This is a genomic window from Sutcliffiella sp. FSL R7-0096, assembly GCF_038595065.1.
Lineage (GTDB): Bacteria > Bacillota > Bacilli > Bacillales > Bacillaceae_I > Sutcliffiella_A.
Window position 1 is genome coordinate 1843069 of the sequence record NZ_CP152003.1, and the last position, 57671, is coordinate 1900739.

The 57671-nt window shown below is 41.6% G+C and carries 56 protein-coding genes (2 of these 56 only partly in view); 41 read left to right on the forward strand and 15 right to left on the reverse strand.

Annotation, left to right across the window (positions count from 1 at the left end):
* Both MKY77_RS09360 and MKY77_RS09365 read left to right on the forward strand, forming a co-directional pair.
* A protein-coding gene (locus tag MKY77_RS09360; RefSeq protein WP_339145572.1) for a CoA transferase crosses the window boundary here: on the forward strand, positions 1-730 show its 3' portion. Its footprint begins 368 nt before the window's first position; 730 of the gene's 1098 nt are visible here — the last part of the coding sequence; its start codon lies beyond the left edge, outside the window; it ends in the stop codon at positions 728-730.
* 39 nt (positions 731-769) lie between these two features.
* Positions 770-2392 carry a long-chain fatty acid--CoA ligase gene (locus MKY77_RS09365; RefSeq protein ID WP_339145573.1) on the forward strand — a complete coding sequence of 541 codons (1623 nt, stop codon included), beginning with the start codon at positions 770-772 and terminating at the stop codon, positions 2390-2392.
* A 107-nt stretch (positions 2393-2499) separates the two neighbouring features.
* Here the strand turns inward: MKY77_RS09365 and MKY77_RS09370 are convergent, their stop codons facing one another.
* The 4 genes from MKY77_RS09370 to MKY77_RS09385 form a co-directional block, all read right to left on the reverse strand.
* Entirely contained in the window at positions 2500-3624 is a 1125-nt protein-coding gene (locus MKY77_RS09370; RefSeq protein WP_339145574.1) for a M14 family metallopeptidase, read from the reverse strand.
* A 21-nt stretch (positions 3625-3645) separates the two neighbouring features.
* Positions 3646-4836, reverse strand: a complete 1191-nt coding sequence (locus tag MKY77_RS09375; RefSeq protein WP_339149775.1) for a sodium:proton antiporter — start codon at positions 4834-4836, stop codon at positions 3646-3648.
* A 63-nt stretch (positions 4837-4899) separates the two neighbouring features.
* Positions 4900-5082 (reverse strand): hypothetical protein, encoded by a 183-nt coding sequence (locus MKY77_RS09380; protein WP_339145575.1) that lies wholly within the window; start codon positions 5080-5082, stop codon positions 4900-4902.
* Positions 5083-5107: 25 nt separating this feature from the next.
* Entirely contained in the window at positions 5108-5512 is a 405-nt protein-coding gene (locus MKY77_RS09385; protein WP_339145576.1) for an ion channel, read from the reverse strand.
* 351 nt (positions 5513-5863) lie between these two features.
* On the opposite strand from MKY77_RS09385, the gene MKY77_RS09390 reads away from it, so the two are divergent.
* The 3 genes from MKY77_RS09390 (at position 5864) to MKY77_RS09400 (ending at position 8027) form a co-directional block, all read left to right on the forward strand.
* Positions 5864-6751, forward strand: coding sequence for a TIGR01777 family oxidoreductase (locus tag MKY77_RS09390; RefSeq protein WP_339145577.1), 888 nt, complete (start codon positions 5864-5866; stop codon positions 6749-6751).
* A gap of 67 nt (positions 6752-6818) precedes the next feature.
* The gene (locus tag MKY77_RS09395) at positions 6819-7193 is read left to right on the forward strand and encodes a TraR/DksA C4-type zinc finger protein (RefSeq protein ID WP_339145578.1); all 375 of its coding nucleotides are present in this window, start codon (positions 6819-6821) and stop codon (positions 7191-7193) included.
* A 114-nt stretch (positions 7194-7307) separates the two neighbouring features.
* A complete protein-coding gene (locus MKY77_RS09400) occupies positions 7308-8027 on the forward strand; it encodes a hypothetical protein (RefSeq protein WP_339145579.1) in 720 nt (239 codons plus the stop codon).
* Between the two features lie 45 nt (positions 8028-8072).
* Here the strand turns inward: MKY77_RS09400 and MKY77_RS09405 are convergent, their stop codons facing one another.
* From MKY77_RS09405 to MKY77_RS09420, 4 genes are all read right to left on the reverse strand, one after another.
* Entirely contained in the window at positions 8073-9347 is a 1275-nt protein-coding gene (locus MKY77_RS09405; protein ID WP_339145580.1) for an ATP-binding protein, read from the reverse strand.
* Between the two features lie 118 nt (positions 9348-9465).
* Positions 9466-9987, reverse strand: coding sequence for a hypothetical protein (locus tag MKY77_RS09410; RefSeq protein ID WP_339145581.1), 522 nt, complete (start codon positions 9985-9987; stop codon positions 9466-9468).
* 64 nt (positions 9988-10051) lie between these two features.
* Positions 10052-11407 (reverse strand): MFS transporter, encoded by a 1356-nt coding sequence (locus MKY77_RS09415; protein WP_339145582.1) that lies wholly within the window; start codon positions 11405-11407, stop codon positions 10052-10054.
* Between the two features lie 20 nt (positions 11408-11427).
* The gene (locus tag MKY77_RS09420) at positions 11428-12273 is read right to left on the reverse strand and encodes a patatin family protein (RefSeq protein WP_339145583.1); all 846 of its coding nucleotides are present in this window, start codon (positions 12271-12273) and stop codon (positions 11428-11430) included.
* Between the two features lie 236 nt (positions 12274-12509).
* Here MKY77_RS09420 and MKY77_RS09425 point away from each other — a divergent pair, with 236 nt between their 5' ends.
* The 14 genes from MKY77_RS09425 (at position 12510) to MKY77_RS09490 (ending at position 29596) form a co-directional block, all read left to right on the forward strand.
* The gene (locus MKY77_RS09425; RefSeq protein WP_339145584.1) at positions 12510-13505 is read left to right on the forward strand and encodes an iron-siderophore ABC transporter substrate-binding protein; all 996 of its coding nucleotides are present in this window, start codon (positions 12510-12512) and stop codon (positions 13503-13505) included.
* 251 nt (positions 13506-13756) lie between these two features.
* Positions 13757-14551, forward strand: a complete 795-nt coding sequence (locus MKY77_RS09430; RefSeq protein WP_339145585.1) for a (2Fe-2S)-binding protein — start codon at positions 13757-13759, stop codon at positions 14549-14551.
* A gap of 116 nt (positions 14552-14667) precedes the next feature.
* Positions 14668-15930 carry a threonine ammonia-lyase IlvA gene (gene ilvA, locus MKY77_RS09435; protein ID WP_339145586.1) on the forward strand — a complete coding sequence of 421 codons (1263 nt, stop codon included), beginning with the start codon at positions 14668-14670 and terminating at the stop codon, positions 15928-15930.
* A 528-nt stretch (positions 15931-16458) separates the two neighbouring features.
* Positions 16459-17403 (forward strand): branched-chain-amino-acid transaminase, encoded by a 945-nt coding sequence (ilvE, locus tag MKY77_RS09440; protein ID WP_339145587.1) that lies wholly within the window; start codon positions 16459-16461, stop codon positions 17401-17403.
* Between the two features lie 96 nt (positions 17404-17499).
* Complete coding sequence (gene ilvD / locus MKY77_RS09445) at positions 17500-19167, forward strand: dihydroxy-acid dehydratase (protein WP_339145588.1); 1668 nt, start codon at positions 17500-17502, stop codon at positions 19165-19167.
* 27 nt (positions 19168-19194) lie between these two features.
* Positions 19195-20910: a biosynthetic-type acetolactate synthase large subunit gene (gene ilvB, locus MKY77_RS09450; protein ID WP_339145589.1), complete on the forward strand. Its 1716-nt coding sequence runs from the start codon at positions 19195-19197 to the stop codon at positions 20908-20910.
* Positions 20907-21164 carry an acetolactate synthase small subunit gene (gene ilvN / locus MKY77_RS09455; RefSeq protein WP_339145590.1) on the forward strand — a complete coding sequence of 86 codons (258 nt, stop codon included), beginning with the start codon at positions 20907-20909 and terminating at the stop codon, positions 21162-21164. The genes ilvB and ilvN overlap by 4 nt, the downstream gene beginning before the upstream one ends.
* 241 nt (positions 21165-21405) lie before the next feature.
* Positions 21406-22431, forward strand: a complete 1026-nt coding sequence (ilvC, locus tag MKY77_RS09460; RefSeq protein ID WP_339145591.1) for a ketol-acid reductoisomerase — start codon at positions 21406-21408, stop codon at positions 22429-22431.
* Positions 22418-23968 (forward strand): 2-isopropylmalate synthase, encoded by a 1551-nt coding sequence (locus tag MKY77_RS09465; protein WP_339145592.1) that lies wholly within the window; start codon positions 22418-22420, stop codon positions 23966-23968. Before ilvC ends, MKY77_RS09465 begins: the two co-directional genes overlap by 14 nt.
* On the forward strand, positions 23965-25056 hold the full coding sequence (gene leuB, locus MKY77_RS09470; protein ID WP_339145593.1) for a 3-isopropylmalate dehydrogenase: 1092 nt from the start codon (positions 23965-23967) through the stop codon (positions 25054-25056). The genes MKY77_RS09465 and leuB overlap by 4 nt, the downstream gene beginning before the upstream one ends.
* Positions 25057-25303: 247 nt before the next feature.
* On the forward strand, positions 25304-26725 hold the full coding sequence (gene leuC, locus MKY77_RS09475; protein WP_339145594.1) for a 3-isopropylmalate dehydratase large subunit: 1422 nt from the start codon (positions 25304-25306) through the stop codon (positions 26723-26725).
* Positions 26725-27315 (forward strand): 3-isopropylmalate dehydratase small subunit, encoded by a 591-nt coding sequence (leuD, locus tag MKY77_RS09480; RefSeq protein ID WP_339145595.1) that lies wholly within the window; start codon positions 26725-26727, stop codon positions 27313-27315. Before leuC ends, leuD begins: the two co-directional genes overlap by 1 nt.
* 179 nt (positions 27316-27494) lie before the next feature.
* Positions 27495-28445, forward strand: coding sequence for an exonuclease domain-containing protein (locus MKY77_RS09485; RefSeq protein ID WP_339145596.1), 951 nt, complete (start codon positions 27495-27497; stop codon positions 28443-28445).
* Positions 28446-28654: 209 nt separating this feature from the next.
* On the forward strand, positions 28655-29596 hold the full coding sequence (locus MKY77_RS09490; RefSeq protein ID WP_339149776.1) for a DUF6612 family protein: 942 nt from the start codon (positions 28655-28657) through the stop codon (positions 29594-29596).
* 119 nt (positions 29597-29715) lie between these two features.
* Here the strand turns inward: MKY77_RS09490 and MKY77_RS09495 are convergent, their stop codons facing one another.
* Complete coding sequence (locus MKY77_RS09495) at positions 29716-30267, reverse strand: hypothetical protein (protein ID WP_339145597.1); 552 nt, start codon at positions 30265-30267, stop codon at positions 29716-29718.
* 111 nt (positions 30268-30378) lie between these two features.
* Here MKY77_RS09495 and MKY77_RS09500 point away from each other — a divergent pair, with 111 nt between their 5' ends.
* The 5 genes from MKY77_RS09500 to MKY77_RS09520 all read left to right on the forward strand — a co-directional run bounded on the left by MKY77_RS09500 (position 30379) and on the right by MKY77_RS09520 (position 35242).
* A complete protein-coding gene (locus MKY77_RS09500; protein ID WP_339145598.1) occupies positions 30379-31299 on the forward strand; it encodes a phosphatidate cytidylyltransferase in 921 nt (306 codons plus the stop codon).
* Between the two features lie 215 nt (positions 31300-31514).
* On the forward strand, positions 31515-32792 hold the full coding sequence (locus tag MKY77_RS09505) for an IS110 family transposase (protein WP_342515391.1): 1278 nt from the start codon (positions 31515-31517) through the stop codon (positions 32790-32792).
* A gap of 389 nt (positions 32793-33181) precedes the next feature.
* Positions 33182-34114 carry a nucleoside hydrolase gene (locus tag MKY77_RS09510; protein WP_339145599.1) on the forward strand — a complete coding sequence of 311 codons (933 nt, stop codon included), beginning with the start codon at positions 33182-33184 and terminating at the stop codon, positions 34112-34114.
* Positions 34115-34152: 38 nt separating this feature from the next.
* The gene (locus MKY77_RS09515; protein WP_339145600.1) at positions 34153-34716 is read left to right on the forward strand and encodes a maltose acetyltransferase domain-containing protein; all 564 of its coding nucleotides are present in this window, start codon (positions 34153-34155) and stop codon (positions 34714-34716) included.
* Positions 34717-34849: 133 nt separating this feature from the next.
* Complete coding sequence (locus tag MKY77_RS09520; protein ID WP_148986730.1) at positions 34850-35242, forward strand: hypothetical protein; 393 nt, start codon at positions 34850-34852, stop codon at positions 35240-35242.
* Between the two features lie 257 nt (positions 35243-35499).
* Here MKY77_RS09520 and MKY77_RS09525 read toward each other — a convergent pair whose 3' ends face one another.
* Both MKY77_RS09525 and MKY77_RS09530 read right to left on the reverse strand, forming a co-directional pair.
* Complete coding sequence (locus tag MKY77_RS09525; RefSeq protein WP_339145601.1) at positions 35500-36645, reverse strand: glycosyltransferase family 2 protein; 1146 nt, start codon at positions 36643-36645, stop codon at positions 35500-35502.
* Positions 36646-37183: 538 nt separating this feature from the next.
* Positions 37184-38386 carry a GTP-binding protein gene (locus MKY77_RS09530; protein WP_339149777.1) on the reverse strand — a complete coding sequence of 401 codons (1203 nt, stop codon included), beginning with the start codon at positions 38384-38386 and terminating at the stop codon, positions 37184-37186.
* 401 nt (positions 38387-38787) lie between these two features.
* On the opposite strand from MKY77_RS09530, the gene MKY77_RS09535 reads away from it, so the two are divergent.
* The 8 genes from MKY77_RS09535 to safA all read left to right on the forward strand — a co-directional run bounded on the left by MKY77_RS09535 (position 38788) and on the right by safA (position 45186).
* Entirely contained in the window at positions 38788-39972 is a 1185-nt protein-coding gene (locus tag MKY77_RS09535) for a stage II sporulation protein P (RefSeq protein WP_339145602.1), read from the forward strand.
* A 7-nt stretch (positions 39973-39979) separates the two neighbouring features.
* Positions 39980-40141 carry a hypothetical protein gene (locus MKY77_RS09540; protein ID WP_342515708.1) on the forward strand — a complete coding sequence of 54 codons (162 nt, stop codon included), beginning with the start codon at positions 39980-39982 and terminating at the stop codon, positions 40139-40141.
* 294 nt (positions 40142-40435) lie between these two features.
* Positions 40436-41272 carry a hypothetical protein gene (locus MKY77_RS09545; RefSeq protein ID WP_342515709.1) on the forward strand — a complete coding sequence of 279 codons (837 nt, stop codon included), beginning with the start codon at positions 40436-40438 and terminating at the stop codon, positions 41270-41272.
* 146 nt (positions 41273-41418) lie between these two features.
* Positions 41419-42063: an SDR family oxidoreductase gene (locus tag MKY77_RS09550; protein ID WP_339145604.1), complete on the forward strand. Its 645-nt coding sequence runs from the start codon at positions 41419-41421 to the stop codon at positions 42061-42063.
* 128 nt (positions 42064-42191) lie between these two features.
* Positions 42192-42770: a YdcF family protein gene (locus MKY77_RS09555; RefSeq protein ID WP_339145605.1), complete on the forward strand. Its 579-nt coding sequence runs from the start codon at positions 42192-42194 to the stop codon at positions 42768-42770.
* Positions 42771-43070: 300 nt separating this feature from the next.
* Positions 43071-43538, forward strand: coding sequence for a threonine/serine exporter family protein (locus MKY77_RS09560; protein ID WP_339145606.1), 468 nt, complete (start codon positions 43071-43073; stop codon positions 43536-43538).
* Positions 43539-43550: 12 nt separating this feature from the next.
* Positions 43551-44294: a threonine/serine exporter family protein gene (locus MKY77_RS09565; RefSeq protein WP_339149778.1), complete on the forward strand. Its 744-nt coding sequence runs from the start codon at positions 43551-43553 to the stop codon at positions 44292-44294.
* 271 nt (positions 44295-44565) lie between these two features.
* Positions 44566-45186, forward strand: a complete 621-nt coding sequence (safA, locus tag MKY77_RS09570) for a SafA/ExsA family spore coat assembly protein (protein ID WP_339145607.1) — start codon at positions 44566-44568, stop codon at positions 45184-45186.
* A gap of 232 nt (positions 45187-45418) precedes the next feature.
* On the opposite strand, the gene MKY77_RS09575 is transcribed toward safA, so the two are convergent.
* The 4 genes from MKY77_RS09575 to nagA are packed head-to-tail and all read right to left on the reverse strand — an operon-like array spanning position 45419 to position 48844.
* Positions 45419-46147, reverse strand: coding sequence for an SIS domain-containing protein (locus MKY77_RS09575; protein WP_339145608.1), 729 nt, complete (start codon positions 46145-46147; stop codon positions 45419-45421).
* Between the two features lie 12 nt (positions 46148-46159).
* A complete protein-coding gene (locus tag MKY77_RS09580; RefSeq protein WP_339145609.1) occupies positions 46160-46891 on the reverse strand; it encodes a GntR family transcriptional regulator in 732 nt (243 codons plus the stop codon).
* Between the two features lie 19 nt (positions 46892-46910).
* Positions 46911-47648, reverse strand: coding sequence for a glucosamine-6-phosphate deaminase (gene nagB, locus MKY77_RS09585; protein WP_339145610.1), 738 nt, complete (start codon positions 47646-47648; stop codon positions 46911-46913).
* A gap of 5 nt (positions 47649-47653) precedes the next feature.
* Positions 47654-48844 carry an N-acetylglucosamine-6-phosphate deacetylase gene (gene nagA / locus MKY77_RS09590; protein WP_342515710.1) on the reverse strand — a complete coding sequence of 397 codons (1191 nt, stop codon included), beginning with the start codon at positions 48842-48844 and terminating at the stop codon, positions 47654-47656.
* 207 nt (positions 48845-49051) lie between these two features.
* Between nagA and MKY77_RS09595 the strand changes: the two genes are divergently transcribed.
* The 9 genes from MKY77_RS09595 to MKY77_RS09635 form a co-directional block, all read left to right on the forward strand.
* Entirely contained in the window at positions 49052-49549 is a 498-nt protein-coding gene (locus tag MKY77_RS09595) for an N-acetyltransferase family protein (RefSeq protein ID WP_339149779.1), read from the forward strand.
* Between the two features lie 10 nt (positions 49550-49559).
* On the forward strand, positions 49560-49898 hold the full coding sequence (locus tag MKY77_RS09600; RefSeq protein WP_339145612.1) for a hypothetical protein: 339 nt from the start codon (positions 49560-49562) through the stop codon (positions 49896-49898).
* Positions 49856-50461 (forward strand): GNAT family protein, encoded by a 606-nt coding sequence (locus tag MKY77_RS09605; RefSeq protein ID WP_342515711.1) that lies wholly within the window; start codon positions 49856-49858, stop codon positions 50459-50461. Before MKY77_RS09600 ends, MKY77_RS09605 begins: the two co-directional genes overlap by 43 nt.
* A gap of 752 nt (positions 50462-51213) precedes the next feature.
* Positions 51214-52113 (forward strand): GNAT family N-acetyltransferase, encoded by a 900-nt coding sequence (locus tag MKY77_RS09610; RefSeq protein ID WP_339145614.1) that lies wholly within the window; start codon positions 51214-51216, stop codon positions 52111-52113.
* A 47-nt stretch (positions 52114-52160) separates the two neighbouring features.
* Positions 52161-53753: a M2 family metallopeptidase gene (locus tag MKY77_RS09615; protein ID WP_339145615.1), complete on the forward strand. Its 1593-nt coding sequence runs from the start codon at positions 52161-52163 to the stop codon at positions 53751-53753.
* A 223-nt stretch (positions 53754-53976) separates the two neighbouring features.
* Positions 53977-55218, forward strand: a complete 1242-nt coding sequence (locus tag MKY77_RS09620; protein WP_339145616.1) for a D-alanyl-D-alanine carboxypeptidase family protein — start codon at positions 53977-53979, stop codon at positions 55216-55218.
* Positions 55219-55370: 152 nt separating this feature from the next.
* Positions 55371-55817 (forward strand): pyridoxamine 5'-phosphate oxidase family protein, encoded by a 447-nt coding sequence (locus tag MKY77_RS09625; protein WP_339145617.1) that lies wholly within the window; start codon positions 55371-55373, stop codon positions 55815-55817.
* Positions 55818-56178: 361 nt separating this feature from the next.
* Positions 56179-56718 (forward strand): DUF6241 domain-containing protein, encoded by a 540-nt coding sequence (locus MKY77_RS09630; RefSeq protein ID WP_339145618.1) that lies wholly within the window; start codon positions 56179-56181, stop codon positions 56716-56718.
* 69 nt (positions 56719-56787) lie between these two features.
* Positions 56788-57671, forward strand: the 5' portion of a protein-coding gene (locus tag MKY77_RS09635; RefSeq protein WP_339145619.1) for an acyl-CoA dehydrogenase family protein. It continues 286 nt past the right edge of the window; 884 of the gene's 1170 nt are visible here — the first part of the coding sequence; its start codon is at positions 56788-56790; its stop codon lies beyond the right edge, outside the window.

A 57671-nucleotide genomic window follows, 5' to 3' on the forward strand; every position in this document is an offset into this window, starting at 1 on the left:
TACAGGTTACGGGAACAATGGTAGGTGGAGCAAGCTTGGAAGCCATGACATCAATTATATGGCACTAAGCGGGATGCTTGCTCAATTAAAGGATACATCTGGCCGACCCATCCACCCTTCCATCACTATAGCCGACTACTTCGGCAGTATGGCAGCTTGTGAAATCGTGCTTGCACTGTTATTAAAAAAGGAGCGGTCGGGTATAGGCGGCTACCATTCTATCAGTCTGACGGACGTAGCCGCTTCCTATATGGGGACCCACTTATCCATCCATCAGGAAGTAGGAGAGGAGCATGGCATCACGCTACTGAATGGTGACATCATCAGTTATGGAATTTATGAAACGAGGGATGGGCGATTCATGGCACTAGGTGCGCTTGAGCAAAAGTTCTGGCAGAACTTCTGCGAAGCGGTGGACCGGGAAGAGTGGCTCGGGGCGCATTTTTCCGACAGAAGATACAGTAATCCAGTTTCCCATGGGATGGAAGAGTTGTTTGCTGGTCGAACTTTTGAAGAGTGGATAACCTTTAGCCAAGTGGTCGATTGCTGCATGACTCCGGTATTGGAAGTAGGGGAGCTTTCAAGTTATCCATATTTTAAAGAGAATAATAGTATTTTTCTTGATGATGCAGGAAATTTAAATGTAGCTATGCATACAGGAGGGTCAAAGAAACTTAAGAACGCACCTGCGGTTGGAGAACATACAGCGATATGGTTGGACGAGCTTTAAAGTAAGCTAAATTCATTTAATCGAAAGGGGTAATGTTGGATGATGAATGTACCAATGACCGTCAGTTCCATGCTGGAAAGAGCGGAGAGATTTTTCCCGAATAAAGAGGTTGTTTCAAGAACTCTATCAGGTGTGCAGCGTTTGTCCTATCGAAAAATCGGGGAGCGGACTCGCCGTTTATCAAGTGCACTGGAAAAGCTAGGGGTACAAAAAGGCGATAGAGTCGGAACCTTCGCATGGAATCATCACCGCCATTTAGAAACTTATTTCGGAATTCCAGGAATGGGGGCAGTGCTTCATACGATTAATATCAGGCTGGCTGCAGAGCATGTATCTTATATTGTCAATCATGCAGAAGATGTGGTGCTTTTTGTGGATGAAGACCTGTTGCCGTTAGTTGAACGTGTGAAGGATGAATTGGGAACGGTGAAAGCATTCATCATCATGACAGATAAAGAAGAGCTCCCATCGACTACCTTACATCCTGTTTTCTCTTATGAAGACTTACTAGAAGAAGGGGATCCGAACTACTCCTTTGTAAAAGATATCGATGAAAACGAAGCCGCAGGTATTTGTTACACTTCCGCCACAACCGGTAACCCGAAAGGTGTCGTGTACTCTCACCGCTCATTGGTGCTTCATAGCTACGCACTCGGCTTGGCGGATACTGCAGGGCTGTCGGAATATGATACATGTATGCCGGTTGTGCCGATGTTCCATGCAAATGCGTGGGGACTACCTTTTGCCGCAACTTGGTTCGGTACGACACAGGTGTTGCCCGGTCCACAGTTCACTCCGCAACTCTTGGCAGAATTGATAGAGAGCGAGAATATTACATTGACTGCCGGCGTACCAACCATCTGGCTTGGTTTGTTGAATGAATTGGAAAAAGGATCGTATGATACTTCAAGTCTGAGGGCAATATTGTGTGGTGGTTCGGCTGCACCTCGCGGGTTGATCAAGGCCTTTGAAACAAAATACGGCATACCATTCTTACATGCATACGGCATGACGGAAACGACGCCGCTTGCCACAGTTTCCAGGTTGAAAAGTCATCAAACAGATTTAGATGAAGAAAAAATGCTGGACATCCGCTCGATGCAAGGCTTGTTGGTTCCTGGCCTTGAGATGAAAATTGTCGGTGCAGAAGGGGAAGTAGAATGGAACGGCGTAGAAATGGGTGAGCTATGCTTGCGCGGCCCTTGGATTGCAGATGAGTATTACAAGGATGAACGTTCAGCAGATGCCTTCATTGATGGATGGCTTCACACAGGTGATGTAGTCACTGTGGATGAAGAAGGAGTTGTGAAAATCGTTGACCGTACAAAAGATTTAATTAAAAGCGGTGGCGAATGGATATCTTCTGTCGACCTAGAAAATGCGATCATGGCACATGAGGCAGTATTCGAAGCAAGCGTTGTAGCCATTCCCCATGACGAGTGGCAGGAAAGACCTGTCGCTTGCGTCGTGTTAAAAGAGGCTTTTGTCGGCAAAGTAGAAAAGCAGGAGATCATCGATTACATTTCACCACAGTTCGCCAAATGGTGGTTGCCGGATGAAGTAATCTTCATGGAAGAAATCCCGAAGACATCGGTAGGGAAGTTCCTGAAGAGGGCGCTAAGGGATATCGTGGAGAAAGAGATGAAGAGTACGGTGGAGTAAAGGAATTTATAAGTAGACAGGCCTTTCGATTTTTTGAAAGGCTTTTTTCTCATAGAATATCAAAACTGACATCGACTTATAAAGTCAATGCCAGTCTTTATGCCAGACTATCTTAGTATTCCCTCTCTTCCCAAGACTGCCTCGAATCCTAAGCGGGCTTCCTCCAAGACGGATTCTCTCCACTCTCCGTCTTCCGGGTAGAACATCTTCTTGAATTCATCCAACACCCACTGTCTATCTTCTTCCCTTTCAGCGCCATACCAATAGAGCTGGTTTTCGAGAAGGATCGTGGTGAATTCTCGTAGCTCGGCCTCCTTGTCATCTCCAAAGGTACCGAATTCAAAAAGGGCGGAGAAGAGATACGTATCTGCATGTTCTTCTTTTTTAAGCTTATGGAAGTGGTTGGTGGAATCGCCCTTCACCTTTTCCGGTGAAAACTTTTGAATGTTTTTTAATGGGTACAATGCCTTTAATTCCTCTTCATCTCGTGGATCGGTATCAGATACCACCATGGTAATTTCATTTGATGGACCCAGAGCTGTGTGCCAATCCATATGAATGACACGTAAGTAGGTGGAAAGGAGCCTTTTCTGAACACTCTTCAGGAACTGGGCAGATTCCTCCGGTCCCTTGCCTCCGAAATATACCCCTCGCTCAAACTCGAACTGTCCCATGCCTTTTGCCTCGCTGATTCCACTATAGCCTTCCTTGAAAGAAGCTTTGGTCAGAAGGGAGTACAGGTCTGTTTTTTCCTTCTTTACGTTTTGTACTTTTCCGCTCGGCAGAAAGAGATCCTTTACATTGGCGAAGTTTTTGTTCACGTCCTCCGGAACAGAATCAGGGTTGTACAAATAATTTCGGTTAAGGTCAATATTATTTTCTGTAACCCTGCGGAAATTCCTCATTCCCCAAGGATTCAAAGCATGTATCAGACAGATACCGGTTGTTTGTGGGTCTATTCGGTTCAGATATTCATCCACAAAAAGATGAGTTACGGCTGCCCCGGCATACCCTTCGATACCGTGTTCCCCTGTGGTGAAGAAGAGGACCTGTTCATTGGAGGAGAGGGCTTCAGAATAAATCATATCAATCGTGTTATTCTTTTCTTTTCCTATATTTTCACTTGTCAACCTCGCTTCAGGCCAAATGCTCCTGATCTTTTCCAAGTGGCCCAAAAATTCTTTTCGGGATTCCTCATAATTGGTTTTAAAATATTTCTCGATTTCCATCATGATAACAACACCTCTCTGGTTTTATTTGAGCAATTTCTTTGATAAGGGATGAATGCCAATACTTTGAACAACCAAAGAGATCAGCACTGCGGCAAACGATAAAGAAATAATCAGGCCAGTATTATCCGCCTCTTTTGCCTGAAGGCTCAAGATCAGAAAAACGGACATGGAACCTCTCAGGCCGGACCAGCTCAAAAGGATGGATTCTTTCCAGCTGAACTTTCTTCTCCATGGCAGAAAGAGCTGGGTTGAACCTGTTACAATGAGCAGCCTTATTATGAGCGAAGCCAGGAAAATCAGTATGGCAAGACCCCAGTGGTCAAACGATAGATGTTGACCGGCAACTATTCCAATTAACAGGAACAATAGGGATAGAATGGAGATTTCCACCACCCCCCAAAAGCCGTCAAGGGATTCACGGAAGTGGTCATCCTTAATGGAACGGTCAAATTCGAATGAGAGCATGATTCCGGCAAAAACAGTAGCCAGCACTCCGGAAAAACCGAAGTGCTCAGCAAAATTAAATGCGCCATAGGCAAGGATGATGCTGAGGGTAACCTGATACTCTTTATGGTGGGTAATGTGTATCGCCTTACTGAACAGCCAACCGACTGCTAGCCCAATGAATATCCCTCCGAGGGAAACATACAGGAACTCCCCCAAAAACATCCCGACTCCTAGAGATTTTCCATCTTTCAGAAAGATGCCCGATATTACCGTAAACAATACAATGCTTGTTCCATCATTGATGAAAGACTCTCCTTCCACCACTTCCGCCATCTTTCTTTTACCAGATGCTTTCTCTAGAATGGACGTAACGGAGACAGGGTCGGTAGGTGTCAGGATGGCCGCAATCAAAAGACAGCCAACAAAGGATATGGAAACAATAGGGATACTAACGGCATAGATCGCCATTCCAAGAAGAAACACAGTTATCAGAATTCCTGCTGTTGCCAAAAAAGCAATAATGCCACCATTTCTTCTAAATGCTGCGGGCGGAAAGCGATAGGCCGAAACAAACAATAGACCCGGTAAAAAGAGATGATAGATCACATCTTTTGTGACCTCAATGGATGAGAAATAAGGGATGAAAAACAGTCCTATACCGATCAACACTAGAATCGGGGGAACCGGAATATCCTCTTTTTTCTTATCGATGGTGAAGATAATATAGCCGATTAACAACAAGAGTATATATGGTGTAGTATTCATCATTATAGCCTCCCGGGTAAAAAGGGACTGAGGAGCTCCTAAGGAAAACCGTTCATCCAAATGTTAAAATTGATTATATTCCATTTTTTTAGGTGCTCTACTCGAAATCATCCGGATTTTTTTCGCTCTCCTTATTTTTTTCTTATCAGGTGTCTCCCTTTGAGGGTCGATGTCCTGATTAGGTTCGTTTTTCTTGTTTTCTTGTTCAATGGATAAATCATTTTTGTTTTGCTCTGACTTTTTCATTTCACATTCTGCTCCTTAAATTTGATTACTGCCCCTTAGAGGAGCTACCCAGAGCTTTCATAAAGTAGGCAGTGGGAAGTAATAGACCCAAACTTGCTTGAATTAGAGCAAAGAATCTCGCACTTCCAACGGGGATAAGGTCCCCATATCCTACGGAAAGCATGGTAACCCCGCTGAAATAAAGGAAGGTTAGAAAATCCTCTGGTGCCTGGTCTCCGGTGTTGTCAGAAATCCTCAGTATGACTTCATTGCCGGCCAACAAATAATACAGAACAGCGAATCCAAAGGTGATGCCAACCATTACAAAGAAAAGTTTTAAAAAAAGGGCCGTATGGACATAGCTTTTTTTGTATGTTTTATTCGTGAAAAAATAGAATAGATTCATCGCTAAAAACACAATGGTCATTCCTATAAGTATGCTTGAGAGCATTTGATACCTCCTTCCTTCTAGTTTTTCGTTTCCCTCCCTACGAACTATAAAACCAAATATTTAAAATGAAATTAATTGCCGATTATAATAAACTCAAAAAGAGATTAGTAAATATCTAGGAAAACAATATATTTCTTCCTCTAATCAACTAACTTTCCACCATAATTATGCTAAAATTAAATGGCAGTAACTTCCTAATGGAGAGGTATTTTGGAGATTCATACATGATATAGCGGATCTGAAACGATCCCAACATGTAAAAGTAATGGATTCATTTCGTTCAGTGGGAGAAATAATCTTTTATTAGTATTAGACATTCCATAAATAAGACGTAGAAGTGAGGTCCACAAATTGAAGAAAAAAGTAGTGCTTGCAGGAGGAACAGGATTCATCGGGAGATACCTGGAAAAGCAATTTATCCAACAAAACTATGAAGTTATCATAATTTCAAGACAACCTCAACACCTATCTTGGACAGATACAAAAGGAATCAGAGAGGCAGTCGATAATGCGGAATTGGTCATAAACCTGGCTGGAAAGTCCGTGGATTGCCGCTATAATGAGAAAAATAAAAAGGGAATTTTTGATTCGAGGACGGAGACAACAAGAATTATTGGGGAAGCAATCGAATGTGTTCAAAACCCTCCAGAGTTATGGATAAACTCCAGTACCGCAACTATTTATCGACATGCTGAAGACAGGGCGATGTCAGAAACAAACGGTGAAATAGGAGAAGGCTTTTCAGTCGAAGTGGCAAAGGCTTGGGAGAAATCATTCTTTGATTTTAATTTATCCCAAACTAGACAGGCTGCATTGCGAATTGCCATTGTACTAGGAAAAGATGGTGGTGTTATGACTCCATTTAAAAACTTGGTCACTTTTGGCTTGGGTGGAGTCCAAGGGCCAGGAACGCAAATGTTCAGCTGGGTACATATCGAGGATGTTTATAAAATCATGCTTTTCCTTAGAGACAGAAAAGACTTAAAGGGAGTGTTCAATTGCTCTGCTCCAAATCCTATCTCGAACAAGCAATTCATGACTGTAATGAGAGAGAAGATGAATAGAAAGATCGGGTTGCCTTCACCGAGATGGATGCTGGAGATTGGGGCTGTCTTCATTCGGACGGAAACAGAATTAATCCTGAAAAGCAGATGGGTCATTCCAGAACGGTTGGAACAAGAGGGCTATCAATTTAAGTACGCCAAGATAGATGATGCATTAGCAGAAATTTTATCCTAGAATATCGGATTGTTTTATTCCCTGCTTCTGAGGGTATACCTTCACTAGATGAAGGGAGTAGATAGATATGACATTAACAAAAGAAAAGCAGAAAACACTTCAAATCAAATTGCAAAAGATGAAAGAAAGCATAGAGAAAAAGCGGGAAAATAGTATCTTGGACGAGTCCCTGCGCGAATCTACAGGAGAAATCACTTCTGGAATCGGCAATCACTTGGCAGAAGGAAACGCCGAGAGAGTGGAAAGAGAGCAGGAACAAACCTTCGAGCAAATCGATGAGAAATTGCTAGGTGAGATTGAAGAAGCTTTAGCCAGAATGGAAGAAGGAACATATGGGACTTGTATAGATACAGGAGAAGAGATTCCATATGAACGACTTGAAGCATTGCCTTATGCGAAACGAACTGCTCAAGCACAAGAGAAGTTTGATAAAGGTGAATGATAATGATTAAAGAGCCACCGGGAACTGCCGGTGGCTTTGAGTTTGAAAAAGAAGGATTATAGCAAACCTAGATCTAATATATGATTAGGAACTAAAAAAAAGAGGAATGCAAAAATGCAGATTTTAGAAGCCACTCTAATATATAATCACCAAGTGCCTTGCACGGATGGAACTTTTACAAATAGTTATGACGTTCAAGTCACCATCAAGTTAAATGAAGAAACCCTTCACTTATTCTATTCGTTAATGGAAGGAGAAACAGTCTGGTTCCACACCTTTGCGTATGATCAATCCGGTTATGAAAGACCTGGCCTACTTTCACCAAATGATTTTAGGATGTTATTCGCTAGCCCAGAGGTTAGCCAACATACAAATAAAGCTGAAAGAAAGCTTGGTATTAATGAAAGATGCGAACTAACTATGTTTCCTGAAGAGGTCTTTAATTCCTTTGATTTTGTATCTTTTCATGATCTATGTAAACGAGTAGCTGGCGTTTTTCATGTGAAGCCCCATGTTTTGACCTTTGATGACCTTGGGATGTGTAGCTATCATGCAGTCAAACTTGAGATGGAGGGTGGACCAATTTATATCCTTTGTAACGATTATCAGTTTGCTTTCACCCAAGAATTAGAAGGATATCCCATAAAATTTCTACATCATAAAGAATTAGCGTCTTATTTTCCTCCCCCATATACGGCTTTTACGGTGGAGGAATTAAATAGCCCTTTCTGTTTAGATAAAATAAACCCTGTCTTAGCAAAAAGGGAAGCCTATAATATTAACTATTGGAAACCGCAAACGATGGGGGATTTCTGGTTTAATTATTGGGATTAAATAAATAGCCTGAGACCTCTATATAGCATGTGTCTCAGGCAATTCTTATCTAATGAATCCTACTTGTTCCACATCCGTATCCCATTTGAAGTTTTTCTTCTTCTTGTTATCTGCTTGTAGATCCGCACAAATCTTTTCTACATCCACTGCTTTTTCATAATGCCACTGCAAGGCGACAGAGGTGTACAACTCATTCAGTTGTGCATAGGAGAATCCATCTGTCAGCTGATTAATCTTCATCAGCTCATCCTCAGAAATGAATTGGAGCATATTCTTCTTTTTCAAATAGCCCATTCTTAATTCCAAAGTAGGAAGTTTAATTTCGTATGCTCTATCAAAACGTCCCGAGCGATTGATGAGAGCGGGATCAATTTTTTCAGGATAGTTGGTGGTCCCAATTAAGAAGATCCCTTCCTTGGAAGTTGCACCATCCAGTATATTTAAAAAGACGGACCTGACTTCTATTGGCATCGAATCAATATCTTCAATTACCAAAGCCATCGGTGTCATCCTGTTTACAGTGGAAAACACTTCATGGACGGAGTAGCTGGAAGTGTGCTCCGTAATCTGCCAATAAGCAACAGGGGCTGTAATACTATTGGCAATCGACTTCACCAAAGTAGTTTTTCCATTACCAGGCTTTCCGTAAAGCAAAATCCCTCTTTTATAAGGAATATTATACGTTTTAAAGAAGGAGCCGCTATCTGTGAAGAACTCGTCGATAGAACGATAGATTTCCTTTTTAAGTGATTCTCCTAAGAAAACATCATCACGTGTAACAAAAGTGGTGATTTTCTCTTTAGTACTGTCAATACCGTTTTCCGTATCGGTAAATACGGTCACATAGTTTTTCGTATAGTCCCGCTTTCTTTTTATCACATAGTTTAAAAAAGTTAAGAGGCCTTCATTACTTTTGGCCAAAATAAAATCATGAATGGTCTCAGTATGGGTTTGAAAAATAGGGCACCTGACCACAGCCACTTCATATTCTTTATAGTAATATAGGGTGTTGGAAAGACGTGGCTTGATGATAAACTCAAGCTGATCTTGATTATGATTAGAGGAAATCGTTCTTGTTTCTAGTCCATCAAAAACATGGGTAACAGCTTCCACTTTATCAGGATGTATCTCTAAGTCCTCTTCAAGTACTTCCCAAATCTCATTGGATGTTTCATCATCCGCATACAGATGAAAGTCAGTCCCATATTTGTGGTGTAGGGCTTTTTTCAGTTTGCTGACCACATAACCAAAATCATAATAGCTTCCGATTTCTTCGCGGTCTTTTTCATTAAAGTGAATTAAATAAGGTGTTTTTTGCATGCAAGTCCTTCTTCCATTTTTGGTAGTTATTTCTTAACATAATATATTTTACTGAGGAAATTCATTTGAGGCAACAAAAAAGACAGTCACATAGAGACTGTCGGTTGGGTTTACTTTATTACTCTCTTAATTTTACTAATAGTCCATCATCATTCCTATTTCTAATGGTCGAGATTTTTCCGTCATTATTGATGTTGATGACCCCAGTGACCGTTGCTGTGTTTATTTGGCCATCCTTATAGTATTCCACGTCAACTTCGAAATTGTAGGCATCGTTTTCAGTATCGTTTATTTTATGTATCGATATATTTTTCGGGAGTAATTGATATTCGTGTTCATGTGCAATTCTTAGATATTCCAGTATAGAATTTGTACTTATAAAACTTCCGATATCATCTACTAGCATTTCATATTTTTCTTCTACATAGTCATGTAATTCAGGTGGGTAAATATCGTCTTGCTCAAGTGCTAGTTTCAGCTCTTCACTAGGTCCTGAAAATTCATTTTCTAAAAAAGCGTTGATGGTAGTTATGTTTTTATCTTTTCCCTTTGATTCCGTTACTGAATTCGAACAACCTGCGATCAAACTTAAGGTAAAAACGAAAGCAACAATATAATGAATTAATCCTCTTTTCTTCATTTGACACCCCCATTTAAAATAGTATCCTAATTATATTTGTTTTTATAGTTCTGCAACCATAACATCAAAACTTTTTATTTCTTTTATATTGTAAGTACACAATCGATGTAAGCAATAATAGCCCAGTAACCCCCAAGAAGATATTTCGGTATATCTCTTCCACTGGTAAGCTTCCTTGCCATACTATCAACAATCCAGTCAGTGCCACTCCAAAGGCTCCGCCAAAGAACTGGACTAGTTGGGCGATTCCCATCCCTGCACCAAGCTCAGATTTATCCATAATTCTAGATATCTCATTGGAAATGCTTGAAGTTAGTGCTGAAAACCCTGTGCTCATGAACATATAGGTAAACAAAATGACATATGGGGAGAAATTCCCTAGTAATCCGAATGAAATGGTAGAGATGATTAGAAATATTTGGCCGAACAAAATCAGTGGCATATTGCCAAAGCGGTCGATGAATCTGCCGATAAATTGAGCGGCGATGGCAGAAAGAATAGCCCCGGGAAAGATAAGCAAGCCGATGGTTGCCGGTTCCTTGTTAAAGATCACCGCCAGCATAATCGGCATTAGAAATAAAGCGGAAAAGTGGGTGACGAATGCCCCAAATCCGATTCCTAACAACCTTACAAACTGTTTGTTCTTTAATAGTGCAGGTTGTATGAATGGCGTGGAGACTTTGTGAATATGGCGCCAAAGCCACAAGAGGGCAGCGATACTCATCAGTAAAATTGGAATCATAAAAGTTGATAGGTAAAGTAGAAGTCCTGTCACGCCAATACCAATTAACATACCACCGAGGTAGTCAAATTTTATTTTCTGTGTTTCTTCATCTGGTAGTAGTTTTCGGAATAGTGGAAGGAGCAGTAAAACGAATCCTGTCACTACAAAAAGGTAATGCCAGCCTAAGTATTGGGTGATGAGTCCCCCAATAACCGGGCCAAGTCCAAATCCGAGGGAGGCAGCAGAAGAGATAAAGGCCATCGCTTTTCCCCTTCTAGAAATTGGGATATATCGGCCCGCCAACACCATGGCCAACCCTGGAACAGCCCCGGCACCTGCAGCTTGTAATAGTCTTGCGGCCAATAGCCATATGAAATCCTGCGAAAAGAACCCGATAATCGAGGAAATGGCCAACAAGCCAAGCCCTATGCTTAGCAATTTTCTAATCGGTAAGAAATCCGACAACCTGCTATATGTCAGGGTTGAAATGGCAAACACGATGGAATAGCCAGATACAATCCAGGAAGCGGTGGAAGAGGATAGGCTCAGCTCGCTCAATACGCTTGGTAAGGCAACATTGAACATGGTCGTATTCATAACAACAAGCCAAACGGTGGCACTCCAGATGAGGATGATTTTATTTTCCTCTATAACGGGTTGTTCTAGTTCTTTAAAATCGGCAGCGTGTGATGCCATGTGTCTCACCAGTTTCTATCTTAGTTTTGTATAAATTCTTGTAGTGCCTTGTAGTTGTTTTTCGCATCTTCATAGCCAAGTTCATATAGGGATTGAAGACGTTCTTTTTTCCGTTCCATTCTGCCTACAGGTAAGGGTTTGCTTGGCTGGAAAACAAAAGTGGAACGTTTTTCTTTCTCAGTTTCAACATAGTCCAATGTGTCATTATAGAGTTTGTACCGAGTCTGAAGGCGCTCTGAAATGATCGGATATTCCTTGTATTTAAAAAGTGAAGAAAATCGGCTTGCTTTCTTTTTATACCCAACAGGCTTCGTCAAAATGACGACATTTTTCTCAAAACCATCTTTCTGTGCTTTTTTTAGCGGGATAGGATCAATGATTCCCCCGTCTAAGAGCACTTTGTCCTGATATGCTACACTTGGTGCGACAAAGGGAAGGGAACTTGATGCGCGTATAATCTGAAGCATATCCTCTCCATGCTGGCCCATATTATAGTAAATTGGTTCTCCAGTTAGACAATCCGTAGTCACTACAACAAACTGTTCCGTTCTATTCAAGAATGTTTCATAGTCATAAGGAACAAGTTTATTGGGAATTTCATCAAATAAAAAGTCCATGTCGAACATCTGTCTCTTTTTCCAAAAGTTCCGATAGGAAAGATACCGAGGATCTCCAACAAAGTCAATATTGACCTTTTTGTTTCTCCCTGGCTGTCTGGATAAATAGGATGCTGCCATGCAAGCACCGGCAGAAACACCAATCACATATGGAAAGTATAAGTCCTTTTCCATAAAATATTCTAAAATTCCGGCAGTATATACCCCTCGCATACCTCCGCCTTCAAGCACTAAACCACTGTTCAACAATTGCAATCCCTCTTTTCTTACTAGCTTTGAACTTACCATTTATATAATAAAGCATATTGTAACAAACCATTTGAACCTTGTCCGGAAAGGTGCCTTAAAAAGAGATATTTGATAAAAAGTCCATGCAAAATGTTTAAAAAGTGCATAGTATTCCTAGTCTATGAGCCCTATAATAATAATGAAAATCATTATCAATTACATAGGCTGATTTACAGTCAGAAGAAAGGGAGATAGAAATGAGGAAGAATAAAGGGTTTATTCAATTACTGCTTACTTTCAGTATATTGGCATTAATTTTAGCTGGATGCGGAGCAAACAATACAGGAAGCAATACTGGTCAGAACAGTTCTATTGAGGATGAAGAAGCAAAAACAGAAGAGTCTACAGAATACACGGTTCAACATGCAATGGGGGAAACAACCATTGAAAATACGCCCCAAAAAGTCGTGGTATTGACTAACGAAGGAACAGAAGCTGTATTGGAACTCGGGGTAACACCAGTTGGTGCAGCCAGTCCCGCTGTAGGTACAGAATGGTATGCTCATATTAAAGATGAAATGGAAGGGGTAAAGGAGCTAGGGGAAGAATCTGCACCTAACCTAGAAACTATTGCCAGTCTTCAACCAGACTTAATCATCGGAAATAAAATCCGCCATGAAGAAATCTTTGAACAATTAAAAGCAATTGCACCAACTGTATTCTCTGAAGATTTAGCAGGAGACTGGAAGCAAAACTTTGAGCTATACGCAAAAGCGTTGAACAAAGAGGCAGAAGGTATAGAAGCAATGAAAAATTATGATGAGAATGTGGATGAAGTTAAAGGGAAGTTAGCTGAAAAATTGGATATGGAAGTTTCTGTTGTTCGCTTCTTGCCAACGACTGTTCGTATTTACCAGAAAGATACATTTGCTGGAACGATTCTTTCTGACTTAGGATTTGCACGTCCAGAAGCACAAGATAAAGATAATTTCATGGAAGTCATTACTGAAGAACAGATGAGCAGCATGGATGGGGACGTAATGTTTTATTTCAACGCAGATTATGATGAGGAAAAAGGCGGAACAAAAATGCAAGAAGCTTGGATGCAACATCCTCTATATGAAAAGCTGAATGTTGCACAAACGGATTCTGCATACAAAGTAGATGAAATCATTTGGAACCTATCTGGCGGAATTAAAGCGGCAAATCTTCTATTAGAAGATATCGTGAAGTATATGGAAGAAAAGGAATAGAAAATAAGGAAGGTTGGCATCTGCTGTCAGCCTTCTTTTTATAAAGCTCATTTCTCAAAGATTGTTGCTATTTTCTCTGGGAAAAAAGTAGGAAATTGGGTTTTTGCTAATTACATATTCTGGATATAGAAAGTGATATACTTCTTAAAACAGAGAAAAAAGCACGACAGTAAATAATATAACGACTAATTTGAGTATACGGAACAGAAACAAAGTTTACGAAAACAGCCATTTATAGAAGGAGGGAGAATATGGACCTTCAAGAACAAGGCTGGACTTGGCAACAGATGGAGACTTTCTTTTATATGTCCAGTCAAGAAAAAACGAATGTTGTCTGGGATTGTCGGATAAGTGAATTGGTGCGTCCTGAAATTCTACATAAACTACTGGATATATATGGAGAGGGGATCAACGCAACGACTAAGGACGTTACTGTCATGTATCTTGCAGGCTGGTTTGGATATTTATGTGGGGGTATGCATTTTTTATCCTCCGTTGGATGGAAGGTGACTCCCGAAAACATTCAGTTGCAACTTTATAAAAACAAGCGTGGTACGATGCTGATCTCATTTGTCATTCATCCTGAAAACTTAGTCAGCCAAGGGGATAGAGAGTGGTTGGTGGAGGTTTATGAAGAAATCTTGAAGCCTTCACACAAGCATATGCAAGCTATGTCAACTAACAACAATCTTCTACATATGTGGTACCAAGCCACCCATAGTCTCTATTGGATCTCAGATCGCATGAAACATTCCAGTCTTCCTGAACGGTATGTGATTCAATACGAAAAAAATTTGGAAATGTTTAAAAAAGTAACTCCCTCTTCTTGCATGGGAGTGATGACAGAAAAACATCCTTATGCAAAAGAATTAATATTTATCGATAACCCTTGGAACTTAAACGATCCAATGCCTATAAAGCCTTCTTGCTGCCTTGCTTATCAAACGGAGGGGGGACACTTATGTTACACCTGTCCGAGAATGAAGAAATCAGAACGTCAGGAGAAATTCAATAAAGTTATAGCACAGCATTCGACAACGACGTAAGGTTGTTGAATGCTTTTTTACATTTGGTACAGAAAATTCATCGTGACATTTTAAAACAACCTGTTGTACAATAATTCACAATATTCATTTTTCACTAAAAGAAAGGAGCGGTAAGATTGGCGAGAGCATTACAGACAAGAGTGACAACTGAAGAAGTGGAGCATGCTTACCAGGTGCTGAAGGATGTAGTTGTCAGAACCCCGCTTCAGTTGGATACCATTCTATCGGAGCGATATAACTGTAAAGTGTACCTTAAACGGGAAGATCAACAAATGGTGAGATCTTTTAAAATTAGGGGAGCGTACTTTTCGGTCCATAGTTTAACAGCGGAACAACGAGCAAAAGGTGTGGTATGTGCCAGTGCAGGCAACCATGCACAAGGAGTTGCCTATGCGTGCAAAAGGCTCGGCATAAAAGGGAAGATCTTTATGCCAACCACTACCCCAAGACAGAAAGTCTCACGGGTAGAGTTTTTTGGTGGCGAGTTTACAGAAGTCGTCCTTACAGGCGACACGTATGATGATTCCTATCAACAAGCGATGAAGGTGTGTGAAAAAGAAGGGATGAAGTTTATCCACCCCTTTGATGATCGGTTGACCATCACCGGCCAGGCAACAGTAGGCTTGGAAATTTCTGAGCAATTGCAGGAGGAATGCTCACATGTGTTTATGAGTATTGGCGGAGGAGGACTGATCTCAGGTGTAGGATCCTATCTGAAAGAGAAGCGTCCCGATACAAAATTGATTGGTGTGGAACCATTTGGTGCTCCAGGTATGAAGCAATCATTGGCTCAAAATGAAGTGGTGCGATTGAATGAGATTGATAGCTTTGTAGATGGAGCAGCTGTCAAGCAGGTGGGACAACTGCCATTTGAAATGACAAAAGATCTCGCCGATGATGTGGTATTGGTACCAGAAGGGAAAGTGTGCACTACCATTCTTAATTTATACAACGAAAACGCCATTATTGCCGAGCCGGCTGGAGCATTGTCCATTGCTGCACTGGATTTTTACAAGGATGAGATTAGAGGAAAGACGGTAGTCTGTATAGTGAGTGGAGGAAACAATGATTTAGACCGCATGCAGGAAATGAAAGAAAGGTCCCTGATCTATGAAGGGCTTAAGCACTATTTTATTGTCAACTTCCCTCAGCGTGCAGGGGCATTGCGGGAATTTATGGAGGATGTCTTGGGAGAAACAGATGATATCACACGTTTTGAGTACACCAAGAAGAATAACCGAGACAAGGGTCCGGTGTTGGTTGGAGTCGAATTACGAAAGCCTGACGATTATTTTGCCATTATTGAACGAATGGCAAAGAAAGGTTTCACCTATATCGAAATCAATAAAGATAAACAGTTATTTAATTTATTGATATAATGATAGATTGTCTGGAAAAAGAGCGGGGTAACCCGTTCTTTTTTTATGTTTGGAGAGAAAAAAAGAAGGGTATGTAAAAAAATTTAACAAACATTTGTAAGCGTTTTCTTTGTTATCACATCAAAAATGAAAGCGTTTTTATATTGTCTGTAAAATTAGAATTATCTGAAATTAGGTGTTGACGGCCTGTATAGACGGTATTAAAATAACATCAACTCAAAGAAACATTGATAAATGAAATAACATTTCTCTTATCAGAAGGGTGTCTAGGGTTCCGGTGATTTCAGGAAAGTAAAGTGGTAGTGCAAGAAAGAATATTCCTTTCTATATCAACCAATTTTCCTATCATGTCTGGTCCGAGCGATACCAGCACGATCTTGACAGATGGTGTACACCGCGAGGAAAAAAGCCTCTACGGATAGGTTCTGATGAACGCTTGACGTTTATTCAACCTGGCCAAGGGGCCACTTTTAAACTGTTATATGTCAGAATATTCAAAAAATAAAAAGTGGAAAGAGGAGATTAGTTATGTGTAGATACATCTATATGAACGGGCAGCTAGTAGAAAAAGAGAAGGCAGTTGTATCTGTATATGATCATGGGTTCCTATATGGCGATGGCGTTTTTGAAGGAATCCGAATGTACAACGGAAATGTATTCCGTCTTCGCGAACATCTTGAAAGATTATATGATTCTGCAAGATCTGTCTTATTGGACGTCCCCTATACGATGTCTGAACTAGAGGATATTATCGTCGAGACTCTCAGAAAGAACCAATTGCATGATACGGCCTATATTCGATTGGTCCTATCAAGAGGAGTCGGCGATCTCGGTTTAGATCCCACAAAATGTAAAACTCCAAACCTGATTGTCATTGCTGAGCAACTGGCACTCTTCCCAAAAGAATTGTATGACGTAGGGATTACGATGGTGACGGTTCCTACTCGCAGGAACCGCCCGGATATCCTAAGTCCGAAAGTAAAATCACTCAACTATTTGAACAACATCATGGTAAAAGCAGAAGCCAATATGGCTGGTGCCAATGAGGCACTTACGTTAAACACAGAAGGTTATGTAGCAGAGGGATCAGGACAGAACATTTTTATCCTAAAGGGCAACAAACTATTAACTCCGCCAAGCTATGTTGGGGCATTGGAAGGCATCACGCGAAATGCCATCATCGACCTTGCAAATGAAATGGGTTATGACGTACGAGAAGAACCATTTACAAGGCACGATGTATATGTAGCAGATGAAGTGTTCTTAACAGGAACCGCAGCCGAGGTTATCCCGGTAATCAGCCTAGACGGCAGAAAAATCGCAGACGGAAAACCAGGAAAAGAAACCCACAAAATCCTAAACCGCTTCCGCCAACTAGTCGTAGAAGACGGTCACAAAGTCTACCCAGAAGAAACCCAAGTAGGCTGGGAAATCAACGGCGGAGTGCTGTTAGGTGAAGCGTTGAATCATTAAAGAGATAAAGGGGGTCTGACCCTCACCACATTAAAGCATTAAAAGGGGTCTGGCACCTTTACCTTTAAGGCCCCTTCCAAAGGAGTGAAGCAACTGATGAGAAGTAATACGATCAAGAGAGGGATTGACAGAGCACCACATAGAAGTTTGTTGCATGCAGCGGGTGTAAAGCCGGAGGATATGGATAAGCCGTTCATCGGTGTCTGTAACTCTTATGTGGATATCATCCCTGGGCATATGCATTTAAATAAATTTGCAGAAGTTGTAAAGGAAGCGATCAGGGAAGCAGGCGGAGTGCCATTTGAATTCAATACGATCGGGGTGGATGATGGGATCGCGATGGGGCACATCGGAATGCGTTACTCCCTTCCAAGCCGGGAACTGATAGCAGATTCTGCAGAAACAGTTATCAACGCTCACTGGTTTGACGGCGTCTTTTACATCCCGAACTGTGACAAGATCACACCAGGCATGCTGATGGCAGCAGCCAGAACCAATGTCCCTGCAGTATTCGTGTCAGGTGGTCCAATGGAAGCCGGGAGAACAAAGGATGGCAAGCCTTTATCACTTGTTTCCGTTTTTGAAGGGGTAGGAAGCGTACTTTCCGGAAAGATGTCCCGAGAAGAACTCCTTGAAATTGAATCTAGCGCTTGCCCGACATGCGGCTCATGCTCCGGAATGTTCACGGCAAACTCCATGAACACACTGATGGAAATGCTGGGAGTGGCCCTGCCTGGTAACGGTACCATGGTGGCAACATCCAATGAACGCCACCAACTGATCAAAGATGCAGCAAAACATCTCATGAGACAAATCGAAGAAGATGTAAGACCAAGAGATATCATCACAAAAGAAGCAATCGACGACGCTTTTGCACTGGATATGGCAATGGGCGGATCGACCAATACCGTTCTACATACACTTGCCATCGCACATGAAGCTGGAATTGAGTACAAATTAGAAGACATTAATAAAATAGCAGAAAGGATACCGTATCTATGCAAAGTAAGTCCAGCATCAGACTACTCCATGGAAGATGTTCATGAGGCGGGGGGAGTAAGTGCCATCATCAAGGAACTTTGCCAAATAGAAGGCGCCATCCATCCTGATAGGCTCACCATCTCTGGTCAATCCATCCAGGAAGTGGTGGAGCATGCCCAAATCGTAAATGATCAGGTAATCAGGAAAAAAGATAATCCATATAGTCCCGTCGGCGGGTTAAGTATCCTGTTTGGAAACCTTGCTCCAAACGGTAGTGTCATAAAGGTTGGAGCGGTAGATCCTTCTATCAAAAATTTTACAGGAGAAGCAATCATCTTTGAATCACAAGATGAGGCACAAGAAGGCATTAATAGTGGTCAAGTCCGAGAAGGACACGTAGTAGTTATCAGGTATGAAGGGCCAAAAGGTGGTCCCGGTATGCCCGAGATGCTAGCACCAACTTCCTCTATTGCAGGTAGGGGATTATCCACGAAAGTTGCACTCATCACGGATGGAAGATTCTCTGGTGCATCAAGGGGTATCTCTATTGGACATATCTCCCCGGAAGCGGCAGAAGGTGGACCAATTGCATTTGTGGAAAACGGAGATATCATCCAAATTGATCTGGAGAAACGCTCCATTCACCTATTGGTTGAGAGCGGGGAATTGGAAGCAAGAAAGCAGAACTGGAAACAACCAGAATCAAAAGTGAAAAGCGGTTACCTTGCAAGATATGCTGCACTGGTGACTTCAGCCAATACAGGTGGAATCTTAAAAGTATAAGTTGAAAAATAAGGAGGTGGAGAACGAATGAGTACAGTTGAAGAGAGCGGAACAAAGGTGGCGCAGAAGCTGCTGACAGGTTCAAGAATGATTGTCGAAGCGTTAAAAGAAGAGAAAGTGGAAGTGATATTCGGCTATCCTGGTGGGGCTGTACTAAACATTTACGATGCACTATATGACGGTGGCATCCCACATCTTTTAACACGACATGAACAAGGTGCAATCCATGCAGCAGAAGGGTACGCAAGGGTTACCGGTAGACCGGGAGTGGTCATTGCCACTTCCGGCCCTGGTGCCACCAACATCGTCACAGGACTTGCGGATGCCATGATAGATTCCCTTCCACTTGTTGTGATTACTGGGCAAGTCAACTCACAGGTACTGGGGTCAGACGCCTTTCAAGAGGCACCGATCCTAGGGATATCGATGCCAATCACCAAACATAATTTTCAAGTCCAGGATGTAAAGGAGCTCCCAAGAATTTTTAAAGAAGCGTTCCATATTGCGTCTACAGGGAGACCAGGGCCGGTATTGATTGACATACCAAAAGACATCACCGCCACTTCAGGTATTTACGACTATTCAAAAGACGTGCATCTGCCTGGATACAAGTTACAGACTGAACCTGATCCACAGGCTGTGAAAAAAGTAGCACAGGCCTTAAAGAAAGCGGAAAAGCCCGTCATTTTAGCTGGCGCAGGCGTTCTCCACAGTAAAGCGACAAATGAGTTAAAAGAACTGGTTGTCAAAACGACAATACCAGTTGCAAATACATTACTTGGCCTTGGCAGTTTTCCAGCAGACCACCCTCTTTTTCTTGGGATGGCGGGCATGCATGGAACGTATACAGCCAATATGGCCCTTTATGAAGCAGACCTGATCATCAATATAGGCGCAAGATTTGATGACAGACTTACAGGAAACCTGCAAGAATTTGCTAAATTCGCCAAGGTGGTTCATTTTGATATCGATCCTTCCGAAATCGGCAAAAATGTCCCAACGGATTATCCGGTAATCGGGGATGCAGCAAAGTCCCTTCAGCTACTTTTAAAGGAGTTGCCTGAAACGGCGAACACCAGTAGTTGGCTGGAACAACTACTGCAATCAAAGGAAGATTATCCATTGTGGTACGTAGAAGATGGAGAAACGTTCAAACCTCAAAAACTAGTAGAACTTATTCATGAACTTACAAAAGGAGAAGCGATTGTCACAACAGACGTAGGGCAGCATCAAATGTGGGCAGCGCAATTCCACGGTTTTCAAAAGCCTGATCGCTGGGTCACGTCAGGTGGCCTTGGAACAATGGGCTTTGGGTTACCGGCAGCAATCGGCGCACAAGTGGCAGAAGGGCAGTCTACCGTTGTAGCTGTCCTTGGGGATGCAGGATTCCAAATGACACTGCAGGAACTGGCGGTACTGAAAGAATATAAACTTCCTGTAAAAATAGTGCTCGTAAACAATCAATCTATGGGAATGGTAAGACAATGGCAGCAGCTCTTTTATAAGGAAAGATACTCAGAATCCTTACTGCCGAACCAGCCAGACTACGTCAAACTGTCCGATGCGTTCGGGATCAAGGCGGCAGTTGTTCAAAATGAAGAAGAGTTCCGCATGGCATTTGCGGAAGCACTTGCTACAGATGAACCCTATCTATTAGATTGCCGGGTGACTCAAAAGGAAAATGTGTATCCAATGATTGCTCCTGGAAAAGGAATTCAACAAATGGAAGGTGTGAAGCCATGAAGCGAACATTATCGCTCCTAGTAAACAATCAGCTTGGGGTATTGAACCGATTGACCAATTTGTTTTTGCGAAAGGGATTAAACATTGAAAGCCTGGCAGTAGCACCTGTCAACGAATCCTGCATTTCCCTCATGACAATCGTCGTTAACGTGGTCGAGGAGCAAGAAGTGGAGAAAATAAAGCTTCAACTAGACAAACAGATCGATGTCATCCAAATCACCGACATATCCGAGCAAATCGCTCTTACGAATTAACCGAATATTTAGTTTTATGTAAAAGATTATCAAGTAGCTTCGAAATAACCCTGTTGCTTGTAGTGCAAGGTGTGAGGCTCCGTCGGGAGGTAGCGGTAGGTTGAGACCCCTGAAGCATTGCGAAGAGGCTCAAGCACCGCCCCGAGGATAGCGATCATCTGGAACGAAAAGCTACAGAAGTTGACAGGAATAACAAACTGTCTGCAGATAAAACTTATATTTTTCCAAGGAGGAATTTCAAATGGCAGCAAACATGTATTATAACGACGACATCTCCCAAGCAGCATTAAACGGCAAAAAGGTAGCAGTAGTAGGATACGGATCACAAGGTCATGCCCACGCACAAAACTTACGTGACAGTGGCGTAGAAGTAGTAGTAGGTGTTCGACCCGGCGGCTCATGGGAAAAAGCAAAAGAAGACGGATTCCAAGTATACTCTGTGGGAGAAGCAGTAGCCCAAGCAGACGTTGTAATGGTTTTACTCCCAGACGAAAGGCAACCGGAAGTATACAAACAAGAAATCGAACCACATCTAACAGAAGGAAAAGCATTGGCATTTGCCCATGGCTTCAATGTCCATTTCCATCAAGTGGTCCCTCCGAAAGATGTGGATGTATTCCTAGTCGCACCAAAAGGACCTGGCCATTTAGTAAGACGTGTATATGAAGAAGGCGGGGGTGTACCTGCACTCTTTGCAGTCCATCAAAACGCATCTGGAGAGGCAAAAGAGGTCGCATTGGCCTACAGTAAAGCAGTCGGTGCCGGAAGAGCAGCCGTTATGGAAACAACTTTTAAAGAAGAAACAGAAACAGATCTATTCGGAGAACAAGCAGTACTTTGCGGTGGAACAACGGCCCTTGTAAAAGCTGGGTTTGAAACATTGGTGGAAGCAGGCTACCAACCGGAAGTTGCCTACTTTGAGTGTTTGCATGAACTAAAACTAATTGTAGATCTTTTATATGAAAATGGATTAGAAGGAATGCGCTACTCCATCTCTGATACAGCACAGTGGGGCGATTTTACGGCCGGACCGAGAGTAGTTAATGATGGAACAAAGGAGGAAATGAGAAAAATCCTTTCGGAAATCCAGTCCGGACAATTCGCTAAAGGATGGGTGCTTGAAAATCAGGCAAATCGCCCAATGTTCCACTCTATCAATGAACAAGAAAAACATCACCCACTCGAAGTGGTAGGAAGGGAGCTCCGCGCAAAAATGCCATTCATCCAATCGAAGAAGAAAGGAGTCGTTGGCAGTGCGAAAGGTTGACATATTTGATACTACATTACGAGACGGTGAACAGTCGGCCGGAGTGAACCTTCATCCCCATGAAAAATTAGAAATAGCCATTCAATTAGAAAAGTTTGGAGTGGACGTCATGGAGGCAGGGTTTCCTGCTTCCTCCTACGGGGACTTCCAAGCAGTCCAGCAAATTGCCAGGACCATAAAAAAGTCAAGAGTGGTTGGTCTTGCACGATCAGTCAAATCAGATATCGATGCTGTCTATGAAGCGGTGAAGGATGCTGAAAAGAACGGCGTCCACGTATTCTTGGCAACCTCCCCCATTCATATGGAATACAAATTGAAGAAAAAACCGAAAGAGGTAGTGGAGGCAGCAATTCAGGCAGTTGAATACGCAAAACGATATTTTGATCATGTTCAATGGTCTGCAGAGGACGCAACAAGAAGTGAATGGCCATTTTTGGCACATATCATTGAAAAGGTAATTGATGCAGGTGCCAATGTCATCAACCTTCCTGACACCGTGGGATACACAACTCCACTGGAATATGCTCAATTGATCACATATATTCGCGAACATGTGCCGAATATCCATAAAGTAAAACTCTCTGCCCATTGCCATGATGATCTCGGAATGGCCGTATCCAATTCCTTGGCAGCCATCCAAAGCGGTGTCGATCAGATTGAAGGAACCATCAATGGAATCGGGGAACGCGCTGGGAATGCATCTTTGGAAGAAATCATCGTTGCCCTTCAAATAAGAAAAGACGTGTACGAGGTGGAAACAAATATTGATCTTAAGCAAACGGTCAGAACAAGCAATCTTGTCAGTAAACTGACCGGTATGATTGTTCCACAAAATAAAGCGGTCGTAGGAGCTAACGCCTTTGCCCATGAATCAGGAATCCACCAGGATGGGGTACTGAAAAACAAGAGTACCTATGAAGTAATCAACCCAGAGATGGTCGGGCTTCATTCGAATAAAATGGTCCTTGGCAAGCATTCCGGCAGTCATGCCTTTAAACAGAGATGCGAGGAACTTGGGTTGTTTTTAAACGAAGAGGAAGGAAAAAAGCTGTTTAAATCGTTCAAAGATCTTACGGTGAAGAAGAAAGAAGTAACCGAGGACGATATTTTTGCATTGATGATGGATTCATCCGTTAAAGGACTTTTTCCTCATTACCGAATGGAGACCTTACAAATCTCTTATGGCTCCAATATAATTCCGACGACAACCATTGCCATTAAAACAGAAGACGGTGAAGTACTCCAAGAATCTGCTACAGGAAAAGGAAGCGTGGAATCTGTTTACAATACAATCTCCAGAATTCTACAAAAAGAAATATCGCTGCTTGACTATCGCATTCAATCTACCACAAACGGAAGTGATGCGCTTGCTGAGGTATATGTGAAGATAAGTTGTGATGGAGATGTTTCAAGCGGAAGAGGAATCGAACATGACGTATTGGAAGCTTCAGCGAAAGCATATCTGGATGCAGTCAATCGCCTATCCATAAAAGAGAAATTTGCAAGATACTCAGCAAAAGGGGTGGAGGTAGGATGAGTCAATTTACCATCAGTGTCCTGCCTGGTGACGGAATCGGCCCTGAAGTGGTAAGGGAAGCGATACTTGTACTAGAGCAGGTGGCCAAGAATTTTCAACATACATTCACTTTTAACTACGGCAAGATCGGAGGAGTTGCTGTCGATGAGACAGGAACTCCTCTTCCACAAGAAACGGTGGATGTATGTAAAAACAGTCATGCGATCCTTTTAGGAGCGGTAGGCGGACCTAAATGGGATGAAGAATCACCTGAAAGAAGGCCAGAAGCTGGATTGCTTGGAATCCGTAAAGCTTTAAAGCTATATGCCAATCTCCGCCCTGTCACCCTATTTGAATCCCTTATCCATGCTTCCCCTTTGAAAAGAGAGGTAGTTTTAGATACAGATGTGTTGATAGTCAGGGAACTGACAGGTGGTATCTATTTTGGTGCACCTCGTGAAAGAAGACAAGGGGAAGACGGTTTAGAAGTGGTGGACACCCTCCTATATACAGAGAAAGAGATGGAACGCATTATTCGCAAAGGATTTGAAGTAGCACAAGGCCGCAAGAAAAAACTTACTTCTGTCGATAAGGCAAATGTGTTGGAAAGCAGCAGGCTTTGGAGGGAAACCGCAAACCGGATTGCAAAGGAATATCCTGATGTCCAATTAGATCACATGTTAGTAGATAATGCGGCTATGCAGTTGGTCAGAAACCCTAGGCAATTTGACGTCATCGTGACAGAAAACATGTTTGGCGACATATTAAGCGATGAAGCTTCCATGCTAACGGGCTCCCTTGGTATGTTGCCTTCCGCAAGTCTTGGCGTAGACGGCCCAGGCCTGTATGAACCAATTCATGGTTCCGCACCGGACATAGCCGGCAAAAATGTCGCCAACCCATTGGCTACCATCCTTTCAGCAGCTATGCTTCTAAGGCATTCCTTAGGCTTAGCGGAAGAAGCGGCCGCTGTTGAAAAAGCAGTAGACCTAGCATTAGAAGAAGGCTACCGCACCCAAGACATCGGCTCAGAATGGGAACGTCTCCTCGGCACTACCCAAATGGGAGAAGCAGTAAGGAGTTATTTAAAGGCGCCAATAAAGAATTAGTTGATTTTTCGATTGGAGACGGAGCCTATCATGTTTAATCGTGACATCCCTGTAGATTGAAGTGCAAGGTGTGAGACTCCGGAGGGAGTTAGCGGTAGACTTGAGACCCCGCAACGAAGTGAGGAGGCTCAAGCACCGCCCCTCGGAAAGCGAACACCTGGAACGGAAATCTACAGGAGTTAAACAGAAAACAATTCAAATTTTTTTAATAGTCAAGATGGATAAAAAAAAACGGAAGGTGAGTGACATGCAGCCAAGAACACTATTTGAGAAAATCTGGGATCGTCATACAGTAGTAAAAGAAGAGAACAAACCAAGCCTGTTGTACATTGACCTCCACTTGGTCCACGAAGTCACCTCTCCTCAAGCATTCGAGGGACTGCGTCTTTCAGGAAGAAAAGTAAGACAACCAGACTTTACGTTTGCAACCATGGACCATAATGTCCCAACCATCAATCCGTTCCATGTTACAGACGAAATCGCTTCCAAACAAATGACGACACTTGAAGCAAACTGCAAGGAGTTTGGAATAAGACTGGCAGACCTCCACAGTGAAGAACAAGGAATTGTCCATGTTATTGGACCTGAGCTGGGCTTGACTTTACCAGGAAAAACCATTGTTTGTGGTGATAGCCATACCTCCACGCATGGAGCGTTTGGTGCACTGGCTTTCGGTATTGGTACAAGTGAAGTGGAGCATGTACTTGCAACCCAATGCTTGTGGCAATCAAAACCTAAGACATTAAAGGTTGATTTTACTGGTCTCAGGCCACTAGGAGTCTCTGCCAAAGATCTCATATTGGCTGTGATCGCAAAATATGGAACTGATTTCGGCACAGGATATGTGCTTGAATTTACCGGTAAAGTTATTGAAGAGATGTCCATGGAGGAACGCATGACCATCTGTAATATGGCCATTGAAGCTGGTGCCCGTGCAGGACTTGTTGCGCCGGATGAAACGACTTTTTCCTATTTAAAAGGAAGAAAATATGCACCTGTCGGAGAAGAACGGGACAAGGCGGAAGTGGATTGGTACTCGCTTCGTTCAGATGAGGGTGCGGTTTATGATAAAGAAATCCAATTCGACATTACCAATCTCGAACCGCAAGTAACATGGGGAACGAATCCATCGATGGGCACAAGTATAAGTGGTAGGGTACCAGACCCTGCAACCATTGAAAATGAAGGGGAAAGAAAATCTGTGGCCCAAGCAATCGACTACATGGGTCTGACCCCTGGTATGAAAATTTCAGAAATTGTCATAGATTATGTGTTCATCGGTTCCTGTACCAATTCACGTATTGAAGATTTACGTAAAGCAGCAGAAGTGGTAAAAGGAAGATCCGTTTCATCGCAAGTTACCGCTCTTGTCGTACCAGGTTCCAAACAAGTGAAAAAACAGGCGGAAGAAGAAGGCCTTCATGAAGTATTTTTAGAGGCGGGATTTGAATGGAGAGAGGCCGGCTGTAGCATGTGTCTCAGTATGAACCCAGATGTTGTCCCTCCAGGGAAGAGATGTGCTTCCACCTCCAACCGGAACTTTGAAGGCAGACAAGGCAGAGGGGCAAGGACACATCTTGTCAGTCCTGCGATGGCCGCCGCAGCTGCAGTTAGTGGCCGATTTGTCAATGTGAATGAATGGCGATATGAAAAAGAGGAGGTAGTCTAATGGAAGCACTCATCCATCATATCGGAAAAGTAATACCTTTAGATAAGGCCAACGTCGATACTGACCAAATAATTCCGAAACAATTTTTGAAGAGAATCGAAAGGACAGGGTTTGGTCAATTTCTTTTTTATGATTGGCGTTTTGAAACAAATGGAGAAAATAATGATTCCTTTGTCATGAATGACCCGAAATTCGAAGATGCCTCCATTCTCCTCGCACGAAAGAATTTTGGCTGTGGCTCTTCCAGGGAACACGCACCCTGGGCACTAAAGGATTACGGAATCAAGGTAGTCATTGCACCATCTTTTGCAGATATCTTTTATAACAACTGTTTTAAAAACGGGATTCTTCCGGTTGTGTTAAAAGAAGAAGTAGTGGAGGAACTTTTTCAAAAGGCCTCTTACGAACCTATAAAGATGGAAGTCGATCTAGAGCTCCAAGAGATTAGTTTAGGAAATGAATGGAAGTGCCATTTTGAAACGGATGAATATCGGAAGCAAATGCTCTTGAAAGGTCTGGATGATATCGGATTGACTGAAATGTACATGGAACAGATCAATGAATATGAACAAAATAGAAAAGTATATTGATGTGTGTAAAGACCATCGTCCTGTGAAAGGGAGATGGTTTTTTTTTCGCTTGTTGGAACTAATTGAAATAAAATGCTAACGTCAAGTAAGTATATTGCATTGTTAGTTTTTGTTAGACCCCTGTACCGTCTTTTTGTATGATAGATTCATAGTATGCATTGGATGAGGAGGAAACGATAGTGGACTTTATTGCACTGGATTTTGAGATAGCCAATAATGATCTGAGCAGCGCTTGTTCGTTAGGGATGGTTTTTGTTGATGATAACCGAAAAGTAAATGAAAAGTATTTTTTGATTAAACCACCGAGCATTAAAGTGGAGAAGTCCTTTTCGAAGGTACATGGCTTGACGGAAGAGGATTTAAAGAATGAGAGGACATTCGATGAAATTTGGGAAGAGATTCGTGGATATTTTACTAAGGATACATTGATTGTAGCGCATAACGCCTACTTTGACATGAGTGTGCTGAAAAGCTGCTTGCTTCACTATTCCTTGGAGGTACCGGAGTTTTTTTATGCTTGCAGTATACCGATAAGTACTCGCGGATTAAACGGATTTAAGGTGGGCAACTCTCTAAAAGCAAGAGTAGAGCATTTTGGTGTTATATTAGATTACCATCATAATGCGTTATCAGATGCCAGAGCGTGTGCGGATGTGGTGTTAAAATGTTTGGAGATAAAGCAGCGGAAGTCACTTCAGTCGTACTGCAATACATATTCCTCCATTCCAATACATAGTTTTGGAGACTTGAAACCTCAGACTACCTTTTATACAAGAACGAAAAGGAAGAAAGTACGTAAACCTTTCCCTACAGTGTCGGTGAGTGACATTAAACCCTCAACGAAAGAGTTCGATGAAAATCACCCGCTTTTTGAGAAAAACCTGGTTTTTACAGGCGAGCTGATAACTGTAGAAAGGGCAAAAGCGATGCAACTGGTGGTTGATAAAGGTGCTGTCATCAAAAGCGGTGTCAGCGGAAAAACAGACTATCTCGTAGTAGGACAGCAGGATCCATCTGTTGTAGGTCCGGACGGGTTGAGTTCAAAGGAAAGGAAGGCCAAGGAACTGATGGAGAAGGAAAGCAAAATTAAGATTTTAAGGGAAGAAGAGTTTTTAAAGTTATTATCTTAGAAAAATTAGGTATATTTTACTGTTTATCCTAATTTCCGAAACCTGCTACCAAACTAAACCGTAAGTATAGTCGCAAATCAAAAAGTTTAATAGATCAACTAGGACATCTATGAACTTTTTGTTAATACTGTTATTTTTATCCTAATTAAGGGTACAAGATAATAGTCTATAAAACACAACAGAGAACGGGAGAGGATTATGTGAAGTCTATGAAAATGATGCTTGTGGGGATTTTAGCTGTAATGTTACTTACAGCTTGTGGAAACACCTCCAATGGGGTCGATGGGAATGTAGAAGGAAATGCTGAAGCTGAAGAAACGACTAATTCCACTACTGATGTAGAAGAAGTGGATGCGACAGAAGTAACAGAAGAATCGGAAACATTGACTGCAGAAGAAGTACTGCAGAAATCTGCAGAAGCAATGTCTGAACTATCTAGTTATTCCATGGAAATGGTCTCTGATCAAGAAATTTCCATGGCTGGAGAAGATACAATCAAAATGGTTACAACAACAACAACTGATATGTCATTGAATCCAATGGCAATGTATCAAGTTACTTCCATTGAAGATGCGGATGGGATGATGGAGAGCATGGACAATGAATCGTACTTTTCAGAAGCTGGGTTCTTCGTTTATGATTCAATGGCAGGACAATGGTTTAAGATGCCAAATGAATTTGCTGCAGAATTGAATGCGATGTCTGAAATGCAAACAAATCCAGCAGAACAGCTGGAAATGCTGAAGGCATATTCAGATGATATGACAATGAACGAAGAAGATGGGCACTATGTGTTAAACTTTGAAGGATCTGGTGAACAATTCAATGAAATGGCTGGTATGATTGGAGGCATGATGGGTGACGATATGGGGGGCATGATGGAAGAAATGCTTTCTATGATGACGGTCAACCAATTAAGTTATGTTGTCCATGTTGATAAAGAAACCTTTTATCAAACCAAAGTATTGGTAAATATGGATATGGAGATGGATATTGAAGGAGAAAAAGTGTCCAGTATCCAGTCCGTTGACTCCACGTTAAGTAATTACGATGAAGTTGGGGAAATTGCAGTGCCACAAGATGTCATCGACAATGCACAGGAAATTACGATGGAAGATCTTGAGCAGATGGAGCAGCAAGGAAGCTATTAATAAGGCGCTTTCTCATAAATAAGGATTATAACGGATGGTTTATAAGTAAGTAAAAGCCACATAATCTAAGAAAAGTGCCATTAATAAAAAGAGGGAGGGGCCACAAGGTTCCTCCTTTTTTATGTTATCCGTAGCTTTACAGGTTCATAATCATAAAGTTTTCCTTCGTATATCCACTCCAGTCGATTGCTTTGTCTAAAATCGTCAGGTGTGACAAGGGAGGGGAGTTTATCCCATAATTTAATACCTGAACGGTGAAGTACATCTGAGACAAATTGGGAACAAAAATAACTTGAATCAATCTCTACAGGTTCATTAATGGAAACTCCTAATACCCCAAGAAGATTGTAGAACCATTTCTTTTCCTTCTTCTGAAAAATGCCAATGATTCTCCTCATCTTCACCACCTCTCTTGGAGTCACTTTTAATTTATAAAGGACACAAGTAGTGCCAGGATACTTCCTATAAGTACCGTTTTCTACATCTTCCTTAACAAAGCCGCCGTTTAAAGGGTTGCTTGGTCTTTTTCTACCAAAGCTGTATAGCTCCATAAGATCACTGTCAAAAGAAAGGGATACATGATTATAAGGGGCTTTTGTATATTTTTTGATTGATTTGGTAAATAGGGTGCCTGTATCTGTCAGCAATATGTAAACATATGTATCTTCCATCTTTAATAACACCTTCTTAAAAATAATTTCTTCTATTATATATATTATATAATTTCTCTTGACCAAAATTAACCATTAATTTCATAATAATAGGTAGAATGGGGGATTAATATGTTTGAAATAGAAGCAGTCATTACTTTACTGGTGATCGCATTGGGATTAAGTGTTTTCAGTATCATCTTCTACATAGTAAAAAGAAATACAACATCAAAAGATTTTTCCGATTTAACTGTCCGGGTGAAAACATGGTGGGGGATGCTTGTTGTATTTAGCATTGCGACTTTATTTCATCCACTTGTATCATTGTTTGCACTTATGATTCTAAGTTTCTTTTCCTTGAAAGAGTATTTTTCGATATTACGTACCAGAAAGGTCGATAGACAATTATTCTTATGGGCGTATCTTTCCATCCCTATCCAGTTTTATTGGATCTACATTGGATGGTATGGGATGTTCATCGTCTTTATTCCAGTCTATGTCTTTCTGTTCCTTCCACTGCCGAGAATCCTCGGAAAGGGAACGGTGGGATTCCTGCGCTCAGTAAGTTCCACACAATGGGGATTGATGCTGATGGTATTCGGTCTTAGCCACCTAGCATTCTATCAGACAGCTACACCGGAGTATGGTGCAAATTTGGTTTTGTTCTTGGTCGTACTTACTCAATTGCATGATGTCGTTCAATATTTGGTTTCTCTCTATATTGGAAAACGTAAAGTCATCCCAACCTCCAATCCGAATATCACGTGGGAGGGATTCCTGATTTCCACCTTTGTTACAACTGGTGTTTCCTATAACCTATACCCTTATTTAACTCCGTTGAATGAGCTGTTTGGGTTATTATCAGGCCTTCTTATCAGTGTTGCATGTTTTGGGGGAAGCCTTGCAGTATCCGTCTTGAAACGCGATTTACTTGTAGGAGATGATGAAAAGGCATTGGTGCTTAAAAAGAGCTATTTAACGAGAGTGGACAGCCTTGCTTACTCTGCCCCAATTTTCTTTCATGTCATTCGTTATTATTTTGATTTTATGTAGTTTTCCGTTTCGATTAAGTGAGAAAAGAAATACATCTTTCTAATAACATATTTTTACATTAACCCTAATAATTTACAGTAATAGGTTATTAGGAGCATTCCTGTTAGAAGGATTTTCGGGGACTTGAACAAAAAAGAGCCCTCTTGGTATGATACGGGGTGTCAAATCGTGCACCGAATTGACCCCTAACTTAGGTAACCAAGGAGGACTCCAACATGGATTTTAAACAAAATCAGAAGATAAATCAAGTCACCGAAAATACACTTGTAGTCGGAATCGATATTGCAAAGCGGAAACACTTCGCCTGCTTTGTCGATGACCGTGGGCGTGTGCTTCAAAAATCTTTTTCGGTATTACAGTCTAGCGACGGTTTTGATCGTTTTTACGAGCGTATTTTGGCTGCCATGAAAGAATACGAAAAGACGGAGGTCATTGTCGGGATTGAACCTACCGGCCATTACTGGCTTAATCTAGCCTATTTCCTTGAGGAACGAGGCATTCCCCTGGTGATGACCAATCCTATGCACGTTAAGCGGTCAAAAGAATTGGATGACAACTTGCCAACCAAACATGACCGTAAAGATGCGTTAGTTATCGCTCGCCTGATTAAAGATGGACGCTTCAGTTATCCTCGTATCCTAAAGGATGTGGAGGCTGAACTCCGTGTGGGTTCAACGTTCAGAAGCAAGTTGACAGAGGAACTGGGTGCCGTCAAAAACATGGTCATTCGCTGGCTGGATCGCTATTTTCCTGAGTTCACCCAGGTCTTTCCGACATTCGGAAAGATGGCAATGGCTGTCCTGGAGTGCACACCATTTCCGGCCGATCTTCATCAGAAACAACCGGATGAAGTATTGGCACTTTACCGTAAGGTCGAGGGGCTCAAATCCCCCCAAAGGCCGAAAGCCATACGACTGATAGAACTCGCTTCAGACTCGATCGGGGTAACAGAAGGACGGGAGATGGCCCGTATGGAAATTGCCACACTCGTTCGCCGTTACCACCAGTTAGAACAAGAGATTGAAAGCATTACGCAGCACCTGGTTGAACTTATCCAAACATCAGTAGAATACGAATGGCTCTCAACGGTTCCTGGACTTGGAGATACCACGATTGTCGATTTACTAGCTGAAATCGGAAGCTTTTCTCACTATGAAGATCCACGCCAACTAATCAAACTCGCGGGATTGACATTACGGGAAAATTCCTCCGGCCAGCACAAAGGACAAAAGCGAATCTCCAAAAGGGGCAGAAGAAAGCTTCGTTCCCTCCTATTCCGAGTGATGATGCCGATGATTCGCCATAATGAAGCTTTTAAAAGGCTCCATGATTACTACACAAACCGTAAGGATAATCCGTTACGCAAGAAGCAATCCATCGTGGTCCTATGCGGAAAACTCTTAAAAGTTCTCCATGGAATCAGCACGAAGCACAAAGCGTTTGACGCAAAGCGAATGATGAGGGATATTCCTAGTCTCGCAGAGGCTATGTAAAGTCCTGCATCCCCTTTAAAGACCTAGACAACAGGATGACACGGAGAAGCTGGCACTATTTTTTCCATTCGACCTCGAGTCCCTAAAGGAGCTTCGCTAGCCTCTGCCTTATGACTAGACCGAACGAAGGAATGTAGGCACACTGATGCCCAGAGACATGGGAGGGTACGTCATCATAAGCTACGCAGAGATCCATTGTGCATCGTATATCCAATGATCACTACTTTACCATCATTACCCAGTAGTGACCGCGTAGCGTACCCACCAAATGTAAGAGAATCACAAATTTATTAATATCTGTTAGGGAGTATGTCGAAAAATATTTTTTTGACATCCCACCAACGGGTCAAACCGTTGATATATCAATATTTATAGAGGGAGGAATGATGATGAAGTTACTAATATTTTGTGACCCAGGGATTGACGATGCAATGGCATTGATTTATGCTCTTTTACATCCTGAAATAGATGTTCTGGGACTTGTTTGTAGCTATGGGAACGTCGATAAGATTACTGCTGCCAATAATGCAGCACATATTTTACACTTAGCTGGCAGGATGGACATTCCGATTTTTAATGGTGCGGAAATGCCGGTGACTGGGGAACTCGCTGATTATTATCCCGAAATTCATGGAGAGGATGGCATCGGTCCTATTAAAGTCACCAAGGGTGCCAACCAATACAGGATCCGCAATCTGGGGGAGGTATTTGAACTAATTGTAAATAATAATAATCTAGTCATTGCTGACCTTGGTAGGTCGACCACCCTGGCTGCTTGTTTTCTATTAAACAAGGAAGCAATGAGTATGGTAAAAGAACTGCATATTATGGGTGGCGCATTCATGGTCCCAGGAAATGTTACTCCTGTTGCGGAAGCGAACTTCTATGGAGATCCCATTTCCGCAAACCTTCTGTTGGCCCATGGGAAAAAAGTTTTCCTTACTCCTCTAAATGTTACACAGAAGGCAATCATTACAAATGACTATGCAGAAGCCCTTGAGTACTATACTAAAAATAAATTTAAGGATATATACATTCCCATCATTAAGTATTATACTAAGGCCTACGCGAAATTGGTACCAGGTATGGAAGGTGCCCCTTTTCATGATTTGTTAACGGTCTATTCTGCTCTACATCCCAAAAGGATGCAGTACTTGGCTAAAAAAGTACATGTCGTTGTAGAAGGGAAGACACGGGGCAAATCGTTTGCTGACTTCCGTCATATGGAATCGGAGCAAGAGAGTAAGCATCACATTGCCTTAGGATTTGATTATGATCACTTTTTGCAAGAAGTTTTTCAAATTTTAACACGACCGATATAATGGAGAAAGATAAATAAGTGTAAGAAGGAGGAAGGTAAGTGGCTACAGAAAAAGAAAAGATGCTTGCTGGAGAATTGTACAAACCTTGGGATCCAGAGTTAATGGAAGAAAGAGTTCAAGCAAGAAGATTAAGTCGTCTGATAAACGAAACCACTGAAACGGAAGGGGACAGAAGAGTGGAACTCCTCAAGGAGCTTTTTGGTTCTACAGGAGATAAGGTCTATCTCGAACCGAACTTCCGTTGTGACTATGGATACAATATCCATGTTGGAGAAAACTTCTTCGCCAACTTTGACTGTTGTATACTTGATGTGTGCAAAGTGGAGTTTGGTGATAACTGTATGCTTGCACCGGGAGTACATATCTACACGGCAACCCATCCCATTGATCCCGTGGAAAGAAACAAAGGCCCTGAATACGGGATTCCGGTAAAAATTGGTCACAACGTCTGGATTGGAGGCAGTGCCGTCATTAATCCAGGAGTCACAATCGGTGACAATGTGGTAGTCGCCTCCGGAGCGGTCGTTACGAAAGATGTTCCGCCGAATGTAGTGGTGGGAGGAAATCCTGCGCGGATTTTAAAAGAAATAGAAGTAAAATAAATAATCTATCATTTTTTCTAGTAATCGTTGCATATAATGTAACGATTCTTCTTTTTGTTCTGGAAATGAATCTAAGATTTCTAATTTAGTTGCGGAACTATACATACTAGGGTATTTGGTGGGAGGGACGGTTTTGGAAAAGGAAGAGCATTCTTTATTTGATCAACCAATTATAGCCTTTGGCTTGCCAATACTTATTATGCTGTTTGGTGTTTTTTTGCTAGTGGAAGCACATAATTCAGGGAAACTAAAATACATCCCGGTAGTTTTCATCCTGCTTGGGTTATCCGAGATTATCCGTGCTGTAATGAGACGGCATTATCGTCCGACTAAGAGGAAGCGTGCTGAAATTAATCAGAAAAGTGGACATGTTGCTTATATTCTCATGGCTACAAGTGTGGTTTGTTCGGTGTTGCTTTTGATTATGGAGCGAATTTCTGTGGAGATGGTTTTATATGTACAGTTGTCGATGGCGATTGTGGTTTATCCTCTGCTGAAATTGATTTTACTTGTCCGACATTATTAAAGTGACGGGGTATCCGTCACTTCAGTGTGTAGACAAAGTTATTTAATCTTCAAGATATGCAATAATCATGTTGATCGTAGTGGAAGACGCGCAGACTCCTGCGGGAGGAAGGGACATGGGAGACCCCGCAGGGCGTAGCCCGATGAGGCTCCCGGACCGCCCGCGGAAAGCGAAGCGTCTGAAACGTAGATCAACAATTATATGCAATTCCAAAAATAAATTGGGTTTGTCAACAGTCTGAAGTGACGGGGTATCCGTCACTTTTTTAGTTGTTTGAGGGGGTAGAAGGTACCTCTCCAGATGATGCCGCCTCTATAGAGGGTAAGGATGGTTGCTCGTGCAATGCTATAGATGAAAAGTAATACAGTAACTGGGAAAACGGTCAAATAGATATTTGCCCCCTTTGCCATTTTGTTTGCTGTTTCATTGTAGGCTAGGAATAACATCAAGATACTCAAAGCAAAGGTTAGTCGAGTGGTACCCGTTGTTGCGAACGAGCCTATAAATGGGAAGAGTTGCGATAGGAATAAGCCACTAATGGCAAACAGCACCATGAAGTAGCTATAAAAGAGCCCTGCAAACGTGTTTTTTTCCAATCCTATAAGTGCAGAACGTAGGTTAGGATACCATTCCACCTGCAAATGATTCAGTGCGAGAGCCAAGTGTTGCTTCTTCCCGGCTTGTTTGATCATGCTGCCAAGCATCAAATCATCATCTGGTCTCATTTTTATGTTTTTATGTGTTCCTATTTCCTCATAGACAGTTCTAGATAGAAGGTTGAAGGCGCCAATTCCAATCGCGGACTTACTACTTGGGTCATTGGCTTTCCACGGTCTTTTAAAAAAACCAAAACCGAAAAGGAAGAACGAAATAAAAGCATTTGTCCAGAAACTGCTTCCTTTAAGATTAGGAGCAAGAGTCAAATGGTCAAGCTCATTTTGCTGAAAGTATGTAATCGCCTTTGAGATGGTATCTTTTTGAAATAAAATGTCTGCATCAGTAAAAAGGATATACTCTCCCTTGCTTTGAAGGAATCCCTCATACAAAGCATGGTTTTTCCCAAGCCATCCTTCTTTAAGCTGTTTTATATGAATCACTTTCATTCTGGATGCTGTATGAGCTAAATGGTTGAGAATGTCACCAGTCTGATCTATGGAACGGTCATTAACCACGATCCATTCTATATTGGAATAGGTCTGTTGAAATTGTGATAAGAGGCTAGCTTCAATGTGTGCTTCTTCATCTTTGGCCGTAACAATGATGGAAAGAAGGGGGCCGTTACTTTTTGAGCGACCATCTTCTTGGACATTTTCCAGTTTTGTTATTTTTCCCATACCTTGCTTGGCATCCAGCCATACAGCAAACCAGAAGAGAAAGGTGAATACCGCTAAATAGAGCATCATGGTCCCTCCAGTACTTGATTACTGTATTGTACCAAATGAAACATAGAAAAAGCACATGAAGGGGTGCTTTCAGACTGTTGATAAACTATAAACTAGTTAGGTTATCTGTTGGAAGAGTTGATCTTCGTTGCAGGAACTTCGCTTTCGCGGGCAGTCCGGAAGCCCCCTCGGGCTACGCCGTGGCCACTGAAAAAGTAATGAACTTTATTAATCTGGTTAACACCGCTGTTGATTTCCGCAAACGGCTTCGCTTATCCAGAGGGCGACCGTGAGCCTCCACAGGCTACGCCCTGCGGGGTCTCAAGATTGTCGCTATCCCCCCGCAGGAGTCTTCGCCTATTGCTCCAATCAACAGCTAGAAACCAAAAAAAATGATAAGTTATTAGGTTTATCAGTGGCCTTGGCTATGCCCTGCGGGGTCTTCCATGTCCTTTTCTCCCGCAGGAGTCTTCGCTCCTTCCACTGCGATCAACTAGAGAATTTCATTATTTTAAGATTTGTCTACAAACTGAAAGCACCTGAGAGGTGCTTTCAGAACTCAACTCGTTTGCTTATTTACCGTCCATGGGAATGGATCCGGTAGAGCAGACCAATCTTGATCGAATTCTTCAGGAGTCAATAAACAGCTGTCCAACTCTCTTGTCAGTTCCCCGCGGTCCATATCTACTCCTATTAGTACAAGCTTTGTCATCCTATCCCCAAATTCAGGGTCCCACTCCTGCATCAAATGCGGGTTTTCCTTTATCACTGCCTCTTGTTCCAATTTAGGAAGGGAGGCTACCCAATAGGAAACAGGTTGTAGTTGAACGGATGGACCTGCTTGGGAAAAAAGAAGCGCAACATTGTTTCTAGTGGCACACCAAACGATCCCTTTGGCTCGGACCACCTCCTCAGGAAGGGCCGCATACCATTCACTGAATCGCTCGGAATGGAAGGGGAGCCTGCGTTGATAAACAAAGGAGGAGATTCCATACTCTTCTGTCTCTGGTGTATGTTGTTGGTGACCAGCTTGAAGCTCCTTCAACCAACCTGCAGATGCGCTTGCTTTATCGAAATCAAATTTTCCTGTGTTCAATATAGAAGAAGGGGAGACATTAGAATTGGTCGTTCTAATAATAGTTGCCTCTGGTTGGAGTGTTCTTAGTACTTTTTCCAGCTTTTCTAGCTCTTCTTTTGAAACAAGATCACATTTGTTTAAGATTAAGACATCACAAAATTCAATCTGGTCGATTAACAAATCAGCAATTTCTCTTGTATCTTCCTCACTCATTGCTTCCTTTCTGTCAAGAAGACTGTCACCTGATTCGAAATCGTGCCAGAAACGATAGGCATCCACTACAGTAACCATCGTATCAAGTCTACAAAACTTGGTTAAATCAATGCCAAGCTCTTCATCTATATAAGAAAAAGTCTGGGCAACAGGAACTGGCTCACTTATCCCTGTCGATTCAATAAGAATATAATCAATATCTCCCGAAGTAACCAGTTTTTCTACTTCTACAAGTAAATCTTCTCGAAGCGTACAGCATATGCAACCGTTTGACATTTCCACAAGTTTCTCATCTGTTCGAGAAAGGCTTCCGCCCTGCTTCACCAAGCCAGCATCAATGTTCACTTCGCTCATGTCATTAACGATTACCGCTACTTTCAATCCATCTCTATTATGTAGTACATGATTCAAGAGTGTCGTTTTCCCAGCTCCTAAATAACCGCTTAGGACAGTGACGGGTATCTTTTTTATCGTCATATTTTAATCTCCTTCAATTATAAATAGTAATGATTACGATTTATATAGTAACTTAGAAAAGTAACGGTGTAAAGATAATTACATGCAATTATTTAATATGGTAGAATAAGGGAAATGCCTGAAAGGGCTGAGATCATCATGATTTGGATATTTTTCATTAGTTTTACAGTGCTTGTGGCAATTTTCTTCTATTTTCTAAATCTATCTTTAAAAAAGCATCACGAAATTTATGGCAGCAAATTCGTTCGTCCTTCTATGTGTGTGTCATGTGGTAGGGAATACTTTAATAGTTCTTCTAATTTCTGTGATGGTTGCAAAAAAAGAGAATAAGCAAAAGAGGTGATTCTAAATTTAGAGTCATCTTTTTTTATAAGAACCTTCTACTTTCTATTAATATGGCATATTCATTAGATAGAAAGGAGGGGGGAAAGATAGAATCTACCAACCGAACCGGATTTTTTCTATTTATCAATAACACCGTACTTTTCATGATTATTTTATTTGTGGTCTCCTCCATCATTACAACGGTCCTTTCCACTAGACTTTCCTCTGAGTATATCGGGAACATTTTAAGAAATGTACAGTCAACAGAATTGTATTTGACCATCATTCAAAGTCAAAATCACTATATGACCGGCAAGGATGTCGAGGTTCCAAAACTTCCAATCATGGAATTCTCATTTGAACTGGCAACCAATTTAAAGCCGTATGATATCAGAAGTTTTCTAGGAAACGAGATTCCCGGATTCTATGCCTATGACACACAGTTTTATGTAGCTGGAAGAGGAACCGACTATACCGATATCCCATTTGAATCCGTCGCACCGATGGAAGTGCTTCTAAAAGAACGGGAAATTGCAGAGGAGATGCTTTTGGCTGATGAGAAAGAGGACGAGCCGACCCCTGCCCCGGAAAAGTCGATGGATGAGACGATTGTGCATATCTATCAATCCCATAGTTGGGAATCTTATTTGCCACTATTGAGGGATGTCAGTGAACCGGATGATGCAACAAGCAATAATCCGGAGGCCAATGTTATAGCAGTAGGAAAAATGCTGAAAAACGAACTTGCTGACAAAGGAATTAAAGCAAACCATGATACCAGGAATGTCCCAAAGGACCTTGCTGCAAGAGGGTGGAATTATAACCACTCCTATCAATATTCCAGAGAAACAATAGAAGCAGCAATGATGTTTAATAGTGATGTTAAATACTTGATTGATATTCATCGGGACGCCGCTCGAAAAGACAAAACAACTGCGGAAATTGGAGGGAAAAAATATGCAAGACTTATGTTTGTAGTGGGGACTGCCCATAAAAACTACGAAAAAAATCTAGAATTTGCTGAACGAATTTATCATGCTATTGAGAAAAAGTATCCTGGTCTGAGTATAGGAGTCATCCCTAAAGGGAAATCAACAGGGAACGGCTTGTACAATCAAGATTTATCAAACCGGGCCATCCTCTTGGAAGTTGGTGGGGTGGATAATAACTTGGAAGAGGCGCGTAACTCCATTAAGGCATTTGCAGATATCTACAGTGAAATTGTCTGGGAAGAAAGGGAAGCGGGAGAGTTTTGATGAGGGAGTGAGCGGGATTAAATATACGTTTTTTTGGTTGGTTTTAATGTTTGTAGCTATTGTCATTTCGTTTAAATATTTTCACTGGATTGCTACATTGGCTTCTTTTTTGGCAGGGGTTATTGTGATTTCTGTTTCGTTGTTTGAGGATTTTTATATGGCCAAGTGAAGGGAGCAGGATATTATTCTGCTCTTTTTATTGATATGGAGATACATCCTCCATAAAGAAGGCTATTCTACAGGTCAAACTCCATCTTCTACCTTTCAACGGAGGACTTCTACATTTCCCGAAGCAACTTCTACATTTCCCAGCCGTACTTCTACCACTTGGGTCCAATGTTCTACAACTTTACCTATTAATTACCTAATTTTAAGATAAGTAGCAGGGGTGTTTGAAAAGGGATTTTGTTATTTTTATAGAAGTATAAAAGGAATAACTTATTAGGAGCTGATTTAAAAATGTGTGGGATTTTTAACTAAACATGAACAAAGAGATACGCGGATACCAGTAGAGAGGCAGAAGTTGAGGGAAGCTATATACAAGGATCTGGTCCGTGATCCGAATATTCTCGCTTTCTTCTATGGGGGATCACTCGCAAAGGGAAACGAGGATGTGTATTCTGATTTAGACCTTCGTGTCATAGTAAGAGATGAAGTTTTCGAAGCTTATCGTTCCAATAAAAAAGAACGCGCCAAAAACTGGGGCGAGGTATTATATCATGAGGACTTCCCATGGGCTCCATATTCCATTGCTCATTATCCCTCTTTTATCAAAGTGGATACATTTTGTTACCGTCAGTCTGACTTGCAACCTTCTCCTTATTTGAAGCATCTATTAATTGAACACGATCCTAATGGGATTGTCTCTCAGTTAAGGGATGAATCGCAGTCAATAGACTATCAATTTTCACAAGATGAATTTGAAGTGTGGCGAGGAAAATTCTTTGCTTATCTTCACGAGCTGTATCGCCGTGTCCATCGGGGGGAATATAATTATGCTTTCCAGATGATACATTCCTTAAGCTATTCCATTGTAGTTGGATGGTATGTAGAAATGGGAGAGGTTCCAAATTCATTTGGCGACTGGTCTAAGGTAGAAGGGCCGAGAAGTCCGTTGAGTGAAGATCGGTTGAACATGTTAACAAAATGGGATGTTGGAAAGCGTGATGCAGAAAAGTTGTCTCAAATAGCAAGAAGTCAGGTAGAGGAGTTTATCCTGGTCCATCGTGTTCTTGCCGAGCGGATTGGTGTACCTGTAAAGGATGAGTGGATAAAGGAAATCATAGAAATAGTCCTATGAGTAAGGTTGAAAAGTTTAAAAAGCAGCATGTGCTAAGGCATGTTGCTTTTCTTTTGGTTTGGGGAATAGTATCGGTGAGCAGTTCATTTGCTATCATTTCATGCATTTGTCATAATGCACACTATAGATAAGGGAGAGTGATATCAATGAAAGTTACAGTAGTAGGAGCTAACGGTCAAATTGGCAAACAACTTGTGCAATTCCTAAAAGAGGAAGATGGATACACCCCTATCGCAATGGTACGAAAAGAAGAGCAAGCAGATAGTTTTGCAAAAGATGGTATTGAATCGTTCTTGGCTGACTTGGAAGGATCGGTAAATGATCTTGTTAAGGCATTTAGTGGCAGTGATGCAGTTGTATTCTCTGCCGGGTCTGGAGGAAGCACAGGATTAGATAAGACGTTATTAATAGATTTGGATGGTGCGGCCAAATCTGTGGAAGCTGCTGAGAAAGCTGGCATTTCCCGTTTTGTGATGGTAAGTGCTTTTCAAGCTGACAATCGGGAAAATTGGAATGAAGAGCTTCGTCCCTATTATGTAGCCAAGCATTATGCAGATAAGATGTTAATGGCAAGTGGATTGGATTACACAATCGTGCGACCTGGTGGTTTGTTAAATGAATCAGGTACTGGCAAGGTGGAAATTGGGGACAATATAGAACCCGGATCTATCGCTAGAGAAGATGTAGCAAAGGTATTGCTTGCAGTACTGGGAGCCAAAAACACGTATGGTACTTCGTTTGACGTGATTGCTGGGGATGATAGCATAGCCGATGCTGTGAGCAAGTTATAATATGGTACTTGAGACTGTCTCTATATGTGAGGCAGTTTTTTTATATCTTTTTTAATAACATGAAACAAAATTTACCCTTATTTCGTTATAGTAATTGACAGACTATAACAGATAAGGAAATAAAGATAATGATAACTAAAAAGAAAGTAATTACTCTAGTAAAGTTCGCGCTTGTTCCCCTAATAATATACCTTAGCATTGTACACTCGTTAATCTATCAATCTGCAAGGCAGGAGCCTCCAGAGGAAGTGGATTATCTGATTGTTTTAGGTGCTAGAGTGAGAGGGGAAATGATGACAAAGGCCTTATTATTCAGGGTGGAAGCGGCACTGGAATACCTCCGGGAAAATCCGAATACGAAAGTTATTGCCTCTGGAGGTCAGGGTCCGGGAGAGGATATTACCGAAGCAGAAGCAATGAGAAGATACTTTGTAGCGAATGGTATTGATGAGGACAGGATCCTATTGGAAGACCGTTCCACCACCACTTTTGAAAACCTTTCATTTTCACAAGAATTGATTGAAGCAGATGCTTCGGTTGCCATTGTTAGCAATGATTTCCATGTATATCGAGCTTCCATAATAGGGAAGAGGTTGGGTTTTGCTGAGGTACATACACTTGCCGGTAAGACACCAACGATTGCGATTTTTAAGTTATGGTCACGGGAGTATTTTGCTGTGGCGAAAACCTGGTTGGTGGATAAGTAGTGGGCAATGAAACACGGAATGTTGGAGTCCTAGTGTCATAGGGCTCCAATGAAGCGCGAAAATGCTTAGGGGCGAGTGAAAACGAGTGTCTTAGGGGCAAAATGAAGCGCGAAAATCAAACAACAGAAAAAAGCGGGACTCATAGAGAATCAAGCAACCCTTCATGCATTAAAATCTTACCTCAATCCCATCAAATCCAAAAACATTAATAGTTCCCTGCTGAACCCTCCGCAAAAGGAGGTTTTTTCTATCCAGACTTTCCTATATAATAAGCTGTACTAGAAATAATGAGGTGAAAATATGCTATACATTCTTTCACAACTGGGGTTCAGCTTCATAGCCGCTGCAGGATTTGGGGTGTTATTTAATGCACCGAGGAGAGCATTGGTCCATTGCGGTACGGTTGGAATGATTGGCTGGATCTTTTACATAGTGTTGGCGGATGCGGGTGTGGATCCGGTGGTAGCGTCATTTGTGGGAGCTTTTATGGTGGCGCTTGTTGGTCATATTATGGCAAAACGTTTCAGAATGCCGATGATCATTTTCAGTGTGGCGGGTATTATTCCATTAGTTCCTGGCGGTCTAGCCTATAATACGATGAGGAATATTGCCGAAAATGATTACCTTGCAGCCATCCCATTGGCAGCAAAAGCATTCATGATTTCAGGTGCGATAGCAATGGGACTGGTGTTTGCTGAAGTCATCATGCAGCTTGTCGTAAAGATTATGAAAAGATTATCCATTCATGCGAAACGAGAGGTGAGCTAGGTGACAACTGAGATGACAGAGCGTGAAACGGAGAAAATCCTCCAAGTTTGCCTACTTGCCGGAAGAATCATGATGGAAGGGGGAGCTGAAACCTATAGAGTCGAGGATACGATGACTAGGATCGCAGCGTCGTATGGCATTACGGAAACACATAGTTTTGTGACCCCAACCGGAATTATTGTTTCCTTGAAAGGTGATAATCCGACTCAGCTTGTAAGGATCAATTTCCGAACAACTGATTTGGAAAAGGTAGCCCAGGTAAATCATATTTCCCGTAAAATTGCAGCAGGGGAGCTTAGCGTCCAAGAGGCCAGCCAGGCTTTGATTCACTTGGAAAAATCGCACCTTCTTTTTCCGATCAGCTATCAGATCATTGCTGCAGCTTTAGTGAGTGGCTCGTTTTTAATTATGTTTAAGGGTGTTTGGACGGATTTCTTGCCGGCCATGGTTGCTGGGGGTATGGGTTACTGTGGGCTCTTATTAATCCAACATTACACCCAAGTTAAATTCTTTGCAGAGTTTTTCGCATCCCTGATTATCGGCCTCGTAGCATTTTCGATGGTTACTATAGGATTTGGATTGGAACTGGATAAAATCATCATCGGTTCAGTCATGCCACTTGTTCCAGGTTTATTGATCACAAATGCAGTACGTGATTTGATGCAGGGTCATTTTGTTTCAGGGCTTTCTAAAGGTGCCGAAGCGTTGTTTACAGCCTTTGCCATCGGGGCAGGAGTGGCGGTTGTTTTCCTCTAAGGCTGCTTTCGAAAACTTTGTTGATTTCGTATTTTTAACCGAATCATTTTATTGCTTACTGTCGTACTCGTTTCCATGCTGTATTAAAATACTACTTACAAATTTTAGAGTATATAGGTAGCAGGAAATCATTCATTGAGAAAAGAGCTGCCTCTATCAAGTCATGGAATATATTTCTTATTACAGTGATAACAAGCAATTAACAGTATATTTCGTTATTTTACAATAATTACTTGTTTTCAATTCTGTTGAAACATATTAGATTTATAGTATGAAAACTTTACAGAAAGTCCTCATAACTTTGTCGGTTGTCGCACTAGTCTTAGGTGGAAATACAGCTGCCCTTGCAGCTACTACTCACACGGTTCAATCCGGTGATACGATGTGGAAGATAGCAGTAAAATATCAGGTTGGGGTATCTGAACTGATTGCTGCTAACTCTACAGTCAAGAATCCTGATCTAATCTATCCAGGTCAAAGAATTACTATTCCAGAAAAAGGGGAGGGGCAAACGCAAGAAGAGCAGGTTGCTAAGTTAGTGAACCAGGAACGTGCGAAATATGGGCTTAAGCCTTTAAAGCTTAACTGGGAGTTATCTAGAGTTGCTAGATACAAGTCTCAAGATATGATTGATAAAAGATATTTCAGCCACACGTCACCAACATATGGATCTCCTTTCGATATGATGCGTAACTTTGGTATTTCTTACCGAACAGCAGGTGAAAATATTGCTGCTGGGCAAAAAACACCACAAGAGGTCATGAATGCTTGGATGAACAGTGAGGGGCATAGAAAGAACATATTATCAAGTCAATATACAGAAATCGGAGTAGGCTATGCCAAAGGTGGCCAATATGGACATTACTGGACGCAGATGTTTATTTCAAGATAATGATAGATTATGAAAGCAGTGCCTATAATCGGCACTGCTTTTTATATGCCCCTCTAAACATCGCTGTTGATTTCCGCATCGAGGTTCGCTTTCCACGGGGCGCTTGCGGAGCCTCCTCGACTTTGCCGGCGGAATCTCCGCTAACCGCTACCTCCCGTTGGAGTCTACGTCCTATGCTCCAATCAATAGTTAAGGAAACTTTTTATAAATTTACCCAACCCTCAATCACCCTCTAAAACATCTCAATCCTATCCTGGTATTTTCTCATTGCCCTTTCGTTATGTTCTTCTGCACCATCAATATTTCCGCTTTTGAATATGGGAACAGCTATACCTTTCTTATGTAGAAGGTCTGTCGTTTTGATTATTAGGTCATTGACGATGGCAGCGTTTATAATAGTGGAACCAGGTCCGATGGAGGTTTCGAGACCTTCTAATGTAACTAGGGCATCTCCTTGGGGGATGCAGCTATCAATTGCGATGGTTGCGGTCTCTGCTAAAAACATCCCCGACGAGTGCCTTGTGGTCAAGGAGTGATAGGCGTGGGAGGAGATGGTGATAACTTTCATCCCGAGCTCTTTCCCGTATTGTGCAACGTCTATAGGGACGGGATTTCGTCCGGATGTCGATATGACCAACAAGGCATCCTTTGGCTGAAAAGGCTGAAGGGGTAAGAAGGTATCGGCAAAGCGTGGGTCCCTTTCCATTGCCGAGGAGCGAAGAGCACCTTTATGCAACATAACATCCTCTACTAAAATTGGTCTTACTGGTACTATTCCACCTGCCCGGTAAAATACTTCTTCTGCAATCATATGAGAGTGACCACAGCCAAAAACATGCAGGATCCCATCACGCTCGAGACACTCTGCAAGAATGGACGCACTTTGTTGCAAAGCCTGCTTGTTCTTATCGTTCACTTCTGTCAAGAGGTTCTGTATGGCCGAAAAGTATCCAATGTTCATTATTAACCTCCACTATTGATGGTTTCTGTTCAATTTTATATGGAATTTATAGCGATCTCCTCTATACACCGATTTAACCAGTTCTAGTGGTGTACCATCCTGAAGATAAGTGTTTCGTTGGATATATAGCATTGGATGCCCTTTTTCAATTTTTAATAGTTTTTCATCCTCTACAGATGCTTTGATGGATTCAATCAATTGGTCCGCATGTGCGATCCGCAAATTTAATTTTTCCTCAATATAAGCATAGATGGAAGCATTCACGACTTCCTCTGTAAGTCCTTTTACCATGTTCGCAGAAAGGTAGTTTGTTTCTAAGGCCATTGGTTCACCATCGGCAAGTCGGATTCGTTTTATTTCATAGACTGGTGCAAACTCATTGATTTTGAGTTCGTTTGCAATAAAGCTATTTGCTGGGATGATTTCGAAATGAATCAACTTACTTGTCGGACTCAGCCCGCGTTTTTTCATATCTTCTGTAAAACTAGTAAGACCTTGAAGAGGCTGCTCAATCTTTTTTTCGGATACAAAGGTTCCGCTTCCCTTTTTTCGATAGAGAAGCCCTTCGTTTACAAGGGAATTAATCGCTTGCCTTACAGTCATTCTGCTGATGCCATAATTTTCGGCATATTCCCTTTCGGAGGGAATGCTGTCTCCAGGCAGGATAATTCCTGCATTGATTTGATTTTTGATATGAGATTCCAGTTGATAATACATAGGAATCGGAGAGGATTTATCAATCATGTATGGTTTCTTTCTCCTTTCAGGCGATTATGCTTGATTGTTCAAGAATAGTGCTATCTGCGATAATTTTAACACATGGATGCTTTTTGAGGACAGACGCAGGGAAGCTTTCCGAGATATCTCCGTAAAGGAGCTGCTCGAATGCCCTCGCCTTGTTTTTACCAGCCACAAGGAGGATTATTTCTTTTGCGCTCATGATGGAAGCTATCCCCATTGTAATCGCCTGGGTGGGGACATCATCTATACTCGTAAAAAATCTTGCATTGGCTTTTCGAGTAGATTCTGTCAGATTCACCACATGTGTACGGCTATGAAAGGGAGTCCCTGGTTCGTTGAAGCCGATGTGCCCGTTTTCTCCAAGACCAAGAACCTGTATGTCTACCGGGCCATTCTTGATCAAGTCTTCTTCGTAATTCCTACACTCAACTTCCAGCTTTTCGACTAATCCGTTGGGTATGAAGATTTTTTCTTTATTGATATTGATATGTTGAAAAAAATGTTTCTCCATAAACGAATAATAGCTGTTGGGGTCCGTTTTTGGAAGCCCAATATACTCGTCTAAATTAAAGGTAGTGACGTTTTCATAAGAAGTCTTATGGATGATATGATCCTCCAATAGATATTTGTACATACCAGTGGGGGTACTTCCTGTGGCAAGGCCAAGTACAATGTCTGGGTTGCTCCTGACCTGATTTGCAATATAGGAGGCTGCTTCTTTACTTAACGCTTCATAGGATGGGGTGTGTATGATATCCATGATTATTACTCTCCTTTGTATGATAGTTTTCCGTTGCAGAAAGTCATTTTCACTTGCATCTCCTCGTCGACAATGACGAGATCTGCATCTTTCCCTACTGCGATGCTGCCTTTTCGATTCCAGACGTTCAAACGCTTGGCTGGATTGCTCGTGGCCATTTGTACTGCCTCTTGCATACTGCACCCTGTGTAATCCATCATATTCTTGACTGCTTCATTCATCTTCAGTACGCTGCCAGCAATTGTGCCATCTTCCAGGAGGGCAGTTTTATTTACTACCTTCACTTTTTGACCACCAAGATCATATTCTCCGTTTTTGAGCCATTTTGCTCTCATTGAATCTGTTATTAATAGGATTTTATCGGGACCTTTAGTTAGATAGGTTGCTTTCACCACCGCAGGGTGTACATGGATGCCATCTGCGATGATTTCTAAATAAAGTTCCGGATGGGCAAGCCCTGCCCCGGCAACACCCGGTTCACGATGGTGATTTCCTCTCATCCCATTATAGAAATGGGTAATATGTTGTGCGCCAGCGCTCATCGCCTCCAACATTTCCGAATAGAGCGCATCTGAATGCCCGATGGAGGTGATAACACCTGATTCAGTCAGAAATTTCACCAGATTATTTCCATTTTCTTGTTCGGGTGCCATGGTTACAATTTTGATAGTATCACCTGAGTCAGACTGAAACTGAGTAAAGTCGGCTATGCCCGGTTTCATGATAAATGCTTTCGGTTGTGCACCGGCTCTTTTGGCATTGATGAATGGTCCTTCCAAATGGACACCAAGTAATTCACCTGCATAGGGGTCAGGTTGGTTGTCCATGTAGGTATGGATATTCTGCAATGCTTTGCTTATATTGGTTTTTTCTTGTGTGATGGTTGTAGCAAGGAATGAGGTGGTACCTTCCTTTGGGAGGGTGGAGGCCATGGAATGGAGGGCCTCTTCGGTGGCGTCCATGACATCTGAACCATTCAATCCGTGTATATGAATATCAATAAAACCAGGAAGTGCTATTAGCTCATTTTGCAGAAAGATTTCCTCTAAATCATCGGGGTTGGTATATTGGTCCATAGTTCCAATGTCTGTGATTTTTCCTTCCTTGAATTTTATAAAACCATTCTCTATAATGTCTTCTTCCAGCATGACTCTTACTGATAGAAGAACATAGCTATCTGATAAACCAGTTTTCATACAATGATCTCCTTTAGCTATAATATATGTTCATGATAGCAAATGAATGTCTAGTTGTATATACCACTTTTGGTGGAAGTGGTATATACAGAATCAACATAAGGATATTGTATAATCAATTTCATCTATTCATATTTTCAACGAAATAATATACTATAAACAGAATAAGAGCATAGAATACTAGAAAGGTGAATCATCATGACTAACATGCAGCTAAAAATCAGAACAGCAGAAGTTAAAGACCTACAAAAGATTGTAGAGATTTACAATTCCACCATCGAGAGCAAAATGGTGACCGCGGATACTACTCCAGTTAAAGTGGAGAGTAAAGTAGAATGGTTCCAACAACATAATGAGAAGAGACCATTACAGGTAGTGGAATATGAGAACGAAATTTGTGCTTGGATCAGCTACCAGGACTTTTACGGTCGGCCGGCCTATCAAAAGACTGCAGAGGTTAGCATTTATCTGCATCAGGATGCAAGAGGCAAAGGGCTTGGCGCTATATTGTTGGATAAAGCAATCAAGGAATGTCCATCACTACAAATTGAAAATCTGCTAGCTTTCATATTTTCACACAATATACCAAGCATTAAACTATTCAAGAAATTTGGGTTTGAACAGTGGGGTTTTCTCCCAGAAGTGGCGGAACTTGATTCTGTCAAAAGGGATTTAGTGATAATGGGTAGAAAAATAATAGAGTAGGGGGAAGGCGATGAAATGGAAATGGGCAATGGTCATCTTCACTGGCATATTTCTTGTGACGGGAACACTTCTGGCATTTAATGAACATGTTAGGGGAGCCGCAAAGCTTGCACTTTCCACATCACCAATTGTAACTCTTTCATCTGAGCATGATACTAGGACGATCATGGCAAAAATGGATGAAGGAGCAGGGTTTCAAGATGTACTATCACACGTAGAAGCGGATGGCTGGAAATTCGAAGAACAGGTTGGCTCTATGTTCCTTTATTCAAGAGGAGATGAAAGTCTCGTCATCATGCTTAAAATGTGGACAAACCAGTATATAGTGGCAGAAATGACGAAGGGGTAGGGGAGATCATGTTAAAACCGGTACCAATGATTAGAACGGAAAGATTACAGCTTAGAAGTTTAACGCTAAGAGATTCAGATATCATTTATTCATACTTCTCCAATCCAGAAATGACAAGGTTTTACGGAATGGAACCCTTCCAGTCTAAGTTGGAAGCTGATAAATTTATTAAAGACTTTATAGACGACTACACCACTTTGTATAGGTGGGGCATTGTTGAAAAGGAAACAGGGACATTGGTCGGTACATGCGGCTTTCATGCCGTTTCGGATAAACACCGACGGGCTGAAATAGGTTATGAAATAGATTTACCATATTGGGGGAAAGGTTACGCTACCGAATCTATCCAAGGATTGGTCAAATTCGGGTTTGATTCGATGGAACTTAACCGCATAGGAGCAAATGTGTACCCCGAAAATGTTGGTTCCAGAAAAGTTCTGGAAAAAGTGGGTTTTACCCACGAGGGGCTCTTAAGGGGCTATCTATTCCAAGGTGGCAAATACCATGACGCAAATGTCTTTTCCATCTTAAAAGATGAAGTGGTGGAACACAGGAATCAATAGATTACTGTGTTAGACTGTTGACAAACTATAAACTAGTTAGGTTATCTGTTGGAAGAGTTGATCTCCGTTGCAGGAGCTTCGCTTTCCGCGGGCAGTCCGGAAGCCTCCTCGGGCTACGCCCTGCGGGGTCTTCCATGTCCTTTCCTCCCGCAGGAGTCTTCGCTCCTTCCACTGCGATCAACTAGAGTATTTCATTATTTTAAGCTTTGTCTACACACTGACACAGGAATCAATAGATTACTGTGTTTTTTTACGGAAAAAAATTGTGCTAAACGAAATAATAATAGATAATAAAAGTGTTAGAATTTACAGTAAGTTTAAACCCAACGAAAGAACGCTTTACTTTAAAGGCTCAGTGAGTAGACAAAGTTATTTAATCTTCAAGAATATGCAATTTCCATGTTGATCGTAGTGAAGGGCGCGCAGACTTCCGCGGGAGGAAGGGACAGGGAAGACCACTGAAAAAGTACATAATTCTGATTATCTGTATAAGACCGCTGTTGATTTCCGCAAACGGCTTCGCCTATTGCTCCAATCAACAGCTAGAAATTCATAAAAAAGATAAGTTATTGGATTTTTCAGTGGCATCGGCGTAGCCCGAGGAGGCTTCCGGACCGCCCTGTGGATAAGCGAAGCGCCTGGAACGAAGATCAACAAGTAATTGCAAATCTAAAGATTTAGGGTTTGTCAAAAGTCTGCGCCTTTGTTTAAAGGCTGTTTTCGTAAAGTCCTAGCAAAGGGTGTGTGTCGACATGTATCAAATAAGAAAATTGGCTGAATGTACGTTAAATCAAGCTCTTCTTGCATGGAATAGAGGTTTTGAAGGATATTTTTTTGACGCAAAAATGGATGTGGATCGTTTTACAGCCAGAATAGGCAAAGAGAGTATTTCTGCCGACCTTTCTATAGTCGCTTTTGATGGTGAAGAACCAATAGGACTTCTTTTAAGCGGGTATAAAAACATAGGCAATGAGTTGATAGCTTGGAATGGCGGGACCGGCGTGGCTTCCAGTCATCGAAGAAAAGGTGTTGGGAAACTTTTGGTGGATAAGGCTTGTGAGCTTTATCTGCAAAAGGGAATCAAGACTTCTACTCTTGAAGCCATCTCTGAAAACAAACAAGCCATTTCGTTATATGAATCCAGGGGATACAAAGTGGTGGATGAAGTAATTCATCTTACTTTGGAAACTCCAGTGGACTTTGAAGACTCCTTGGATTACCAACCGGTGTACAGTTCCTCACAGGCATCCCAGTTCCTTCCACTTTATCAGCATGACACACCTTGGCAAAGTCAATGGTGGTGCATGAAAGATGGTCAATTGATCCAGCTTTTAGGAAATGAGGGGGAAACCGTGGCATATGCCTTGTTCAAAAAGCAATATTCTGCCGATGGTACTTTAAATTCCATTGTGGTGACACATTGTTTTATTGAAGAAAATCTATCAAATACAAATAAAGTATTGGAGGCTTTATTTTCCAACCTTTTTCCGCCTTCTGCTACAACTTATCAATGTACCATCGCCTTTTTCCAAACATCCAATGAAGTAGTATATAAGTACCTGAAAACAAAAGGCTTCAACAAAAAAGTCGGGCAAGTCTGGATGAAAAAGCCCATTTCTATTGAGGTCTCTGGGAATATCAAACATTCCTAATCAAACGAAACAGAATCTTTTGTGTATTATCATAAGGAGGGATAATTATGTTAATTGAAAAGTTTTTACAAGAGCAAAATGAACAGTTTCAAAAATTGTTGAAACAGTCCACTCATGCAGGATGGATGGCCCAAACGACAGGGGAGAAGAAATGGGCAGAGGAGGCGGGAAGAGCATCGAGCGAATTCAGTCTTTTCTATGCAGATAAAGAAAGGTACCAACAGGTTAAGGATTTTTTAAAGGAACCAGGGTTAACACCAGAGCAAAGAAGGCAGCTGGAAATTCTCGAATATGGCATGAAAGAAAATCAATTAGATAAAGAAACCATCGAAGAGCTATCCACATTGTCTTCAGAATTGAATTATCTTTTTAATACATATACTCCGGAAGTGGATGGAAAGAAACTATCAGCGAACGATATTCGAGATATCTTGCTGAACAGTTTAGATACACAAATGCGAGAGAAAGCTTGGAAGGCAAGTAAGGAAGTGGGGCGGGCGGTTTCGGATAAATTGTTGGCATTAGTGAAAAAGCGAAACGAATCCGCGCGTCAATTGGGATATGACAATTATTATGAAATGTCTTTTGCCAACCAAGAGCTCGATATGGAAGAGGTCTTTTCCATGTTCTCCGATCTTGTGGAACAATCAGATGATACGTACAGACAGTTGAAAAGTGAACTGGATAAGGAGTTGGCCGAAAAGTTTGGCATTAAAGTCCATGATTTAAAACCATGGCATTATGTTGACCCATTCTTTCAGGAAGCTCCCGCCAATGAACAAGCCAATTTGGATGCTTTCTTTAAGGGGCAGGACCTCGAGAAACTCACAGCCGATACCTTCGACTCCATGGATATGCCGATAGAAGAATTGTATGCATCTTCAGATCTTGAGCCTCGTGAAGGGAAAAACCCTACTGCTTTCTGCATGGATATGAACAGGGAAGGAGACATACGGGTACTATGTAATAATGTGGACAATACCTATTGGATGGGGACCATGTTACATGAGTTTGGCCATGCAGCCTACAACATGTATGTGAACCGTGATCTTCCATATTTGCTTAGAAGCTTCGCACATATCCTGACAACGGAATCCATTGCCATGCTGTTTGGTAAAATGACCGAAAACCAAGAATGGTTATCCAAGTTTCTAAAGTTAGAGGATGAGAAGCTGGATGAAATGATGCCATCCCTAGAGAAGCATGAACAATTGAAGATGCTTATTTCAGGACGCTGGATTATTACGTTTGTGTTCTTCGAAAGACAATTATATGAAAATCCGGATCAAGATTTGAATGCCCTTTGGTGGGAAACAGTGGAGAAAATCCAATTGTTGAATCCACCGGAGGATCGCACAAATCCGGATTGGGCGGCGAAGATACACTTTACCCTTGCACCGGTTTATTATCAAAATTATTTGCTCGGAGAATTGACGGCAGCACAACTCTATCAGTATATAAAAGGGAATATATCCGATGAGTTCTTCACTCTTAAGGTAGGAGCATTTATTCGTGATGAATTCTTAGCGCCAGGGGCAACCTATCATTGGAATAGGAAAATAGAGAAAGTGACAGGAGAACCGTTGAACCCTGCACATTTTATAAATGCATATTGTCATAATGAAAAAGTGAATAGTTGATTTAAGCATTAAAAATATGGAGAAAGATTAATAAAGTGGAAGAGGATCCGTTCTCTTCCGCTTTTTTTATTAAGTTTTTATGACTTTTATAACAAATTCAAAATTTTTCATGAAAATGCAACTAAATTCCTATAAACTAAAAGAGACTAAGGTTTTTCGACCTTTTATGACATTAATTTATGAATTTTAAATACCAAACTTAGAAGAAAGGTTTGTCTCCTATATGAAAAAATTCTTTCCTTGTGTACTCCTCTCCGTGCTGTTGATACTTTTGGGGAACACATCTGTAGCTAGTGCTGCTGGGCCCGGAGATCTGTTCAGTGAATCGGTTCTATTAATAGATGCAAAATCAGGAAACGTCTTATATGAAAAAGATAGTGAACGAATCATGTATCCGGCAAGCATCACTAAAATCGTCACAGCCATCATTGCTATCGAAGAAGGAGACTTAGAGGATATTGTTACGGTAAGTGAGAATGCTAGAAATCAAGAGGGATCGAGGGTTTATTTACTAGAAGGTGAAAAAGTAACCTTGGAGAAATTGGTACAAGGGCTCATGATTAATTCGGGAAATGATGCTGGTACGGCCATTGCGGAGCATTTGGATGGAAATGAAAAAGCATTTGCTAAACGTATGAATACTTTTATGGAAGAAAAAATGGGAGTGGAGAATACTAATTTTGTAAACCCCCATGGACTTTTTCATCCAGACCATGTAACCACTGCAAAGGACATGGCAAAAATTGCTCAATATGCAATGGAAAATGAAACATTTAGAGATATAGTCAGTACAAAGGAAATGTATTGGAAAGGGGAAGGTTGGGAAACCACCCTATTTAATCACCACCGACTATTATGGGACTACGAAGGAACAACCGGTGTGAAAAATGGATTTGTACCTGAAGCCGGTCATACATTGGTTACTTCGGTTGAAAGAGATGGTATGGAACTTATTGCTGTCACCTTGAAAGCTGCTTCTAAATATTATAGCTATTGGGATTCCATGTCCCTCTTGGATTATGGTTTCGCCAATTTTATGACGGAAGAAATTGAAAAGGGAGAAATGGTTTCTGATGCTGCTGGTAGAGAGTATATGTTAGCTAAAAACATAATTGTCGCACGGCAGAAACAGGAGACAATTGCCCTGAAAGTAAATAAGGACAAAGATTTATTGGTCAAAGTTGGTAACAGAGAGCATATAAGGGAAGATGTATTAGTGGAACAGGAAAAGAGTTTGTTGACACCTGTACCTTCCGCCGCTTCTTCGGACTCACTTGGAAGTTCTGGTCCAGCTGGTGAAACAGAGGCAAAAACCAGTTTGGCCTCGACTGCAATCATCTTTTTATCTCTATTTGTATTTATTTTTATCATGGGCTTGTTTCAGAAAAGGAGAAGAAGAAAAAAACTACAACAACGCTACTCCAATTCCCTCGGCTATTCGAGAAGGAGCAGCTATAATAGATAATCTATTCAGCTATTCATCTTTTAAAATATAGGATGAATAGCTGTTTTGTTTTTCTCATGAAGGGTATTTTGGACATATGAGGAAAAGGTGTTTGGCTTGTTGTCCAAACATTGTATATAATGGTGATATGTAGAAAATAGGAGGGATCAGTAATGCCGAGAACAGAAGATACTCTTAATGAACAGTTAATTGATTTTTTACAAGGTGAAAAGATTGTTTCCCTGATTACATCTGATAAGGAAACCAACAAACCGAACTTAAGTATTGTATCATGGTTAGTTGCCCACCAAGATGGCAAAACAATCAAGTTTGCACTTGGACATAAAGCGGAGAGTGCCTTTAACATCGAAAAGAACCCGGACCTAATTCTTGGTGTGGTTGGTGCCGGCAGCTGCTATTCTATCAATGGGAGAGGCACTGTATCGGATGTAATCGATAAAACGATGAAGTATCGTGTCGTAACTGTTGAAGTGGAGTCTGTGGAGGATGTCATTTTCTATGGTGGAAAAATAACACAGGAACCAGACTACATAAAAACATACGATGCAGACCTTGCAAAGAAGTTGGATGAGGAAGTATACGATCTATTAAAGGCATAATATTTTATAAGTCTTTCACTGCACCTTATAAAGGTGCAGTTTGACTGTTGACAAACTATAAACTAGTTAGGTTATCTGTTGGAAGAGTTGATCTTCGTTGCAGGAGCTTCGCTTTCCGCGGGCAGTCCGGAAGGCTCTTCGGGCTACGCCCTGCGGGGTCTTCCATGTCCTTTCCTCCCGCAGGAGTCTTCGCTCCTTCCACTGCGATCAACATTAGAATTTCATTATTTTAAGCTTTGTCTACACACTGACTGCACCTTATAAAGGTGTAGTTTTTTACTTGCAGAGATTTCTAAATTTTAGAAGAAATATGGAAATGATAGGATGATAGTTTTATAATAGAAGAAGAAAGGAGGATGTTATGAAAAACTGGTTAAAAACAAACAAACGAAAACTCTTTCCTTTTTTTGCTGTCTTTCTGTTGGCGGGGGCGTTAGTAACCTATTACATGAGTACCACACCATTTCAGGAAGCTGGTAGCATTGGAGTGCTGGAAAACCAAAACAAGTCAACTTCCAAATCATCGGGGTCCAATAGTATCGCCGTGGAAAAAGAAAACCCATTCAAACACAAGAACAAGTTAAACGAAGGGGACGTTCAAAATTACATTCACTGGATGTCACATCAAAAAGTTAAAGCAGACAGTAAATGGACCCACTATAAACTGACTCCTGAAAGAGTGGATTGGCTCCTTCAGATGGTCAAAGAAGGCAATTATGAACATGAGGAAGTTTATGTTGAAATACTGACAAAATGGCAAAAGGGTAACTTTTCTTCTGCAGATCTTGATCATAATCGTGTTTGGACATTACTCAATGGAAACGTCGGAAAAGCATATGGTGTAATGTCAGAAGAAGAAGAAAAAGAATATCTACAAAATCCAAACATCAAGTTTAAATAGAAGTTTCCCGTTTCTTGTTATGGTAAAATAATGGCTAAACTGGCATTTGAAAAGGTGGTTTATTTCAGGATGAACGGAATCAGAAACTTTGCGCAAACAAAGAGAGAGCAAGACATTGTTAGAAAAGCGGAAATCCTGGCTAAGGATTTTTCCAAGCGGGCTGCAAGCTATGATCAAAATGCCGAATTTCCATTTGAGAATTTCCAAGCTTTGAAGGATGGAGGGTTCATAAATCTTACCATACCAGAGAAATATGGTGGACAAGATGCTGGCCTGTATGAATTCCTGCTGCTACAAGAAACAATAGCACAAGGAGATGGGCCGACTGCACTTAGTCTTGGTTGGCATCTTGGGATCATGATGAACGCTGCAAACAATCCTTCTTGGCCGGAAGATACGTTTGAAAGAATTTGCAAACAAATCGTGCAGGACAAAAAGCTAATCAATAGTGCTCATAGTGAAGCGAAAACAGGTAGTCCTGCAAGAGGTGGAAAGCCAGGAACCATTGCAAAAAGACTTCCAGATGGTGGTTGGCTCATTAATGGAAGGAAGAATTTCGCTTCCCTTGCTCCAGCACTGGATTTTTTTATCATCTCAGCCTCCATTGATGGATCAGATGATGTTGGTGAATTCCTGTTGCCACGAGAACTAAGCGGCATATCGATTGAAGAAACTTGGAACACATTGAGTATGCGGGCGACTAGAAGTGACGATCTGTTAATAACGGACGTTATTGCACCTGAGGACGCCCTTTTATACATAAAAAAGAAACAAGCACCAAAACCTCAAGGGTGGTTACTACACATCCCTGCTTGCTATTTAGGGATAGCCATATCAGCGAGAAATGAAGCTGTTTCCTTTGCAGATACATACCATCCCAATAGCTTGCCACATCCTATAAAAGAGGTTGCTAAAGTGAGGGAGAGGGTGGCCAAGATGGATTTGGAACTTAC

Excerpts from the sequence above, each read along its gene's own strand:
- ilvE (WP_339145587.1), top strand. The coding sequence starts at position 16,459 with ATGTGTAGATACATCTATATGAACGGGCAGCTAGTAGAAAAAGAGAAG.
- leuC (WP_339145594.1), top strand. The coding sequence starts at position 25,304 with ATGCAGCCAAGAACACTATTTGAGAAAATCTGGGATCGTCATACAGTA.
- MKY77_RS09510 (WP_339145599.1), top strand. The coding sequence starts at position 33,182 with ATGAAGTTACTAATATTTTGTGACCCAGGGATTGACGATGCAATGGCA.
- MKY77_RS09625 (WP_339145617.1), top strand. The coding sequence starts at position 55,371 with ATGCCGAGAACAGAAGATACTCTTAATGAACAGTTAATTGATTTTTTA.
- MKY77_RS09380 (WP_339145575.1), bottom strand. The coding sequence starts at position 5,082 with ATGAAAAAGTCAGAGCAAAACAAAAATGATTTATCCATTGAACAAGAA.
- MKY77_RS09415 (WP_339145582.1), bottom strand. The coding sequence starts at position 11,407 with ATGGCATCACACGCTGCCGATTTTAAAGAACTAGAACAACCCGTTATA.
- MKY77_RS09500 (WP_339145598.1), top strand. The coding sequence starts at position 30,379 with ATGTTTGAAATAGAAGCAGTCATTACTTTACTGGTGATCGCATTGGGA.
- ilvD (WP_339145588.1), top strand. The coding sequence starts at position 17,500 with ATGAGAAGTAATACGATCAAGAGAGGGATTGACAGAGCACCACATAGA.
- MKY77_RS09580 (WP_339145609.1), bottom strand. The coding sequence starts at position 46,891 with ATGATTGATAAATCCTCTCCGATTCCTATGTATTATCAACTGGAATCT.
- MKY77_RS09370 (WP_339145574.1), bottom strand. The coding sequence starts at position 3,624 with ATGATGGAAATCGAGAAATATTTTAAAACCAATTATGAGGAATCCCGA.
- MKY77_RS09490 (WP_339149776.1), top strand. The coding sequence starts at position 28,655 with ATGAAAATGATGCTTGTGGGGATTTTAGCTGTAATGTTACTTACAGCT.
- nagB (WP_339145610.1), bottom strand. The coding sequence starts at position 47,648 with ATGGATATCATACACACCCCATCCTATGAAGCGTTAAGTAAAGAAGCA.
- MKY77_RS09365 (WP_339145573.1), top strand. The coding sequence starts at position 770 with ATGATGAATGTACCAATGACCGTCAGTTCCATGCTGGAAAGAGCGGAG.
- MKY77_RS09610 (WP_339145614.1), top strand. The coding sequence starts at position 51,214 with ATGTATCAAATAAGAAAATTGGCTGAATGTACGTTAAATCAAGCTCTT.
- safA (WP_339145607.1), top strand. The coding sequence starts at position 44,566 with ATGAAAACTTTACAGAAAGTCCTCATAACTTTGTCGGTTGTCGCACTA.
- MKY77_RS09535 (WP_339145602.1), top strand. The coding sequence starts at position 38,788 with ATGGCATATTCATTAGATAGAAAGGAGGGGGGAAAGATAGAATCTACC.
- MKY77_RS09400 (WP_339145579.1), top strand. The coding sequence starts at position 7,308 with ATGCAGATTTTAGAAGCCACTCTAATATATAATCACCAAGTGCCTTGC.
- MKY77_RS09405 (WP_339145580.1), bottom strand. The coding sequence starts at position 9,347 with ATGCAAAAAACACCTTATTTAATTCACTTTAATGAAAAAGACCGCGAA.
- MKY77_RS09410 (WP_339145581.1), bottom strand. The coding sequence starts at position 9,987 with ATGAAGAAAAGAGGATTAATTCATTATATTGTTGCTTTCGTTTTTACC.
- MKY77_RS09505 (WP_342515391.1), top strand. The coding sequence starts at position 31,515 with ATGGATTTTAAACAAAATCAGAAGATAAATCAAGTCACCGAAAATACA.
- MKY77_RS09565 (WP_339149778.1), top strand. The coding sequence starts at position 43,551 with ATGACAGAGCGTGAAACGGAGAAAATCCTCCAAGTTTGCCTACTTGCC.
- MKY77_RS09430 (WP_339145585.1), top strand. The coding sequence starts at position 13,757 with ATGGACCTTCAAGAACAAGGCTGGACTTGGCAACAGATGGAGACTTTC.
- MKY77_RS09560 (WP_339145606.1), top strand. The coding sequence starts at position 43,071 with ATGCTATACATTCTTTCACAACTGGGGTTCAGCTTCATAGCCGCTGCA.
- MKY77_RS09615 (WP_339145615.1), top strand. The coding sequence starts at position 52,161 with ATGTTAATTGAAAAGTTTTTACAAGAGCAAAATGAACAGTTTCAAAAA.
- MKY77_RS09525 (WP_339145601.1), bottom strand. The coding sequence starts at position 36,645 with ATGATGCTCTATTTAGCGGTATTCACCTTTCTCTTCTGGTTTGCTGTA.
- ilvB (WP_339145589.1), top strand. The coding sequence starts at position 19,195 with ATGAGTACAGTTGAAGAGAGCGGAACAAAGGTGGCGCAGAAGCTGCTG.
- MKY77_RS09575 (WP_339145608.1), bottom strand. The coding sequence starts at position 46,147 with ATGAACATTGGATACTTTTCGGCCATACAGAACCTCTTGACAGAAGTG.
- leuB (WP_339145593.1), top strand. The coding sequence starts at position 23,965 with ATGAGTCAATTTACCATCAGTGTCCTGCCTGGTGACGGAATCGGCCCT.
- MKY77_RS09495 (WP_339145597.1), bottom strand. The coding sequence starts at position 30,267 with ATGGAAGATACATATGTTTACATATTGCTGACAGATACAGGCACCCTA.
- nagA (WP_342515710.1), bottom strand. The coding sequence starts at position 48,844 with ATGAAAACTGGTTTATCAGATAGCTATGTTCTTCTATCAGTAAGAGTC.
- MKY77_RS09620 (WP_339145616.1), top strand. The coding sequence starts at position 53,977 with ATGAAAAAATTCTTTCCTTGTGTACTCCTCTCCGTGCTGTTGATACTT.
- leuD (WP_339145595.1), top strand. The coding sequence starts at position 26,725 with ATGGAAGCACTCATCCATCATATCGGAAAAGTAATACCTTTAGATAAG.
- MKY77_RS09595 (WP_339149779.1), top strand. The coding sequence starts at position 49,052 with ATGCAGCTAAAAATCAGAACAGCAGAAGTTAAAGACCTACAAAAGATT.
- MKY77_RS09600 (WP_339145612.1), top strand. The coding sequence starts at position 49,560 with ATGAAATGGAAATGGGCAATGGTCATCTTCACTGGCATATTTCTTGTG.
- MKY77_RS09385 (WP_339145576.1), bottom strand. The coding sequence starts at position 5,512 with ATGCTCTCAAGCATACTTATAGGAATGACCATTGTGTTTTTAGCGATG.
- MKY77_RS09375 (WP_339149775.1), bottom strand. The coding sequence starts at position 4,836 with ATGAATACTACACCATATATACTCTTGTTGTTAATCGGCTATATTATC.
- ilvN (WP_339145590.1), top strand. The coding sequence starts at position 20,907 with ATGAAGCGAACATTATCGCTCCTAGTAAACAATCAGCTTGGGGTATTG.
- MKY77_RS09395 (WP_339145578.1), top strand. The coding sequence starts at position 6,819 with ATGACATTAACAAAAGAAAAGCAGAAAACACTTCAAATCAAATTGCAA.
- MKY77_RS09630 (WP_339145618.1), top strand. The coding sequence starts at position 56,179 with ATGAAAAACTGGTTAAAAACAAACAAACGAAAACTCTTTCCTTTTTTT.
- MKY77_RS09555 (WP_339145605.1), top strand. The coding sequence starts at position 42,192 with ATGATAACTAAAAAGAAAGTAATTACTCTAGTAAAGTTCGCGCTTGTT.
- ilvC (WP_339145591.1), top strand. The coding sequence starts at position 21,406 with ATGGCAGCAAACATGTATTATAACGACGACATCTCCCAAGCAGCATTA.
- MKY77_RS09550 (WP_339145604.1), top strand. The coding sequence starts at position 41,419 with ATGAAAGTTACAGTAGTAGGAGCTAACGGTCAAATTGGCAAACAACTT.
- MKY77_RS09425 (WP_339145584.1), top strand. The coding sequence starts at position 12,510 with ATGAGGAAGAATAAAGGGTTTATTCAATTACTGCTTACTTTCAGTATA.